Annotated in this window: 44 protein-coding genes and 1 pseudogene (1 of these 45 cut by a window edge); 26 read left to right on the plus strand and 19 right to left on the minus strand. The window is 67.6% G+C overall.

Annotated features, from left to right (window positions below; all coding sequences use genetic code 11):
* Positions 1-317, plus strand: the final stretch of a protein-coding gene (locus ACFLIT_RS10210) for an ArnT family glycosyltransferase (RefSeq protein ID WP_479911112.1). Its footprint begins 1,267 nt before the window's first position; only the last 317 of its 1,584 coding nucleotides appear in the window; the start codon falls outside the window, past its left edge; it ends in the stop codon at positions 315-317.
* A gap of 7 nt (positions 318-324) precedes the next feature.
* On the opposite strand, the gene msrA is transcribed toward ACFLIT_RS10210, so the two are convergent.
* Positions 325-930 carry a peptide-methionine (S)-S-oxide reductase MsrA gene (gene msrA, locus ACFLIT_RS10215; RefSeq protein WP_479911113.1) on the minus strand — a complete coding sequence of 202 codons (606 nt, stop codon included), beginning with the start codon at positions 928-930 and terminating at the stop codon, positions 325-327.
* 102 nt (positions 931-1,032) lie between these two features.
* Here msrA and ACFLIT_RS10220 point away from each other — a divergent pair, with 102 nt between their 5' ends.
* The 3 genes from ACFLIT_RS10220 (at position 1,033) to ACFLIT_RS10230 (ending at position 4,685) form a co-directional block, all read left to right on the plus strand.
* Positions 1,033-1,635: an NAD(P)H-dependent oxidoreductase gene (locus ACFLIT_RS10220; protein ID WP_479911114.1), complete on the plus strand. Its 603-nt coding sequence runs from the start codon at positions 1,033-1,035 to the stop codon at positions 1,633-1,635.
* On the plus strand, positions 1,635-3,539 hold the full coding sequence (locus tag ACFLIT_RS10225) for a monovalent cation:proton antiporter-2 (CPA2) family protein (protein ID WP_479911115.1): 1,905 nt from the start codon (positions 1,635-1,637) through the stop codon (positions 3,537-3,539). Before ACFLIT_RS10220 ends, ACFLIT_RS10225 begins: the two co-directional genes overlap by 1 nt.
* Before the next feature lie 207 nt (positions 3,540-3,746).
* Positions 3,747-4,685 carry an isopenicillin N synthase family dioxygenase gene (locus tag ACFLIT_RS10230; RefSeq protein ID WP_479911116.1) on the plus strand — a complete coding sequence of 313 codons (939 nt, stop codon included), beginning with the start codon at positions 3,747-3,749 and terminating at the stop codon, positions 4,683-4,685.
* Positions 4,686-4,721: 36 nt separating this feature from the next.
* Here the strand turns inward: ACFLIT_RS10230 and ACFLIT_RS10235 are convergent, their stop codons facing one another.
* A complete protein-coding gene (locus tag ACFLIT_RS10235; RefSeq protein ID WP_479911117.1) occupies positions 4,722-6,272 on the minus strand; it encodes a TadE/TadG family type IV pilus assembly protein in 1,551 nt (516 codons plus the stop codon).
* Between the two features lie 237 nt (positions 6,273-6,509).
* Between ACFLIT_RS10235 and ACFLIT_RS10240 the strand changes: the two genes are divergently transcribed.
* Positions 6,510-7,043: a lipocalin family protein gene (locus ACFLIT_RS10240; protein ID WP_479911118.1), complete on the plus strand. Its 534-nt coding sequence runs from the start codon at positions 6,510-6,512 to the stop codon at positions 7,041-7,043.
* A gap of 10 nt (positions 7,044-7,053) precedes the next feature.
* Here the strand turns inward: ACFLIT_RS10240 and ACFLIT_RS10245 are convergent, their stop codons facing one another.
* On the minus strand, positions 7,054-7,374 hold the full coding sequence (locus ACFLIT_RS10245) for a DMT family transporter (RefSeq protein WP_479911119.1): 321 nt from the start codon (positions 7,372-7,374) through the stop codon (positions 7,054-7,056).
* A gap of 172 nt (positions 7,375-7,546) precedes the next feature.
* Between ACFLIT_RS10245 and mmcB the strand changes: the two genes are divergently transcribed.
* Positions 7,547-7,990, plus strand: coding sequence for a DNA repair putative endonuclease MmcB (gene mmcB / locus ACFLIT_RS10250; RefSeq protein WP_479911120.1), 444 nt, complete (start codon positions 7,547-7,549; stop codon positions 7,988-7,990).
* Positions 7,991-8,009: 19 nt separating this feature from the next.
* On the opposite strand, the gene ACFLIT_RS10255 is transcribed toward mmcB, so the two are convergent.
* The 4 genes from ACFLIT_RS10255 to ACFLIT_RS10270 form a co-directional block, all read right to left on the minus strand.
* Entirely contained in the window at positions 8,010-8,237 is a 228-nt protein-coding gene (locus ACFLIT_RS10255; RefSeq protein WP_479911121.1) for a DUF5961 family protein, read from the minus strand.
* Positions 8,238-8,345: 108 nt separating this feature from the next.
* A complete protein-coding gene (locus tag ACFLIT_RS10260; protein ID WP_479911122.1) occupies positions 8,346-10,718 on the minus strand; it encodes a putative bifunctional diguanylate cyclase/phosphodiesterase in 2,373 nt (790 codons plus the stop codon).
* A gap of 120 nt (positions 10,719-10,838) precedes the next feature.
* Positions 10,839-11,549, minus strand: coding sequence for an anti-sigma factor (locus ACFLIT_RS10265; protein WP_479911123.1), 711 nt, complete (start codon positions 11,547-11,549; stop codon positions 10,839-10,841).
* Complete coding sequence (locus ACFLIT_RS10270) at positions 11,542-12,105, minus strand: sigma-70 family RNA polymerase sigma factor (protein WP_479911124.1); 564 nt, start codon at positions 12,103-12,105, stop codon at positions 11,542-11,544. Before ACFLIT_RS10270 ends, ACFLIT_RS10265 begins: the two co-directional genes overlap by 8 nt.
* Positions 12,106-12,177: 72 nt before the next feature.
* On the opposite strand from ACFLIT_RS10270, the gene ACFLIT_RS10275 reads away from it, so the two are divergent.
* The 4 genes from ACFLIT_RS10275 to ACFLIT_RS10290 all read left to right on the plus strand — a co-directional run bounded on the left by ACFLIT_RS10275 (position 12,178) and on the right by ACFLIT_RS10290 (position 15,272).
* Complete coding sequence (locus tag ACFLIT_RS10275) at positions 12,178-13,176, plus strand: FUSC family protein (RefSeq protein ID WP_479911125.1); 999 nt, start codon at positions 12,178-12,180, stop codon at positions 13,174-13,176.
* A gap of 63 nt (positions 13,177-13,239) precedes the next feature.
* Positions 13,240-14,523, plus strand: a complete 1,284-nt coding sequence (locus tag ACFLIT_RS10280; RefSeq protein ID WP_479911126.1) for a glucuronyl esterase domain-containing protein — start codon at positions 13,240-13,242, stop codon at positions 14,521-14,523.
* Positions 14,524-14,550: 27 nt separating this feature from the next.
* On the plus strand, positions 14,551-14,931 hold the full coding sequence (gene gloA2 / locus ACFLIT_RS10285; RefSeq protein ID WP_479911127.1) for an SMU1112c/YaeR family gloxylase I-like metalloprotein: 381 nt from the start codon (positions 14,551-14,553) through the stop codon (positions 14,929-14,931).
* On the plus strand, positions 14,928-15,272 hold the full coding sequence (locus ACFLIT_RS10290; protein WP_479911128.1) for a hypothetical protein: 345 nt from the start codon (positions 14,928-14,930) through the stop codon (positions 15,270-15,272). Before gloA2 ends, ACFLIT_RS10290 begins: the two co-directional genes overlap by 4 nt.
* Before the next feature lie 10 nt (positions 15,273-15,282).
* Here ACFLIT_RS10290 and ACFLIT_RS10295 read toward each other — a convergent pair whose 3' ends face one another.
* On the minus strand, positions 15,283-15,609 hold the full coding sequence (locus tag ACFLIT_RS10295; RefSeq protein ID WP_479911129.1) for a TfoX/Sxy family protein: 327 nt from the start codon (positions 15,607-15,609) through the stop codon (positions 15,283-15,285).
* Positions 15,610-15,676: 67 nt separating this feature from the next.
* Complete coding sequence (locus tag ACFLIT_RS10300) at positions 15,677-16,471, minus strand: alpha/beta hydrolase (RefSeq protein WP_479911130.1); 795 nt, start codon at positions 16,469-16,471, stop codon at positions 15,677-15,679.
* Positions 16,472-16,744: 273 nt separating this feature from the next.
* On the opposite strand from ACFLIT_RS10300, the gene ACFLIT_RS10305 reads away from it, so the two are divergent.
* A complete protein-coding gene (locus ACFLIT_RS10305; protein WP_479911131.1) occupies positions 16,745-19,270 on the plus strand; it encodes a TonB-dependent receptor in 2,526 nt (841 codons plus the stop codon).
* 4 nt (positions 19,271-19,274) lie between these two features.
* Complete coding sequence (locus ACFLIT_RS10310; protein WP_479911132.1) at positions 19,275-20,951, plus strand: alkaline phosphatase D family protein; 1,677 nt, start codon at positions 19,275-19,277, stop codon at positions 20,949-20,951.
* On the opposite strand, the gene ACFLIT_RS10315 is transcribed toward ACFLIT_RS10310, so the two are convergent.
* The 3 genes from ACFLIT_RS10315 to gmd form a co-directional block, all read right to left on the minus strand.
* On the minus strand, positions 20,948-21,262 hold the full coding sequence (locus ACFLIT_RS10315; protein ID WP_479911133.1) for a hypothetical protein: 315 nt from the start codon (positions 21,260-21,262) through the stop codon (positions 20,948-20,950). The two genes, ACFLIT_RS10310 and ACFLIT_RS10315, sit on opposite strands and share 4 nt — an antisense overlap.
* Before the next feature lie 100 nt (positions 21,263-21,362).
* Entirely contained in the window at positions 21,363-22,298 is a 936-nt protein-coding gene (locus ACFLIT_RS10320) for a GDP-L-fucose synthase family protein (RefSeq protein WP_479911167.1), read from the minus strand.
* 22 nt (positions 22,299-22,320) lie between these two features.
* Positions 22,321-23,388, minus strand: a complete 1,068-nt coding sequence (gmd, locus tag ACFLIT_RS10325) for a GDP-mannose 4,6-dehydratase (RefSeq protein WP_479911134.1) — start codon at positions 23,386-23,388, stop codon at positions 22,321-22,323.
* Between the two features lie 240 nt (positions 23,389-23,628).
* Here gmd and ACFLIT_RS10330 point away from each other — a divergent pair.
* The 10 genes and pseudogenes from ACFLIT_RS10330 to ACFLIT_RS10375 form a co-directional block, all read left to right on the plus strand.
* Positions 23,629-23,811: pseudogene (locus tag ACFLIT_RS10330) on the plus strand (response regulator transcription factor); the annotation flags it as partial.
* Positions 23,812-23,923: 112 nt separating this feature from the next.
* Positions 23,924-24,262, plus strand: a complete 339-nt coding sequence (locus ACFLIT_RS10335; protein ID WP_479911168.1) for a hypothetical protein — start codon at positions 23,924-23,926, stop codon at positions 24,260-24,262.
* A gap of 153 nt (positions 24,263-24,415) precedes the next feature.
* On the plus strand, positions 24,416-24,757 hold the full coding sequence (locus tag ACFLIT_RS10340; RefSeq protein WP_479911135.1) for a hypothetical protein: 342 nt from the start codon (positions 24,416-24,418) through the stop codon (positions 24,755-24,757).
* A gap of 57 nt (positions 24,758-24,814) precedes the next feature.
* Positions 24,815-25,411: a hypothetical protein gene (locus ACFLIT_RS10345; RefSeq protein WP_479911136.1), complete on the plus strand. Its 597-nt coding sequence runs from the start codon at positions 24,815-24,817 to the stop codon at positions 25,409-25,411.
* Between the two features lie 28 nt (positions 25,412-25,439).
* Positions 25,440-25,832, plus strand: coding sequence for a helix-turn-helix domain-containing protein (locus tag ACFLIT_RS10350; RefSeq protein WP_479911137.1), 393 nt, complete (start codon positions 25,440-25,442; stop codon positions 25,830-25,832).
* A 5-nt stretch (positions 25,833-25,837) separates the two neighbouring features.
* A complete protein-coding gene (locus tag ACFLIT_RS10355) occupies positions 25,838-27,001 on the plus strand; it encodes an aminotransferase (RefSeq protein WP_479911138.1) in 1,164 nt (387 codons plus the stop codon).
* Between the two features lie 89 nt (positions 27,002-27,090).
* A complete protein-coding gene (locus tag ACFLIT_RS10360) occupies positions 27,091-27,735 on the plus strand; it encodes a DUF47 domain-containing protein (protein WP_479911139.1) in 645 nt (214 codons plus the stop codon).
* A 2-nt stretch (positions 27,736-27,737) separates the two neighbouring features.
* The gene (locus ACFLIT_RS10365) at positions 27,738-28,739 is read left to right on the plus strand and encodes an inorganic phosphate transporter (RefSeq protein WP_479911140.1); all 1,002 of its coding nucleotides are present in this window, start codon (positions 27,738-27,740) and stop codon (positions 28,737-28,739) included.
* Positions 28,739-29,233 (plus strand): NUDIX hydrolase, encoded by a 495-nt coding sequence (locus ACFLIT_RS10370; protein ID WP_479911141.1) that lies wholly within the window; start codon positions 28,739-28,741, stop codon positions 29,231-29,233. Before ACFLIT_RS10365 ends, ACFLIT_RS10370 begins: the two co-directional genes overlap by 1 nt.
* 97 nt (positions 29,234-29,330) lie before the next feature.
* Positions 29,331-30,440, plus strand: a complete 1,110-nt coding sequence (locus ACFLIT_RS10375; RefSeq protein WP_479911142.1) for an IMCp domain-containing protein — start codon at positions 29,331-29,333, stop codon at positions 30,438-30,440.
* 33 nt (positions 30,441-30,473) lie between these two features.
* On the opposite strand, the gene galE is transcribed toward ACFLIT_RS10375, so the two are convergent.
* Entirely contained in the window at positions 30,474-31,451 is a 978-nt protein-coding gene (galE, locus tag ACFLIT_RS10380; RefSeq protein ID WP_479911143.1) for a UDP-glucose 4-epimerase GalE, read from the minus strand.
* Positions 31,452-31,969: 518 nt separating this feature from the next.
* On the opposite strand from galE, the gene ACFLIT_RS10385 reads away from it, so the two are divergent.
* A complete protein-coding gene (locus ACFLIT_RS10385) occupies positions 31,970-32,743 on the plus strand; it encodes a metallophosphoesterase family protein (RefSeq protein ID WP_479911144.1) in 774 nt (257 codons plus the stop codon).
* Between the two features lie 361 nt (positions 32,744-33,104).
* Here the strand turns inward: ACFLIT_RS10385 and ACFLIT_RS10390 are convergent, their stop codons facing one another.
* From ACFLIT_RS10390 to ACFLIT_RS10410, 5 genes are all read right to left on the minus strand, one after another.
* A complete protein-coding gene (locus ACFLIT_RS10390) occupies positions 33,105-33,902 on the minus strand; it encodes a metallophosphoesterase family protein (protein WP_479911145.1) in 798 nt (265 codons plus the stop codon).
* 148 nt (positions 33,903-34,050) lie between these two features.
* Complete coding sequence (locus tag ACFLIT_RS10395) at positions 34,051-35,037, minus strand: NAD-dependent epimerase/dehydratase family protein (RefSeq protein ID WP_479911146.1); 987 nt, start codon at positions 35,035-35,037, stop codon at positions 34,051-34,053.
* A 30-nt stretch (positions 35,038-35,067) separates the two neighbouring features.
* Entirely contained in the window at positions 35,068-35,850 is a 783-nt protein-coding gene (locus tag ACFLIT_RS10400) for a WecB/TagA/CpsF family glycosyltransferase (protein WP_479911147.1), read from the minus strand.
* Positions 35,847-36,977 (minus strand): glycosyltransferase family 4 protein, encoded by a 1,131-nt coding sequence (locus tag ACFLIT_RS10405; RefSeq protein WP_479911148.1) that lies wholly within the window; start codon positions 36,975-36,977, stop codon positions 35,847-35,849. The genes ACFLIT_RS10400 and ACFLIT_RS10405 overlap by 4 nt, the downstream gene beginning before the upstream one ends.
* A gap of 6 nt (positions 36,978-36,983) precedes the next feature.
* The gene (locus tag ACFLIT_RS10410; protein ID WP_479911149.1) at positions 36,984-38,027 is read right to left on the minus strand and encodes a hypothetical protein; all 1,044 of its coding nucleotides are present in this window, start codon (positions 38,025-38,027) and stop codon (positions 36,984-36,986) included.
* 393 nt (positions 38,028-38,420) lie between these two features.
* Between ACFLIT_RS10410 and ACFLIT_RS10415 the strand changes: the two genes are divergently transcribed.
* The 3 genes from ACFLIT_RS10415 (at position 38,421) to ACFLIT_RS10425 (ending at position 41,101) form a co-directional block, all read left to right on the plus strand.
* Complete coding sequence (locus tag ACFLIT_RS10415) at positions 38,421-39,473, plus strand: hypothetical protein (protein ID WP_479911150.1); 1,053 nt, start codon at positions 38,421-38,423, stop codon at positions 39,471-39,473.
* A gap of 92 nt (positions 39,474-39,565) precedes the next feature.
* On the plus strand, positions 39,566-39,883 hold the full coding sequence (locus tag ACFLIT_RS10420) for a hypothetical protein (protein WP_479911151.1): 318 nt from the start codon (positions 39,566-39,568) through the stop codon (positions 39,881-39,883).
* Between the two features lie 84 nt (positions 39,884-39,967).
* Positions 39,968-41,101, plus strand: coding sequence for a glycosyltransferase (locus ACFLIT_RS10425; protein WP_479911152.1), 1,134 nt, complete (start codon positions 39,968-39,970; stop codon positions 41,099-41,101).
* 22 nt (positions 41,102-41,123) lie between these two features.
* Here the strand turns inward: ACFLIT_RS10425 and ACFLIT_RS10430 are convergent.
* On the minus strand, positions 41,124-41,782 hold a 659-nt coding region (locus tag ACFLIT_RS10430; protein WP_479911153.1), incomplete at its 5' end, for a calcium-binding protein.

Raw genomic sequence — 41,782 nt, forward strand, 5'->3', positions numbered from 1 at the left:
GCCGGGACTATTTTGGAAAGCCCGGCGACCCGCCCTTGAAGATGTGGGTGCACGAGGCGAAGGCTCAGAGCCAGGCCGAGGCCGAGCAGCCGCTGACCGCCCAGTTCGGCGCTCGCGTGCTGGGCGCGGCCCTGGAAGGCGGCTTCCGCGAGGAGTTCAAGGCCGACTTCGGCAAGGTCTACGGCACGGAGATCGTCAAGGTCGGCCTCGACCGCAAACGCAGCCGCCGCACCGACCTGTTCATCGGCGAGAACTTCCGGCCGCTGCCCCGCGACCCCGCCACCGGCAAGCCGCCGGATCAGCACACCAAGTGGTGAGGCGGCTTTAGCGGCCCGCCACGCCCCACACCTGGGCCAGACGGCGGTCGCGGCCGCAGCCTGTGCGATAGATGTTGTAGTTCATCGCGTTCCGCTTGGCGTAGTCGCGGTGATATTCCTCAGCCGGCCAGAAGCGGGGCGCGTCGATGATGGGGGTGACGATCTTGCCTTGCTTCAACTTGCCCTGGGCGACCACCTTGGAAGCCTCGGCCGCCTTACGCTGGGCCGCGCCGGTCACGAAGACGGCGGTGCGGTAGGAGGGCCCCCGGTCGCAGAACTGGCCGCCGGCGTCGGTGGGATCGACCAGCTTCCAGTAGCGCTCGAGCAGCAGGCCGTAGGGCAGGCGCTTCTCGTCGAAGGTGACGCGAACCGCCTCATAGTGGCCCGAGGTCTCGCTGGTGACGTCCTCGTACCGGGGATTGTTCACATGGCCGCCGATGTAGCCGGACTCGACCTTCTGCACGCCGGGGATGGCCTGCATGTCGTGCTCCATGCACCAGAAGCAGCCGCCGGCGAAAATGGCCGTCTCCGCGCGCGCGCCGGCCGGGGCGACGACAGCGGTGAACAGGAGCGCAAGCGGCGCGAGCAGCGCGGCGAGGCGAGAAAGCTTCATTTCAAGCGTCCATGCAGGTTGGGCCGAGGCCCGTTCGAAACTAGGTACGCTCAAACGCGGCGAAAGGTTACATCTGCCGTTCGCTGAATTGATGGAGCTCTGATGAGCCAGGCCACCGCCGTGCAATCGAACCTGCAACCGGCGAACGACGCCGTGGGCGGCGTGCTGCTGGTGCTCGCGCATCCGGCGCTCGAACGCTCGCGCGCCAACCGGGCCATGGCCAAGGCGGTGAAGGGACTTCCGGGCGTGACCTTCCACGATCTCTACGAGGTGTACCCGGATTTCGTGATCGACGTTGAGGTGGAGCAGCAGCGCCTGGTTTCGCACGAGGTCATCGCCCTGCAGTTTCCGCTTTACTGGTACTCGACCCCCGCCCTGCTGAAGGAGTGGCTGGACCTGGTTTGGCTGCACGGTTTCGCCTACGGCAAGACCGGCGACCGCCTGCGAGGCAAGCGGATGTTCGTGGCCTGCACGACCGGCGGAGCGCAGGACCTCTACAAGGCGGAGGGCGGCAACCGCTTCAGCATGGAGGAATTCCTGCGCCCGCTGGAGCAGACGGCCTATCTGTGCGGCATGACCTGGGAGCCGCCCTTCGTCGCCCACAGCGCCTCGATCTGCGACGACGGCGGCCTTGCCGCCCGCACCGCCGCTTACCGCAACCGTATCGTCGGCCTGACCGGCGGCATCGCCGAGGTGGCGAGCTGATGGACGAGCGTTCGCTGCTTCTGCAGGCCCTGGTCTATCTCGCCGCCGGCGTAGTCTCCGTGCCGATCGCCAAGCGGCTCGGGCTCGGGTCGGTGCTCGGCTACCTGATCGCCGGCGCCGTGATCGGCCCCTTCGCCCTGTCGATCGTGGGCGAGCAAGCCGACGTCATGCGCTTCGGCGAGTTCGGGGTGGTGATCCTGCTGTTCCTCATCGGCCTGGAGGTGCGGCCCGCCCTCCTCTGGTCCATGCGCAAGACCATCTTCGGCCTGGGCGGAGCGCAGGTGCTGGCCACCGGCCTGGTCATCGCCGCCGCAGGCATGGGCCTGGGGCTGGACTGGCGCACCGCCATCGCCGTCGGGCTGACGCTGGCCATGTCGTCGACCGCCATCGTGCTCCAGACGCTGGATGAAAAGGGCCTCAGGCAGGGCCCGGTCGGCCGCGCCGCCTTCGGCGTGCTGCTGTTGCAGGACCTGGCGGTGATTCCCTTGTTCGCCCTCCTGCCCCTGCTGGCCGTCCACGCCCCAGCCGCTCACGAGGCCGCGGGCGGCGGCCATGGCGAGGGCAGCCTGATCGGCGAGCTGCCGGCCTGGGCCCAGACCCTGGCCGTGCTGGGAGCCGTCGCCGCCGTGGTGTTCGGCGGACGCTACGTGATCCGGCCCGTCTTCCGCTTCATCGCCTCGGCGCGCCTGCGCGAAATCTTCACCGCCTCCGCCTTGTTGATCGTCGTCGGCGTCGCCGCCCTGATGCAGATCGTCGGCCTCTCGCCGGCGCTCGGCGCCTTCCTGGCGGGCGTGGTGCTCGCCGAGAGCGAGTTCCGCCGTGAATTGGAGACCGACATCGAGCCGTTCCGCGGCCTGCTGCTCGGCCTGTTCTTCATCACCGTGGGAGCCAGCATCGACTTCGCCCTGGTGCTGCGAGAACCCGCCGTGCTGTTGGGAATCGTCCTCGGTCTGATCGTCATCAAGTTCCTGGTGATGTTCGGCCTGGCGAGGCTGGGCGGCGCGTCCAACCCGACCTCCGCCACCGTCGCCGTGGCCCTGGCCCAGGGCGGCGAGTTCGCCTTCGTCCTGCTAAGCTTCACCGTCGGCGCCGGCGTGATCGGGACCGAGCTGGCCGCGCGGCTGACCGCCGCCGTCGCCGTCTCCATGGCGCTCTCGCCCGTGGTCATGCTGCTCTACGAAAAGATTTCCGCGAAGCTCGAGGCGGCCAACGCGCCGCCGCCGCCGGAGGACCCGACCTTCGACGACGCCGAGCCCGACATCATCATCGCCGGCTTCGGCCGCTTCGGTCAGATCACCGGCCGCCTGCTGCAGGCCAACGGCTTCCGCTCGACCGTCCTCGACAGCGACATCGAGCAGATCGAAGTGCTCCGGAAGTTCGGCCGACCGGTGCACTACGGAGACGCCACGCGCCTGGACCTGCTGCGCGCCGCCGGCGCCGAGCGCGCCAAGATGCTGGTGGTGGCCATCGACGACCAGGAAAAGGCGGTCGAGCTGGTCGAGACGGCCAAGAAGGCCTTCCCCAACCTGATCGTCCTGGCCCGGGCGTTCGACCGGCGCCACGCCTACGACCTGTTGCGCAACGGCGCCGACGCCATCGAGCGGGAGACCTTCGAAGGCGCGCTGGCCCTGGGGGTCACGGCCCTGCGGAAGCTGGGTTTCCGCGCCCACCGGGCGCACCGCGCCGGCGACTACTTCCGCCACCACGACCTCCGCAGCTTCGAGGAGCTGGCGCCGATGTGGGGCCAGGAGGAAAACTACATCCTCGCCGCCCGTGACAGCCAGCAGACCATGGAGCGCCTGCTGGCCAAGGATCTCGAGCGGATGAAGCCGACCGACACCTCCGGCTGGGACACCACCAGCCTGGACGAGGAACTGCGCGAGCGGGCGAACGAAGGCCGCTAGAGCCTTTTAGGGCCAGATGGAATCATCTGGCCCGTTGAAAAAGGCTCTACTTTCCAATGTTTAGAGCGCGCCCGGGCGGGTTAACCGCGCACACTTAACCCTGGCGCGCTCTAGCGCCTCGGCGCCGGTTGCGCGGCGTCAACGCGACCTTCGCCCGAGGGGACCGTTCGGTGTAGTCTTCGCCGCCTTCGCCTCCGGAGTTCCGCCTTGCCCGCCGCGTCCGCCATCCAGCCCGTCTCCTTCAAGCGCTACGAGAGCGACTTCGATGGCTTCGCCCAGGAGCTGGGCGGCTCGTTCGCGCGCTATGGCTTCGCGGTGATCTGCGACCACGACCTCGATCAGGCGCGCATCGAGCGGGCCATCGGCGACGCCAAGACCTTCTTCGCCCTGCCCGAGGACACCAAGAAGCAGTACGTGGTCGGCAAGGGCGGCCAGCGCGGCTACGTGCCGTTCGGCATCGAAACCGCCAAGGGCGCGGCTCACTTCGACCTGAAGGAATTCTGGCATATCGGCCGCGAGCTGCCGCCGGGCCACCCCTTCCGCTCGCAGATGCCCGACAATGTCTGGCCGGCGGAAGTTCCGGCGTTCAGGGACGACCTGACCTGGCTCTACGACGCTCTCGACAACCTGGGCGGTCGGGTGCTGCAGGCCATCGCCGACTATCTGAAGCTCGACCGCCGGTTCTTCGATCCGACGGTGAAGGACGGCAATTCAATCCTGCGCCTGCTGCACTATCCGCCGACGCCGTTCGACGGGCCGAACGTGCGGGCCGGGGCGCATGAGGACATCAACACCATCACCCTGCTGCTCGGCGCCGAGGAGGCGGGGCTGGAGGTGAAGGATCGCGACGGCGCCTGGCTGCCGATCAATCCGCCGCCGGGCTCGGTGGTCTGCAATATCGGCGACATGCTGCAGCGCCTGACCAACCACGTGCTGCCGTCGACGACGCACCGGGTGGTCAATCCGCCGCCGGAGCGCCGGGGCGTGCCGCGCTATTCGACGCCGTTCTTCCTGCACTTCGCGCCCGACTACCGGATCGAGACCCTGCCGAGCTGCATCACGCCGGACAATCCGAACCGCTATCCGGAGCCGATCACGGCCGACGAGTTCCTCAAGCAGCGCCTGCGCGAGATCAAGCTGCTCTAGTCACCTCGCAGGCCGGCCGACCGGGCGGGCGCCCGGTCACTTGCTGATGCGCAGGTTCTCGATCGAGCCGGCGATGGCGCTGAACACGGCGTTGAGGTTCGAGGCGCTCTGCACGTCGTAGAAGAACTCCGGCTTGCTGGCGCAGCCCTGCAGCAGGGCCGACGAGCCGGTCTTCACCTCCACGCGCACCGTGTAGATCACGATCCCGGCGCTCTTCATGTTGGAGCACAGCAGCGACAGGCGTTTGTCGATTTCCGCGGTGCGGGTGCCGGTATTGCTGCTGGTCGTGCCAAAGCGGTTGGCCCAGATGTAGCCGTAACCGTCGTAGGACGATTTATTGAAGGTGCCTGGATTGGTGTAGGTGTTCTCACCGTCGGTCATCAGCACGACGATCTTTGTGGTTTTCGGTGTGTTGTAAGCCACGCCGTCGCCAAACGGCCCCGTGGGCGACAGAACGTTCCAGCCCCAGGCTAGGCCCAGAGGAATGTGGGTCTCGCCGACAGCATTGAAGCTGTTGACCTTGCTCTTGAGGGCCGTCCAGTCCGTCGTGAGGCGAACCAGGGATTGCATGTTGCAGCCACTGTTCGGGCCATCGCCGCTGCCGGCGCTCTTATACTTGCCCTTGTAGCCTTGCCGACGGCGATACTCGTCAGAGACCCCATTCCCTTGCACGGTCTGGCTTAGGTACGAACCGTCCTTCAGGTAGCTGTTGGCCTTCTTCGCGGAATCGTTGTCGGCTTCGTCGGGATAGAAATATGGCGTGTAGAGCGTCGCCGGCATGCCCACGTTCGGAGCAGTTTCCTGCACATCGTAAGGCATCGCACGGCCTTCGACGCAGCCGCCCCAGGTGCGGTCCATGTTGCTCAGCAGGGTGAACCGGTTCACCCCGGCGAGCCCGTTGAAAATATCGGCGCCAACAGGAGCCGTGCCCTTATCCATCCAGGCCGCCTTCTGGTATTCGCTGATCTCGCTCGCACTCGAACCGATGCGCACGGCGCTGGAGAACGGCACGATGCCGATCTTCACCGGATTGACCTCGGTGGAGCGCGAGGCGGCGGCGGCCAGGGTGTCGACGAAGTTGTTGGCGGCGGTCTTCAGATTGGTCAGCTTGCTGCCGGCCATGGAGCCGGTGGTGTCGAGCACCATGGCCACCTCGATCTTGTTCATCGAGCGCACCACTTCCGAACTGACGCTGACCTCCATGTCGCCGGCCATCCAGAGGTTGGCGACGATCGGCGTCAGCTTCGCCGTCGCCACGCCGACGACCTTGGGGCTGTCGAGCGTGAAGGACGAACTCAGCAGCGTCGCCTGGTTCATCGCCGCCAGGTTGGCCGACAGGTTCTGGTCGCCGACGGTCTGGAGTTCGGCGTTGGTCACGGCCGTCGAACGGGCGGCGGCCAGGGTGGCGGCGTCGAGCGCATCCTGCAGGCGGCGCTTCTCGGAAGTCGCCCGGTTGTAGTCGATGAGGCCGAAGGTCAGGACGGCCAGCGGCAGGATGAGGAAGGCGAACTGCACGGCCACACCGCCGGCGCTCGCGCCACGGCGGGGCCGCGCGATCAGGCTCGCAAGCTGGGCCAAGCGTCGCATCATTGCCTTCCACGTCCTCGCGGAGGAGCCGTCGAAATCGACCGCTTGGAGCCCCGCCTAGCCATAAACCTAGGCCGTGGCTTGTAAACGAACCGCGCAACAATCACGGTGAACGGGCGTCAACCCTCGCGACCGGCTGTCGCAGCCCGAGAGTTGAAACCTTCACGCCTCAGGCGAATCCAACGCGCAACCTCGGCCGCGGCGCGTGCGTTGGGTCCACTCGAAGGATCGATAGCCATGCTCCGTCTCGCCGCGCTCGTCCTGGCCGCCAGTCTCGCCCTCCCAAGCCTGGCCGCCTTTCCCGCCCGGGCCGCGGCGCCCGAGCCAACCAAGGCGACCCCCGCGACCTTCTACAGCGGACGTTGGTACGAGATCGCCCGCCTGCCCAACAACAACCAGCGCGACTGCCAGGGGGCGACCAGCCAGTTCACCGGGGGCGCCCCCGGTGCGTTCGACGTGGTGCAGACCTGCCACCGGGGCTCGCCGACCGGTCCGACGAAGGTGTTCAAGACCAAGGGCAAGGTCGACAACCCCGCGCGCAACAAGTTCACCATGACCTTCTTCGGCCTGGTGAAGCAGCAGTACTTCGTGCTCGACACCAGCGAAGCCGAGGGCGGCTGGGCGATCATGGCCACCCCCGGCGGCAACTTCGTCTGGCTGCTGGCGCGCAAGCCGCAGCTCAGCGAAGCCGGCAAGGCCGGGGCGGTCGCCCGCCTCAAGGCCCTGGGCTATCCGGTCGAGCGTCTGGAATATCCCGCCCAGGCCGGCTGATCCCAGCGGCTCAGTGACCGCCGGACAGTTTCATCAGCACCAGGCCGGAGACGATCAGCCCCGCCGCCGCCAGACGCATCGGCGTGGCCGCCTCACCGAGCGCCACGACACCGACCGCGAAGGCGCCGACCGCGCCGATCCCCGTCCAGATGGTATAGGCCGTGCCCAGCGGCAGGGTGCGCATCGACAGCGACAGCAGGGCGAAGCTGGCTCCCATGGTCACCAGGGTGATGATGCTGGGAACCAGGCGGGTGAAGCCTTCGGACGACTTCATGAAGAAGGCCCAGACGACCTCCAGCAGACCCGCGACAATCAGAAACAACCAAGCCATCGGCGCACCTCTCCTGGGTGACGCCGGGCCGTCCCGGACCTGAACCCCACCGTAGCGGAGGGAGGACGTGGCCTCGCGGGCGGCGAAGTAGGGCGCCGAGGCCCGTCATTCAAGGTCGTATGCGACGCCCGCGCCGCTTGATCCGCGAACGAAGCCGGAACATGATCGCGGCATGGAAGCCGCCGTCATCACCCTTGTCCCGCTCAGCCGTCCAGAGACCACCGGCGAGGTCACCCGCGGGGCGCACCGCCTGCTGGCGGCGATGAACTATGCGGCGATCGCGGAGGTCGGCCTGCCCAACGGCCGCCGCGCCGACCTGATGGCGCTGGGGCCGAAGGGCGAGATCGCCATCGTCGAGGTGAAGTCGGGGCTGGAGGACTTCCGCACCGACCGCAAATGGCCGGAGTACCTGCCCTATTGCGACGCCTTCTACTTCGCGGTCGGGCCGCACTTTCCGCAGGACATCCTGCCGCCCGAGCCGGGGATGATCGTCGCCGACGCCTTCGGCGGGGCGGTGACCCGCGAGGCGCCGAGCACGCCCCTGGTCGGCGCCCGCCGCAAGGCCCTGACCCTGGCCTTCGCGCGGCTGGCGGCGATGCGCTCGACGATGGCCTGACGCCCAATCCGCGTCGCGCTCAACCGCAGGGCCGGGCTTCGCCGCTGTCGAGGTCGAGCCGCAGGCAAAGCTCGCGGCCGTTGTCCCGGTCACGGATGATCAAGGCGACGTCGCCATCGGCGTCGGTCGGCGGGCTCCAGCGTTCGGCGAAGGCGACGGCGGCTTCCTCGAAAGAGCCGGCCTCGACCACATGGCCGTGGCGCGCGTCGCCCCGGGGGCTGACGAAGAAGCTGTGGGCGGCGGTCATGCGGCTCTCCCGTTCAGATTCCCCGTTTCAACGCGAGGCGGCCGAAAAGGATTCACCCCGTGATCTTGAGCAGGGTGACCAGAGTGAACATCCCGGTCGCCTGGCGGATCAGGCGGCCCTGGGGCGCTTCGGCCGCCTGCGCCCCACCTCGACATCGAAGTTCGAAATCGCGCCCGGCTTTCCGAACAGATAGCCTTGAGCCTCGGCGCACAGCTCCTGATCGAGGAAGGCGAGCTCCTCCGGCGACTCCACGCCCTCGGCGAGAACGGTGAGGTTCAGGCCGCGGCCAAGGCCGACGATGGCGCGCACGATGGTCGCCGCCTCGTGGTTGGTCTGGACGTTGCGCACGAAGGTCTGGTCGATCTTGATCTTGTCGAACGGAAACGACCGCAGGTTCGACAGCGACGAATAGCCGGTGCCGAAATCGTCCATCGCCACCTTCACGCCCAACGCCTTGAGCGCGGTCAGCGTCTGCAGAGCCTTGGCGAAATCCTCGACCATGGCGGTCTCGGTGATCTCCAGCTCCAGACGAGCGGGATCGAGGCCGGTCTCGGCGAGGATGCCGGCGACGCTGACGGCCAAGGCGGGCGAGCGCAGCTGCACGCCCGAGAGATTGACGGCGATCTGCAGCGGCTCGGGCCAGGAAGCGGCCTCGGCGCAGGCTTGGCGCAGCACCCACTCGCCAATCGGCAGGATGAGCCCCGACTCTTCGGCCAGGGGGATGAACAGGGTGGGCGGGACCTCGCCGCGTGTCGGGCTGTTCCAGCGCAGCAGGGCCTCGAAGCCAAAGGTGCGCTGGGTCCGGATGCTGGTCTGCGGCTGGTAGACGACATGCAGTTCGTCGTTGCCGATGGCGCGGCGCAGGTCGAACTCGATGGCCTGGCGTTCGCGCAGCTCGGCGCCGAGCTCGGCTTCGAAGAAGCGATAGACGTTCCGGCCGTCGGCCTTGGCCTTGTAGAGGGCGGCGTCGGCGCAGCTCAGCAGGGTGTCCGGGGTCGCCCCGTCGTCGGGGAACACGGCGATGCCGACGCTGACGCCGACCGCCGCGCTGCGGCCGCCGAAGTCGACTTCGGCCTGCATGGCCAGGATGATGTCGCGGCCCAGGCGGGCCAGGGTTTCGACCTTGGCGTCGCCGGTGTGGATGATGGCGAACTCGTCGCCGCCCAGACGGGCGAGGACGTCATGCGGACCGAGCACGGCGGTGATCCGCCCGCCGGCCGCCTGCAGCACGGCGTCGCCGGCGGCGTGACCGAACACGTCGTTGACCTGCTTGAAGCGGTCGAGATCGAGGCACAGCACGGCGAAGCGGTCGCCCTTGCGGCGGTGACGCTGGAATTCGTGCTCCAAACGTTCGTTGAAGCTGGCGCGGTTGGCCAGGCGGGTGAGGGAATCGTTGTGGGCCAGGAAGCGAATGCGCGACTCCGCCGCGATGCGGTCGCGCAGGTCGCGCACGGCGACGCCCGTGCGGCGTCCTCCGCCGAGGCGCATGGCCCGGCCGACCAGTTCCACGGGAATGCGCTCGCCGACGGCCGAGACGATCTCGGCCTCCAGGTGGCCGCCGTCTTCCAGGTCGTCCGTACGGAAGTCTGGCTTGTCGAATATCAGGCCGCCGAATTCCCGGCCCACCAGTTCGGCGGCCGTCGCCTCGAGCATACGCTCCAGGCTGGCGTTGACCGTGACGATGCGGCCGTCCTCGCAGACGGCAAGGCCTTCGACGGCCGCGTTGGCCAGTTCGAGCAGGCGACGCTCGCCGGCCGCCTTCTGCCGGCGCTCGACGGTGACGGCGACCACGGCCAGAAACAGGATCACCCCGGCCGAGCCGGCCACGGCGACCGCCAGCACGTGGCCGGAGACCACGCCGCCCGGCACGCCGACACTAGCGTCGGGCAGAATGGTCACCGCGCCCATGCCCATGAAGTGCATCCCGCAGATGCCCAGGGTCATCAGCGCGACGGCCTGAAGCGAATTCATCCGGCTGGTGTTGCGGGAGAGGCGGCTCAGCGCGGCGGCGGCGAAGGCCATGCCGATGGCGATGGAGATCACGACCATGGCCGGCGACCAGATGAAGTGGCCCTGCAGGCGCACGGCCGCCATGCCGGAATAGTGCATCACGCTGACGCCGAGACCGACAATCAGACCGCCGAAGATGGGTGATTTGGACGCGCGGTCCGAGGCGACCCACAGACCCGCGCCGATGAGGACAACAGCCGCCAGCAGCGAGAGCGCGGTGATCACCGGCGCATAGGCGATCGGCATTCCGGGATCGAACGCCAGCATGGCCACGAAATGGGTCGCCCACACGCCGATGCCGGTGACCGCGGCGGTGACGCCCAGCCAGATCACGCGGGAGGGGCCGTTGCGCGTCGCGATCATGCGCAACAGCTTCACCTGGGTGCCGGCCGCCAGAACGCACACCAGCGCGGCCAGGGCCACGAGTCGGAAGTCGTGTTGGGTTGTGAGGCAGAGGTACAGCTGACGCATTCGATCTCACCACAATGGGAAGCCGAACCTGCGCGCGCGGGTCAGTGAGGAGCGTAAAGCAACATGCTTAACGGCTGCGGCATGTTGTCTATTTTCCATTGCAACTCCAGTGAGTTGCAATCAGGAGGCGAGTCTGCCCCGCGCCACCACCGGACCGGTCGGCAGGCCGGTGGACGAGCCGCCCAGCGGTTCGGCCGACACCGCCAGGATCGCGTCGGAGGGCATGTCGGCCGGAGCGCTCAGCATCATCGAGCGATCGGCGGAGACGACGCCCAGCGAGCGCGGCGGCCCGGAGGCGGGCATCAGCCACAGCTCATGAGAGTGCTCGGGCGCGGCGCTGACCACGGCCGGCGTCACCATCAGGCGATGATGCTCCATGTCGAGCGTGGCGATGAACATCGGCGGTCCGTCCTCGCCGGCGAGGCGTGCGACCATCATCGGTCGCGGCGCCATGGCGGGCGGCGGCGCGACCGGCGTCGGCGCGGGACGAGGAACGACGAACAGCACGGCGAGGCAAGCCGCCGCGGCCGCGGCGCTGAAGCCGGCGACGCCGCGCCAGAAGGCGACGCTCTCGGTCATGCGGGGACGGCGGGCGGCCGGTTCGGGCCCCAGCGCCATGGCGATCCGCCGCCAGACCGCCGGGGGCGGACGCACCCCGGGCACGCGCTCGATCAGGGGAACGAGCCGCAGCTCCCAGGCGGCGACCTCGGCCGCGAACGCCGGGTCGGTCTCGATGCGAGTCTGGGCGGCGGCGCGCGCGGACGCGTCGAGCACGCCGAGCACCAGCTCGGCCGCGGTGGGATCGAAGCCCTCGAGGTCGTCCTCAGCCATGGGCGTCGCCCAGGCAGAGGCGCAGCTTCATCAGCGAACGACGGATCCAACCCTTCAGGGTGCCGAGCGGCAGGCCGAGCCGTTCGGCCAGAACCTCGTAGGTGACGCCGCCGAAGAAGGCGGTGCGAACAGCGGCGGCGTGCTCGCCGGGCAACTGGTCGAGGCAGGTCTCCAGCCGCCGCGCCTGCTGCGAGACCACCAGCCGCGCATCGGCGGGCGGGGCGTCGTCGGCGACCGCGGCGGCGGCCTCTTCCGGCACGGTAGGCCGCAGGCCCCGGCTGCGCGCGCGATCTATGGCGCGGTTGCGCGCCAGGGTCGCCAGCCAGGTGATCGGGCTGGCGCGCGTCGCGTCGAAGCCGCCCGCCTTGCGCCAGATGGTCAGGTAGACTTCCTGCAGCACGTCCTCGGCCTCGGCGTGGTCGTGCAAGATACGGAGGATCACGCCGAATAGTTTGGGCGAGGTCAGCCGGTAGACCTCCTCCAGGGCGTTCCGGTCGCCCCCCGCCACCAGGGCGAGGGCGGCCGAAAGATGAGCGCGGGAAGTCTCGGCGTCCATGCGCGCTCCAGCGGCGGTTCGCGTGAGCGTGGCATATCGCAATTCTCCACGCCACTCCTGTAGGGTGTCGCCATGGCGTCCCTTAGCGATCATGTGCGGAACGCCCTCGCGCCGTTCCGGTGGCGCGAGGCGCTGAACTGCGCGCCGGCCATCGCCCTGCTGCTGGTCGGCGGCTTCGTGATCGGCAAGCCGCTGGAAGGCGCCATCGCCGCCGGCGCGGCCTTCTCGGTAGGGTTCGGCGCCTATCGCCGCATCCGTTCGCGGCCGTGGCTGGCCATGTCGCTGACCGCCGCGGCCATGACGGCCGCCGCCTTCTTCGGCTCGACCGTCGGCCAGTTTCCCGTGGCCTTCACCCTCTGCTCGGCGGGCCTCGCCGCCCTGGTCGCGTGGTTCGCCCTCTACGAGGAGAACATCTGGTGGATCGCGCTGGAGACGGCGATCGCCTTTTTCGTCGCGGGTTACTTCGCGGGCCCATTTGAGGTCGCCCTCGATCGCGCCCTGGCCGTGGCGGTCGGCGGCGGGGTGCAGATCCTGCTCGTCGGGTTCCTGCGCGAGCGGGAGGGACCGATTCCCGCGCAAGCCCCAGTGCGGCCAGCCCTGTTCCAGGCCCATGCCTTTCGGGCGGCGGCAAGCGTCGGCATCGCCACCTGGCTGGCGCTGAGCTTCAAGCTCGGCAACGGCTACTGGGCGCCGATGACCGCCCTCATCGTGCTGAAACCCGGCCTCAGGGACACCCAGGTGCGCGGCCTGTTCCGCCTCGCCGGCACCGTGGGCGGCTGCGCGGCCGCCAGCCTGTTCGCCCTCGCCTTCCCCGCGACGCCGGCCGTGCTGGTGACCGCCATCCTGGTCTGCGCCTGGCTGGCCTATGCCCTGCAGCGCGCCAACTATGCCGTGTTCTCCGCCGCCGTCACCGCCACGGTGGTCTTCCTGCTGGCCCTGCATGAGCCCGAGGCCGTCGGCGCCGTGCGGCGGGTCATCGCCACCCTCGCCGGCGGCGGCGTGGCCCTGGCCGTCGCCTACCTGGGCCGCCGCCCGCCGATGCTGCGCCCGACGCCGCGCGGCGCCGGCTGACGATTGACCGGCCCGGCCCGGCGTGCGCTCCTCCGGGTCAATCCTCGCCAGAAGGAACGGAATATGGGGCGTATCGCATCGTCGGCCTGGCTGGGCCTGATCTTCGCCGCCGGGCTGTCGCTGGGCGGCCTGAACGTCCAGGCTCAGGTTCCCGATCCCCTGGTGTTCGCCAACGGCGCGGCGGTGCGCGGCAAGGCCGATTTCGAACGGCGTCGGCGGCCGGAAATCCTCAATCTCTTCGCGGAGAACGTCTACGGGCGGACGCCGACGGGCCGGATGCCGGTGAAGGTGATGGAGGTCCGGCAGGAACTCGCCCTCAACGGCCTGGCCTTCCGCAAGCAGATCACCCTGGCCGTGGGCCCCAAGGGCGAGCGGACCTGGCGGCTGCTGCTTTATATTCCCGCCCAGGCCAAGGGGCCGGTCCCAACCATCATCGGTCTCAACTTCGCCGGCAATCACACCGTCGACGCCGACCCTGGGATCGACCTCAACCCTGTCTGGGCGCGCGACCCGGCGGCGCCGAACCCCATGCCGGCGGGGCGAACGGCCCGACAGGTGCTACAGCCGGCGACTGCGGCGACGCGTGGACGCGCCGCGGCCAACTGGCAAGTCCCCATGCTGATGAAGCGTGGCTACGGCTTCGCGACGATCTACGCCGGGGATATCGAGCCCGACTTCGACGGCGGCGTGGCCCATGGCGTCCGCCCCCTGTTCCAGCCCACCGCCCAGACCTTGGACGCGCCGGACGCCTGGGGAGCCATGGGCGCCTGGGCCTGGGGCATGAGTCGCGTCGCCGACGTGGTGTCGGCCGACCGGGCGGTGGATTCCCGGCGCCTGATCGCCTTTGGATTCTCACGGTTCGGCAAGGCGGCCCTGTGGGCGGCCGCGCAGGACCGGCGGTTCGCCCTGGTGCTGGCCAACGAGACCGGCAAGGGCGGCGCCTCGCTGGTGAAACACCCGGGCGGCGAGACCCTCGACCATGTCATCGAGGCGTTTCCTTATTGGAACTCGATCAACCTCAAGCGCTACCACGGCCGGGCGAACGACCTGCCGGTGGACGGCCATCTGCTGCTGACGCTGATCGCGCCGCGCCCGCTCTATGTCGGCAGCGCCGACAAGGACCCCTACTCCGACCCCGAAGGCGAGTATCTGGCGACCAAGGCGGTGACGCCCCTCTACGCCCTCTATGGCGAACCGGGCTTGCCCGACGGGCCGATGCCGGCCCTCGATCATCCGATCGGCAGCGGCGCGGTGGCCTATCATGTCCGCACCGGCGGCCACAACGTAACCGCCTACGACTGGACGCAGTACCTCGACTTCGCGGACCGCGAGTTGAAGGCCCGTTAGACCGGCGCCGCCTAAGGAACGATCTGCATGCGCCGCATCCACCACATCGCGATCATCGCCTCGGACTACGACCGCTCGCGGCGGTTCTATGTCGAGACGCTCGGCCTGCCGGTCATCCGCGAGGTCTATCGGGAAGAGCGCAACTCGTGGAAATGCGACCTCGACGCGGGCAACGCCCAGATCGAATTGTTCTCCTTCCCCGATCCGCCGCCACGCCCGACCCGCCCCGAGGCCTGCGGTCTGCGCCACCTCGCCTTCGAGGTGGACGACATCGAGGCGGAGATCGCCCGGCTGGAGCAGCACGGCGTCACGACCGAACCGATCCGCGTCGATCCCTACACCGACCGCCGCTTCACCTTCTTCGCCGACCCCGATGGTCTGCCGCTGGAGCTCTACGAAAGCGAATGACCGCCTCTGACCGCCCCTTGACGGACTGGCGACGTATCTTCGCTCTGGCGGCCGGGGTCGTCGCCATCGTGCATGGCGGCTTCACGGTGTTCGATGAGCAGCACAACGGCGGCGCCGGGACCTCGATCGTCCTAGCCATGGTGCAGATCGCCGCCCTCTTGATGCGACGAGCGGAGGCGCGGCTGCTGACCTTCCTGCTCGGCCTCGCCGTCGCCGGACGCGCCGTGGTCCGTTACGCCCTCGGCGCCAGCTTCGACTGGACGGGAATAGCCGTGGCCCTGGTGGTGATCGCGGCGGGGGTGATCCTGCGTGGCAAGCCGGACGCGGCGACGCCCTCCTAGGTGCGACCGGTCACTTCGGCGGCAGCCCGCCGACGAAGTCCGACGCCCGCTCGATCCAGGCGTCGAGGCCCTCGTCGATGGCCGCATCGGCCTCGACGAAGACGAAGCCGCCCATGCGGCGACCGGCATGCACCATCGGCTCGACGCCGGGCAGTTCGAGGAGGCCGGGCTCCGCGTCCTTGCCGACGCGGAACATGAACCGCTCCTCCTGGGCGAAGCAGAGCATGTTGCCGTTCAGCAGCCAGCAGCGGCCGCCGAACATCCGCTTGAAGCTGATGCCCTGGCGGCGCGCGAGCGTGTCGGCGAGCAGTTCGTCGAGATGGTTATCCCTGGGCATGGCGCGAGCCTCGCCGCAGAGCGCCAGGCGATCAAGCCTTCAGCGCCGGCGCCGGCCCGGAGAGCGATCATCCGGCCAGCCCGGTTTGTCTGTCGATGAAGGCCGCGCTGTCCTTCAACACCGGGGCCAGCCAGCGTAGCGGGGCGGCCAGGGCGCCGACCGTGAGCGCGTGGTTGATGCGGGCATAGCGCCTGGTCTCGACCCGACCGCCCGTCTCGCGGATGCGGGCGGCGAGGCGGGTGACGTTCTCGGGATCGACCACCGTGTCCTTCTCCGGCGCGATCAGCAGCATCGGCGGGGCGGCGGCGGTGACGTACTGGATCGGCTGGGTGGCCGGGCGGGTCTCCTCCGGCCCGAAGATGGTCTTCAGCACATCGGATCGCAGGGGCAGGAAGTCGTAGGGACCGGCAAGGCCGACGACGGCCTTGATGTCGTTGTCCGGGTTCAGACCGACTTCGCCGAGCCAGCGGCGATCGAGGCTCAGCATGGCCGAATTGTAGGCGCCGGCCGAGTGGCCCATCAGCACCAGGCGGGTGGGATCGCCGCCATGGTCGGCCGCGTGATCGCGCGCCCAGCGCACGGCCCGCGCGCAATCCTCCAGGAACGACGGCCAGCGCACCTGGGGATAGATGCGATAGTCGGGGACCATGACGACATAGCCCTGACGCGCCAGAGCGGCGCCGGCCCAGCCGTACAAGCCCCTGGCGCCCGCCTCCCAGCCGCCGCCGTAGAAGAAGACCACGACCGGCCGCCCAGGCCTTCGTTCCCGGGGCGCGTAGACATCGAGTTTGCCGCGGGGGCCCGGAGCGTAGGCGATGTTGCGGGCGATCCGCAGCCCGCCTTTCGGTTCGATGGCGTTCAAGGTGTCGACCGTTGAGCAGCCGCCGAAGGCGGCGATAGCGAAGAGGGGCGCGAAGCATCCGGCCCGGAGGCCGCTGGATCGCCGATATGCTCCTCACGTCTACCATCGCGCGCGCCCCTTCGCCGCAGCGCATTGGCTGCAGCTACGGCCAAACCGGGCAAGAGATCACGGTCGGCGTTCCGACATGGCGGGATCCGAGACAGAACTGTCGTAATAGCGTCGCCGATCCTGCACGCGTCGGAGCTATCGCCGCTCAGGTTTCGAGGGGCGACCATGCAACACAAGACCCAACTGCTTTCCGCCGCGGCCCTGGCCGCCCTGGTCTTCGCCGGCCCCGCCCTGGCGCAGGAAGCCTCAAGCGTGGAGGAGGTGGTGGTCACGGCCCAGCTGCGCGAGCAGAAGGCGGTCGACGTTCCCTTCGCCCTGACGGCTTACAACGGCGATTTCCTGCAATCGATCGGCGTGCAGGAGTTCGACGCCCTCTCGACCTTCGTGCCGGGCTTCGAGGTGCAGAACCAGTCGCCCAACAACCCGGGCTTCGTGATGCGCGGCATCACCTCGGACAGCGGCGACGCCACGCAGGAGCCCCGCGTCTCGGTCTACCAGGACGGCGTCTCGATCTCGAAGTCGCGCGGCTCCTATGTCGAACTGCTGGACCTCGAGCGCGTCGAAATCGCCAAGGGCCCGCAGTCGACCCTGTACGGGCGCGGCGCCCTGATCGGGGCGGTGAACCTGGTGCAGAACAAGGCCGACCCGGGCGGCTTCTCCGCCTCCAGCCAGGCGTCGTTCGGCAACTTCGGCAGCAGCCTGTTCGAAGGCGTGTTCAACGCCCCCGTCGGACCGGCCGCGGCGGTGCGCTTCGCCGCCCGCGTGAAGCATCGCGACGGCTATGTCGACAACGCCATCGGCGGCGGCGACTTCAACTCGGTGGACACCCAGGCCTATCGGGCGGCCCTGCGGTTCGAGCCCGGCCCGGTGACCATCGACCTGATCGCCAACTACCAGCATGACGAGCCGAACGGCACGGCCTTCAAATCCATCGCCTACAACCCGACCGACCCGACCACCGGCGCCGTGCTGGGCGGCCGCAAGCCGCAGGAGCCGGCGGCGCTGATCGCCGGCGACGGCTTCGAAGGCGGCAAGGGCCTCGGCCTGAACCGCGACGTGTGGGGCGTGACCGGCCTCGCCTCGTGGAAGCTGAACGAGGCCTTCACCCTGACCTCGACCAGCGCCTATCGCGAGTTCGACTCGCTGGAGATCTTCGACGCCGACGGCATCGGCCTGCCGGCCCTCACCGCCGCCGAAGGAGCCGAGGGCAAGCAGGCGAGCCAGGACTTCCGGCTGAACTACGACAATGGCGGCCGCGCCCGCTGGTTCGCCGGCCTGTCGGTCTTCCACGAGGAAGGCAGCCAGCGCGTGCCGACCCAGTTCGACGAGCGCGTCCTGCTCGCTCGCCTGACCAACACCCTGAACGGCGGCGGCGCCATTCCCGGCCGCCCCGCGACCGATCCGGCCCCGCTGGCCCTGTTCGGCAATCCCGCCTTCACCGGCCAACTGCTGCAGGGCGTGGCCGGCGCCAGCGGCGTGCTGCTGCCGACGGCCCAGGCCCAGGCCATCGCCGCCAACCTGAAGTCCGCCCACCGCGAGACCTCGACCAACACCTCCGACACCGACTCGGTCGACGTCTTCGTCGATGCGAGCTTCGACCTGACAGACCGCCTCGAGGTCGGCGGCGGCCTGCGCTACACGCGCGATGAGAAGACCTCGGGCTTCACCTCGGCGGTGCAGAACGGGCGCTCGATCCTCGGCGGCTTCATCGGCGCCCTGGCCCAGCCGGCCCCCGTTCGCGACGCCCTGCTGCTGGCCCTTGCAGCTCCCGGCGCGGCCAACATCCCGACCTCGGCCCAGTATCCGGTGCCGATGTTCGGCCTCGGCGCCCAGCCGACCGCCAACAACGGCGACAAGGCCACGGCCGACCTCGACAACAGCGGCATGACCTGGCGCCTGACCGCGCGCTACGCCCTCGGCGACGACGCCAACCTCTACGCCAACTACGCCCGCGGCCGCCGCCCGAAGGTGCTGGCCGCCAGCGCGCCTTCGGCGCCGTTCGGGCCGGTGCGTTTCAACACCGTCGACGCCGAGACGGTCGACAGCTTCGAGCTGGGCTACAAGGGCGTGCTGCTGGACGGACGGCTGCAGCTCGACGCGGCCGTCTTCCACTACGACTACAAGAACTTCCAGACCACCGAGCAGCAGGGCACCCTGTTCGTGGTGACCAACGCCGGCGAGGCCAAGGCCAACGGCTTGGAACTGCAGGGCCGCCTGCAGGCCAACGCGCATTTCGACCTGTTCGCCACCTACGCCTACAACCACGCCCGCTTCGAGACCGGCATCCGCGAGGGCAATCGCTTCCGCCTGTCGCCGGACAACTCCGCCTCGATCGGGGCCGACATCCATCTGCCGGCCGCGGGCGGCCAGGCCTATTTCCGCCCGACCTACACCTGGCAGTCGGAGGTGTTCTTCGACGACGACAACGACAAGCCCTCGTTGCAGCAGCCGCCCCGGGCCCTGGTCGCCGACAACCTCCAGGACGAGCGGCAGAAGGCCTACGGCCTGCTGAACCTGCGCCTCGGCTGGCGCGCCGCCGACGCCGCCTGGGGGGTCGAGCTGTTCGCCGACAACGTGCTCGACGAGGCTTACATCCGGGATGCGGGCAACACCGGCGACAGCCTGGGGATGCCCACCTTCATCGCCGGTCCGCCGCGCTTCGTCGGCGTCAACCTGACTTTCCGACGCTAGCCCCGTGGCCCTGACCTTCAACCGCCGCCGGGCGCTGACCTTCGGCCTGGTGGCCGCCGCGCCCGCCGTTCACGCCCAGACGCCGGCCGCCGTCGCCTTCAAGCACGGCGTCGCCGCCGGCGATCCCCTGGCCGACCGTCTGATCCTGTGGACCCGCGTCACCACCGAGCCGGCGGCGACGCCCGCCGTGACCTGGCAGGTCGCCGAGGACCCGGGCTTCACGCGCGTCGTCGCCAAGGGCACGGCGATCGCGCAGGCCGCCTCCGACCACACGGTGAAGGTCGATGTCGGCGGGCTGAAGTCGGGCCGCGAGTACTGGTATCGGTTCAGCGCCCAGGGCGTGACCTCGCCGGTCGGCCGAGCCCGCACCCTGCCAGTCGGGGCGACCCCCGACGTGGTTCTGGCGGTGGTCTCCTGCTCGCTCTATCCGGGCGGTCTGTTCAACGCCTACGAGGCCCTGGCCCGGCAGCCGCGCATCGACGCGGTGCTGCACCTCGGCGACTACATCTATGAGTACGGCGCGGAGCCAGGCCAGTACGGCATGGAGATCGGCTCGAAGATCGGCCGCGTGCCCGATCCGCCGCACGAGATCGTCACCCTTTCCGACTATCGCCGCCGCCACGCCCTCTACAAGGCCGACGCCGACCTGCAGGCGGCCCATGCCCGCGCGGCCTGGATCTGCGTGTGGGACGACCACGAGACGGCCAACGACAGCTGGCTCGGCGGCGCCGAGAACCATCAGCCTGAGAAGGAAGGCGCCTGGGCGACGCGCAAGGCCGCCGCCCTGAAGGCCTACTTCGAATGGATGCCGATCCGCGAGCCTAAAGGTCGCATGGCCGAGGCCATCCAGCGCAGCTTCGACTTTGGCGACCTCGCCACCCTGATCATGGTCGAGACCCGCCTGCAGGCGCGCAGCGAACAGCTGACCTTCGCCAAGGACCTGCCGATCACCGCCGGCCCGGACGGCCAGCCCAACGTCGATGTAAGGGGCTTCATGGCCCGGCTGAACGCCCCCGAACGCGCGCTGCTGGGCCGCGAGCAGGAGGCCTGGATCGGCGACGAACTGAAGCGGTCGCGCCAGTCGGGCCGCCAGTGGCAGGTGATCGGCAACCAGGTGGTGATGGGCCGGGTGTTCGGCCCGGACCTCGAAAAGATGGCTGGCGCGGCCTGGCCGCAGATCCTGGCCGGCCTCGACGAAGACACCCGCAGGCAGGTCGCCCAGGCGGCCCAGTTGTTCAAGCTCGGCCTTCCGATGAACCTCGACAGCTGGGACGGCTATCCGGCGGCGCGCGAGCGGCTCTACGACCTGTTCAGGGCGGCCGACGCCAATCCCATCGTCCTGGCCGGCGACAGCCACGCCTTCTGGATCAACGACCTGATGGACGCCTCTGGCCGCCGCGTGGCTTGGGAGTTGGGCACGACGGGAATCACCAGCCCGTCGTGGGGCGACAGCGCGCCGAAGCTGCCCCTTGGCCTGGCGGTGGCCGCCCGCAACGACGAGGTGATTTTCAACGATCAGCTCAGCAAGGGCTTCGCCCTGCTGACCCTGACCCCGGAAGGCGCCAAGGCCGAGCTGTTCGCCGTCTCGACCATTCTGGCCAAGCCCTATGAGACGCGAATAGTCACCACGGCCCGCTCCACCAGCCGTCCCGGCGCCCTGGCGGCCCCGACGATCGGCTAGGCCCTGGCTCGTGGCTCGAGCCGCCCTGGCCAGGCCTTGGGTTCCGACCGGTCGGCGGGCGTCAGCATCACCACGGCCGCCGGTTCGCCGGCAGGCTGAGCGAGTCTCGGCAGGCGCAGGCTGTGCAGTTCGCCCCCCTGGTCGGTGTAGAGAATTTCGGCCCTGTGCCCGGAACGTGAAGCCTCCCGCGCGATGCGCAGCGCCGTCTCGAAGGCCCGTGCGCGTGAGGCGAAGTGTCCAATGTGATGCCGATCGGTGACGATGCGCCACTCGTGGCCGATGGCGAGCACGGCATAGCGGATGGTTTTCAAAGCACCCTCCCCCGGCGATCAGGACCGCCACGCGCGCCATGACTGCGCGCTCAGGTAGAGGATCGGTGGAGGGAAATTAAGGAATCGCCAAGCCCGCGATTCAGGGCCGCATGAAGGGCGAGGCCTCGTAGGCCGCGCGTACGCCCTCGGCCAGCGGAATGCGCGCGGACCAGCCGAGCGACCTCAGCCTGCCGCCATCCATGAGTTTGCGCGGCGCCCCGTCCGGCTTGCTCGGATCGGTGCGCACATCGCCCTCGAAACCGACGGCCCGACAGACCAGGTTCGCCAGATCGAGGATCGAGATTTCCTCCTGCGAGCCGACATTGACGTGCTCGGGCGCGGAATAACGCTGCATCAGGAAGACGCAGGCGTCGGCGCAATCGTCGGCATGCATGAACTCGCGCAGCGGCGCGCCCGTCCCCCAGATGGTGATGTGGTCGGCGCCGGCCATCTTGGCTTCGTGGGCCTTGCGGATCAGCGCCGGCAGCACATGGCTCAGCCGCGGATCGTAGTTGTCGCCCGGGCCGTAAAGGTTGGTCGGCATGGCGCTGATGAAGTCGCAGCCGTGCTGGCGGCGGTAAGCCTCGGCCAGCTTCAGTCCGGCGATCTTGGCCACCGCGTACCACTGATTGGTCGGCTCGAGCGGTCCGGTCAGCAGAGCGTCCTCAGGGATCGGCTGCGGCGCGAGGCGCGGATAGATGCAGCTGGAGCCGAGAAACAGCATCTTGCCCACGCCGCCGCGGAAGGCCGCCTCGGTGACGTTCGAGGCGATCATCAGGTTGTCGTAGAGGAAATCGGCCGGATAGCTGTCGTTGGCGAGGATGCCGCCGACGCGGGCCGCCGCCATGAAGATGGCGTCCGGGCGCTCGCGGTCGACAAAGCCGCGCACGGCGACGGGATCGCGCAGATCGACCGTCGCACGATCGACCGTAAGGATTTCGCACGCTTCCGAAGCCAACCTTCGGACGATGGCCGAGCCGACCATGCCCCGATGGCCGGCGACCCACACCCGCTTGCCCGCGAGATCGAACACCATGGGCGCCGGCGCGGTCACGGGATCAGGACTTGGTCTGGTCGGCCATGACGGCGAGATCGGCCGCCACCATCTCGGCGCAGAGGTCGCGCCAACTGGTCTCATGAACCCAGCCGAGCTTCTCGCGAGCCTTGCTGGGGTCACCGATCAGCACGTCGACCTCGGCCGGTCGGAAATAGCGTGGATCGACCTTGACGAGGGTCCGCCCGGTCGCGGCGCAGACGCCCTCCTCATCGACGCCCCGACCGCGCCATTCAAGGGTGACGCCCAACTCGGCGAACGCAGCCTCGACGAACTGGCGAATCGAGGTGGTCTGCCCGGTGGCCAACACATAATCGTCCGGCGCGTCCTGCTGCAGCATCAGCCACATGCCGCGCACATATTCCGCCGCGTGACCCCAATCGCGCTTGGCGTCAAGGTTACCGAGCCACAGCCGGTCCTGCCGGCCCAGATGAATCGCGGCGACCGCGCGGGTGATCTTGCGGGTGACGAAGGTCTCCCCGCGCATCGGGCTTTCATGGTTGAACAGGATGCCGTTCGAGGCATGCATCCCATAGGCCTCGCGGTAGTTCACCGTGATCCAGTAAGCGTAGAGCTTGGCCACCGCGTAGGGGCTGCGGGGATAGAAGGGCGTCAGTTCAGTCTGCGGCGTCTCGCGCACCTTGCCGTAAAGCTCCGAGGTCGAAGCCTGGTAGAAGCGGGTCTTATCCTTCAGGCCCAGGAGGCGGATCGCCTCCAGCAGGCGCAGCGCGCCGCCGCCGTCGACATCGCTGGTGTAGTCGGGCGTCTCGAAGCTCACCTGCACGTGGCTCTGGGCGGCCAGGTTGTAGATTTCGTCCGGCTGCACCTCGGCGACCAGACGCGTCAGGTTCAGCGCGTCGGTCATGTCGGCGTAGTGCATGAAGAAGCGCGGGTTCGGCTCATGCGGATCCTGATAGATGCCGTCGACCCGCTGCGTGTTGAAGGACGACGCCCGGCGTTTGGAGCCGTGCACCGTATAGCCCTTCGAGAGCAGAAACCGCGCGAGGTAGGCGCCGTCCTGGCCGGTGACGCCGGTGATCAGGGCCGTCTTGCCGTTCGCGCTCACACTCATTGGCCTCGCCTGTCGCTGGCGCCGCGCTCGACGCTGAGCGGTTACTAGCGCGTCTGCCCGGCCCGGCGCCAGCAGACGCGCCAACGACGCCTTTCCACGGCGGCTTCCCCCAAACGGGGGTCGCACCCTTTCCACGCGTGCGGCATCAAGACAACTCGCCTGAAGGATGAATAAGAGCGTTAAAGGATTCGAGTTAGCCAAGCTTGGCTTGTTAGCCATTCCAGCGGAGAAAGGAGAGGGATGCAGACGCGTGAACGTTCGCCGCTGACTCTTCTGACGCCGAGGGAGCTTGATTGCCTGCGGCTGGTCGCCCTGCACCTCACCTCCAAGGCTATCGCCAAGCAGTTGGGCATCTCGCCTTACACGGTCGATAAGCACCTGCGTGAAGCGCTGCAGAAGCTGGAAGTGGCCACCCGCCGCGAGGCGGCCATCGTGCTCAGACGCTTCGAGGCCCCCCCTAACTTCGAGGGGGGTGATTTTGCAGCAATTGCGACGGCCGCCCCGGATGCGTCTGCTGCCTCCACGGAGGTAGTCGATGAATTTTCCCCTCGGCCAGGCGGCAGCCCAAGCCCAGTTCCTGAAACGCGAACGCGAGAGCTTCGTGATACAGTTTCCGCCGGCGAAATCGCCCGGCGGGACCTTCCCAACCTTCACCTGGAAGCAGCTGGAACGCCAGTTGGTCGACTTGGCGTCGGAACGAGCCCTGGCGAACTTCGCCCAAACCTTGGTGAACCTCCGGGCTTCGAACCCCGAGGGTATGCCGACGGAATTACTCCTGCGGGAGATCCTGGTGCTCGCCGCCATAGTGCAGGAGGAGCGGCCGCCGATCTCGACGGAGATTTCGAGCCTGGAGGAGGATTCCTCCATGCCCTAGCGCCCGCTCAGACCTTAGCGTTGGTCGCCGGCATTGGTTTCGGCGCGGCGCTGTTGATCACCGGCGCGCTTTTCGCGGCGCGCATGACCCTCGAGGCGATCGCCCGGCTGATGAGCTGAGGCCCCGCGCCTCACCTCTACGGAGCCGATCCTCATGAAGAAACTCGCCGCCGCCGCCAGCGCCAAGCGCGCCGTCCGTGAAGCCGAAATCGCTCTCGACGACGCCCTGACCCGCGCCAGCCAAATGATGGCCCGCCTGCCCGAACTGCGCCGCCAAGCCGGTCTCTCGGCCACCGTCGGCCAAGTTGTGCTGCGCCACACCGGCGACGCCATCGCCGCGCTGGTGACCGCCCAGGGCAGCATGACGCTGGCCCACAATGCGCTCGAGGCGGTCCGCCTCGACCACCACATCCCGATCACTGCCGGCGGCCCGGACGAGACCAAGCCGCCCCCCGGGGTGAGCCAGGAACTCGCGCAAGTCGCCAACGCGGCCTAGAGTCGATCTGGCGCGACGGTGATCGCCGTCGCGCCAGAGCTTATCAGAATACACGCGATGGACCTCGATACCGCCCGACTGATCGGCCGCATGCTATATTATGGCATCTGCGTGATTGCGGTTTTACGCGGGGACCGGCCGCTTCGATATGCGGGCGCGGCCATCGTGGCGAACGCCCTGATCAGCCCGCTTCTTGAACCTCACGACCCCAGCGCGGCGCGGTATGGCGTAATGATCGCCGATATCGCCTTGCTCGTTTTGTTGTCGCTCACCCTGCTGCGGAACCGTCGTTGGTGGCTCGTGGTGGCTACGGCGCTTTGGTTGATGAGCACGCTTACCCACGTCGCCGGCCTGATCGGGGCGCCGATCGACGCGAGGGTCATTTTCTATGGCCGCCTGTTCTGGGCCTACGGCATGGTCGCCATCGTGGCCTACGGCCTGATTGAACGCGAACTGTACCGGCGTAACCCGCGAAGGCAGGCCGAAGCGATGGTTCGCGCGCTCGTCGCCGAGCATGGCGAGGCTCGCACGCGGGCCGAATTGGATCGCCGCTATCTGGTCGCGACAAATCCGACGGACAAGGCTCGGGCGGCTGAACTGTCGGAGGCTCTGCGTCAGTTGACTTTGACCCGGGAGCGGGATGGCGCCATTTAGGCGGACAGGTTTCACAGCACATCCCAGAATGGCTGACGCACCCCATCCCGTAGACGTCCATGTCGGTCGCCAGATTCGTCTTCGACGCAAGGCCGTAGGACTTACCCAGCACGCCATCGCCGAGCAGTTGGGCCTCACCTTTCAACAGGTGCAGAAGTACGAGCGCGGCCACAACCGGGTCAGCGCCTCGAAACTCTTCGAGATCGCCAACGCCCTGCAGACCGACGTGGGCTACTTCTTCCACGGCATGTCGAGCCACCAGGGCGCCCCGCCCAGCCATGAGGACCGCGCCATCGCCGACTTCGCCTCCAGCGATTTCGGACGCGAGCTGATCCTGGCCCTGAACGGCGTGCCGGCCAAGAATGTGCGACGCGGCATGCTGGCCCTCGCCAAGGCCCTGGCCGAACCCTCCGACCTCTAGGGCTTATGCGGCTCAATCCGCTGTTCGCCAGCATGGGCGCGACCATCTTCGAGGAGATGTCGGCCCTCGCGCGCGAGACGGGGGCGATCAATCTCGGCCAGGGCTTTCCGGAATCGCAGGGCCCGCTGGCGATGCGGCAGGCGGCCGGTCGTTGGCTGATCGAAGGCGACAACCAATATCCGCCGATGCGCGGCGTTCCGCAGTTGCGCGCCGCCGTGGCCGAACACTACGCCCGCCGCCAAGGCCTCTCCGTCGGCCCCGAGAACGTTGTCGTCACCTCCGGCGCGACGGAAGCCCTCGCCGCCGCCCTGGTTTCGGTGGTGCGGCCCGGCGACGAGGTGATCATCTTCGAGCCGGCCTATGACGCCTATCGGCCGCTGATCGAGATGGCCGGCGGAACGCCGCGCGCCGTGCGGCTGGAGCCTTCGCGCTGGGCGATCGACGAGGCCGCCGTCGAGGCGCTGGTTACGCCCCGCACCCGCGCCGTGCTGTTCAACAACCCGCTCAATCCCGCCGCCCGGGCCTATAGCGCCGAAGAGCTGGCCGCCCTGGCCCGGGTCTGCGTGCGACACGACCTGATCGCGATCAGCGACGAGGTGTGGGAACATCTGGTCTTCGACGGCCGCCGCCATCGGCCGCTCGCCGCGGAGGCGGGCATGGCCGAACGCACGATCAAGATCGGCTCGGCGGGAAAGATCTTTTCGATGACCGGCTGGAAAGTCGGCTTCATGGTCGCCCACGGCCCGCTGATCGAAACCGTGGCCCGCGCCCACCAGTTTCTCACCTTCACCACTCCGCCCAACCTGCAGCTGGCGGTGGCGGAGGGCCTCGCCTGGCCGGAGGCTTGGTTCGACGACATGCGCGCCGGCTACGCCGCCTCCCGCGACCGCCTGGCCGCGCGGCTGACGGCGGAGGGTTTCGAGGTGGCGCCGAGCGAGGCGACCTATTTCTTGTGCGTCGATCTGGCCGCCTCGGGCGTCAACCTCGACGGCGCGACCTTCTCCCGGCGCTCGACGCGTGAGTTCGGCGTCGCCGCCATCCCGCTGTCCAGCTTCTTCGGCGACGGGTCGGCGGGGGGCTTCATCCGCCTCTGCTTCGCCAAGTCCGACGCCACGCTCGATCTCGGCGCCGAGCGCCTGGCCCGGGCTCGCGACGCTTTCCGCGCCTGAGGCGTAATACTTGGCATTGTGACGAATTCTCGACACTGGCATGACAGCCGGCGTGCGCCCGCGGGGAACGGCGCGGATTCGGGGATGTCATGCTCAGCTGGTTCCAGGCCTTGCTGCCCAAGGAAGATCAGTTCTTCCGCCTGTTCGCCGACCATGCGGCCACCCTGCCACGGGGCGCCCAGGCCTTGCGGGCGATGCTCGATGGCGGACCCGATACGGCCCATTGGTGCGCCAAGGTGGTCGAGTACGAAAACGAAGCGGACGCCGTGGCCCGCGAGGTGCTGCTGGCGGTCCGCCGGAGCTTCATCACCCCCTTCGACCGTTCGGACATCCGCGAGCTGACCAACGCGCTCGATGACGCCATCGACCAGATGCAGAAGACCAGCAAGGTCGTCATCCTCTACGACCTGCAGGCCTTCGCGCCGCACATGCAGCAGTTGGGCGACATCGCGGTCGCCTGCGCCGACCTGGCCGTCGAGGCCATCGCCCTGCTGCCCCAGATCCGCCGCAACCAGGGCCGCCTGAACGAGCTCACCGAACAGATGGTGCGACTCGAGACCGAAAGCGACGCCCTCTACGACGCCGGCATGCGGGCCCTGTTCGAGGCGCATCGCAACGGCGACGCCATGGCTTTCCTGATCGGGGCGGAACTCTATGATCACCTCGAGAAGGTGGTGGACCGCTTCGAGGACGTGGCCAACACGATCAGCGGCATCCTGGTAGAGCACCTCTGACCATGGACCCCGCCCTGATGGTGCTGGTCTTCCTGATCGGCGTCGCCCTGCTCTTCGACTTCCTGAACGGGCTGCATGACGCCGCCAATTCGATCGCCACCATCGTGGCGACCCGCGTGCTGCCGCCGGCGCTGGCGGTGGGGTGGGCCGCCTTCTTCAACTTCATCGCCTTTCTGGTCTTCGGCCTGCACGTGGCCAACACCATCGGCAAGGGCATCATCTCGCCCGAGATCATCACCGACCAGGTGATCTTCGGGGCGCTGTCCGGCGCGATCATCTGGAACGTGGTCACCTGGATCGCCGGCATTCCGTCGTCGAGCTCGCACGCGCTGGTGGGCGGCCTGCTGGGCGCGGGAATCTGCAAGGGCGGCCTGGGGGCGGTGGTCGTCTCCGGGGTGTCGAAGACGGTGATGGCGATCTTCCTGTCGCCCGCCGTCGGCTTCGCCCTGGCGCTGCTGCTGGTGCTGATCGTCTCCTGGCTGTTCGTGCGGGCGAACCCGCTGTTCGCCGACCGGGTGTTTCGCCGGCTGCAGTTTCTCTCGGCCAGCGCCTATTCGCTCGGCCACGGCGGCAATGACGCGCAGAAGACCATGGGCATCATCGCCGTGCTGCTCTACTCGCGCGCGCCGCCGGGCTCGGAGTTCCACGTGCCGTTCTGGGTGGTGATCACCTGCCAGGCCGCCATCGCGCTCGGCACGCTTTTTGGCGGCTGGCGCATTGTCCATACCATGGGCTCGAAGATCACCCGCCTGACCCCGCAGCAGGGTTTCTGCGCCGAGACCGGCGGAGCCATCACCTTGTTCCTCGCCACGAGCCTGGGGGTGCCTGTGTCCACCACCCACACCATCACCGGCGCCATCGTCGGCGTCGGGGCCGCCCGGCGGGTTTCGGCCGTGCGCTGGAGCGTGGCCCGCAGGATCGTCACCGCCTGGTTCCTGACGATGCCCGCCGCCGCCGCCGTGGCGGCGCTGTTCTACTGGCTGGGAGGCTTTGTCTTCTCCTGATGCCGCGTTCGCCCACACCCGCGCCTCGCGGCGTTCAACTCGGCGCCCTGCCCTGGCGGGAGGGCCCCGCCGGGCGCGAGGTGCTGCTGATCACCACACGCGGGGGCCGGCAATGGCTGGTGCCCAAGGGTAAGCCGATGCGCGGCCTCACGCCGGCGCAGGCCGCCGCTGAGGAAGCCTGGGAAGAGGCGGGTGTGCGCGGCGAGATCGCCGCCGAGCCGATCGGCGCCTTCGGGCATCGCAAGGGCTCCGTGTTCGCCGGCCGCCGGCTGCAGGTCGATCTCTATCCGCTGAAGGTCGAGATGGAAGCCGAGGATTTTCCCGAAGCGCACGAGCGTCAACGCCGCTGGGTCAGCATTCCCGTCGCCCTGCGACTGGTGCGCTCGCCGGGACTTTGCGCCCTGATCGCGCTATTCGGAGATCAACCGCTGTCGCGCCGCGCTCAATTGCTCGTCGCGCTGCGCCGCTTCGCGCCGCGTCGCCTGCGACGCTGAACGAGGCCCGGGCGCGGCCCGATCCTTGCGAACCCCTCACCGAAATGGCCCAAAAGGGGACGCTCGCGCGTCCGCCTTGCAGCAGGTGAGTTGAGCGATGCGCCTCAAGACGATGATGTTCACCGCGGCGGCGACCGCCGCCCTTGTGTCCGGTCCGGTGCTGGCCGACGGCTATGCCGCCAAGCCGAAGCCGCCCGCCCGCGCGTCCGCCAAGCCTCAGACCCGCACGGTCTACGTCGACCGGGTGGTCGAGAAAGTCGTCGAGAAGCGCGTGGAAGTGCCGGTCGAAAAGATCGTGCCGAAGCCGGTCTACATCGATCACCCGGTCGAGAAGATCGTGGAGAAACGCGTCGAGGTGCCGGTCGACCGCATCGTGGAAAAGCCGGTCTATGTCGACCGTCCGGTGGATCGCATCATCGAGAAGCGCGTCGAGGTGCCGGTGGTGAAGGTGGTCGAAAAGCCGGTCGACCGCGTCATCGAAAAGCGCGTCGAAGTCCCGGTCGACCGCATCGTCGACAGGCCTGTCTATGTCGACCGCCCGGTGGACCGCGTGATCGAGAAGCGGATCGAGGTGCCGGTGGTGAAGGTCGTCGAAAAGCCGGTCGATCGGATCGTGGAAAAGCCGATCTACATCGATCGGCCAGTGGATCGCGTGGTCAAAGTGCCGGTGCCGGTCGACCGCATCGTCGAGAAGCCTGTCTACGTCGACCGCCCGGTGGACCGGATCGTCGAGCGCCGTGTCGAGGTGCCGGTGCCGGTGCAGGTCCCGGTCGACCGCGTGGTCTATGTCGACCGCGCACCGCCTCCCCCGCCGCCGCGTCCGCTGCCGCCGATCCGGGACTGCGGTTGCGACGATCACTACGCCTCGGGCTACGTCGGAGGCCACGTGATCGAGAGTTCGGACACCGCCTCGTACCGCTATTCGGAAAGCCAGAGCGTCGGCGCCCCGGCCGTCTACTACGATGACGGCGGCGTCTCGGCCTATGGTTATGGCTACGGCGCCGGCTACATTTCCGCTCCGCGCCGCTACGGCGCCGGCGGTGGCTGGGTCCCGCAGCCCTCGATGAACAGCTATGGCATGGGCGGCGCGGGCTCGTGGGCCCGCACCGGCGTCGGCGGCCAGGCATTCAGCAGTTCCAGCGTCAGCTCGAGCGTCAACGTCGGCGTTCACACCGGCGGCGGATATCGCGGCGGCACGCGCTGGTGACGCCTGGCGGGCCGGCGTCCGCCGGCCTCCGGATCAAACCTTGATTTCGCGACGGTGCCATTCGGCGGCGCTGTTGACGATCTCATGCAGGCCGCGTGTGGGTTTCCAGCCCAGCATTTTCTCCGCCTTTGCGGCGTCAGCCACCAGGATCGGGGCGTCGCCCTCCCGGCGGGGGCCCTCCTCGACCGCAAAGCCGCCGCAGGCCTGGCCGATCGCGCCGACCAACTCGCGCACCGTCACCCCACGGCCTGTACCGAGGTTGAACGCTTCGGTCGAACCGCCCTCCAGCAGGCGCTTGAGGGCGAGAACATGGGCGTCAGCCAGGTCCAGCACGTGGATATAGTCGCGGACCGCGGTCCCGTCGCGCGTGTCATAATCCGTGCCGAACACCTTGAACCCGCCGCCGAGGCCGAGCGCCGCGCGTATGGCCAGCGGGACGGCGTGGGTTTCGGGATCGTGCTTCTCGCCGATCCGGCCTTCGGGGTCGGCGCCGGCGGCGTTGAAATAGCGCAGGATCGCCGAACGGAAGCCGCTGTAGCGATCCAGATCGAGCAGCACCCGCTCCACCATCAGCTTCGAGTCGCCGTATGGGTTCAGCGGGGCCTGAGGATGGGCTTCGTCCATCGGCACGCGCACGGGCGCGCCGTAGGTGGCGCAGGTTGATGAGAACACCAGCTTGTCGACGCCCGCACGGCGGGCGGCGGCGATGACGGACAGGGCGCCGGCGACATTGATCTCATAGAAGCCCAGCGGGTCCTCTACCGAGTGGCCGACTTCGATCAGGGCCGCGAAGTGCATGACGGCCACGGGCCTGTGGGCGGCGAAGACGGCGTCGAGCCGCGCGGCGTCCCGGATGTCGCCCCGCTCCAGCGGCCCCCATTGCACGAACTCAGCATGGCCGTTCGACAGGTCGTCATAGACGACCGGCGTGAAGCCGGCCTGGGAGAGCCGCAGACAAGCATGAGAGCCGACGTAACCCGCGCCGCCGGTGACAAGTACGGGTTGAGGCATGAACTCCCATCCAGATGCGTTTCCAGACAACTCTTACGGCGAGGCGCCCCGGCGCCGAAGCGATCTTATCGGAGACCGTGGCGGTTTGACGAGAAGCGGCCGCCGCGGGCCGTGGGCCAACGCGGCTTGGCGCCCAGAGAGTCTCAATCTTGACCGTAGGAGGAGATCAGATTCTTGATTAAGCTAGCGTGGCCCGAGCATGCGCTACTCCTTTCCTTCGTATCATCGGACCTATCGGCGGCGGCGGATCCCCCAGCAGGTTCGCCCCCCGGAAGGCCTGTTGCGCGCGATTACGTGGCTTCTTGGCATCGGCGGGTTTGGGATTGTCACGCTCATCTTCGGCTTCGCCGTTGGACAAGCCTTGGCGTCGCTCAGTTAATCATCCGTAGCGCGCCCGAGGGCCGGATCCAACCGCTCCTCGCCCCGCGGCGAATGGCTTCGATGAACGGCCCGGCGTCGACGACCTTCGGCTCGACACTTGCAGTGACCGCCTCATGCCCACCGTCAAGTCTCGCCTCATGACGCCCATAAAGACGCTCGCCAGGCCCGGACAGCTTCCCTCGGACATCGTGGTCTATGCGGTGGGGGATATTCACGGACGCCTCGATCTGCTCGATCGCGCGCTCGCCTTCATCGAGGCGGATTTTTCGCGGTCGGGCGGCGGCAAGGCTGGCCTGTTGATTTTCCTGGGCGACTACGTCGATCGCGGTCCCGACTCCCGCGGTGTCATCGAGCGACTTCTCACACTCGACATCCACGACCTGTCGATCGTCGCCCTGAAGGGCAACCACGAATTGATGATGGTCGAGACTCTGGAAGACCCTTCAATGGCTCCCCTCTGGGCGATGCACGGCGGAGCGACCACGATCGCCTCCTACGGCGTCAGCCTTCCCGCCGACGAGGCGGATCCCAAGGCTTGGATCAAGGCCGCGAGCGCCCTGCAGCAGGCGGTCCCAAAACAGCACATCGAGTTCCTCGAAGGCCTCAAGACGGCGATGGTGGTGGGCGACTATTTCTTCGTGCACGCCGGCGTTCGACCGGACCGCACGCTCGACCGGCAAGCCGCGACGGACCTCTTGTGGATTCGCGACCGCTTCCTCAACCACGAGGGCGGCTTCGAAAAGATCATCGTTCATGGCCACTCGACCACCATGGAGCCGCTGCTCGGCCAGGGCCGGATCGGCATCGACACCGGCGCCCACGCGAGCGGGCTGCTGACCGTGCTGAAGCTAAATTTTGGACGCGAGACCCTGTTTCGGATCAGCCTGGAGGACGACGCGGTCTGGAACTAAAGCGGCAGCAGGAGCACAGCGCCGCCGCACACGGCCGCCACCACCATCACAACGAGCGCGAAGACCGCGAACGGCATTTGTCCGCCGGCCTTCGAAGCTGAGTCACGAGACCCGGCGTCGGACGAAGGCCGATCATGGTGCAAGGTGACCACGCCCTTGCGATCCTCCGCCCATCTAAATTTTTCGGCCGCGGGGCCTTTCAACGATAGCATGGGTCACTCGAAGCCATGGTCCGGCGCGCGCGGGCGGGGCGCCTGACACAGTTCCCCAACCTCTTTCAACGCCGCCATCACCCATGCACAGCCGTGGGCCCGCGGTCAGCCGCTTTCGCGGATCAGGCGAGTCGGCGGTGCGGACGCCCTCATGCCTGGCGTTGGGCGTGAAGGAAAAACCCCTTGGGGCCCGTGTCGGTGGATATGAACATCCGCTCCGAGCCTTCGAGCCGCACCGTGGTCAACCGACCCGTGGCGTAGGCGCCCGTATCGATGCCGATCCGACGTTGGTCGCTGTGGATGCCCCGACTGACCGAATGGCCATGCACCACGAGCTTGTCGAATCGCCGTCGGTCGTTGAGGAAGCGATCCCGAATCCAATAAAGGTCCTGCTCTTCCTGCCTATCGAGCGGAACGCCGGGTCGGGCGCCGGCGTGCGCGAAGAAGTAGCTTCCCAGGGTGAAGCTGGGCTCGAGAGTCTGGAAGAAGTCCAGATGTTCGGGGGGCAACGCCTTTTCGAAAGCGTCTCGCGCCGCGATCCATCCTTCCTGATCGTCGCCCTCCGGAGGCTTGACGCCATAGGATTCCAGGGTTTCGCCGCCACCGTAGGTCCGCCAAGTCGGCCCGAAGGCCGCGTCCTCGAGAAAGTCGAGCAAGGCCTTCTCATGGTTGCCGCGAAGCAAATGGACTTCCGTCTGGGTTTTCGCCCGCCAGTCCAGCAGAAGGTCGACGACCACGCGCGAGTGGGGGCCGCGATCCACATAGTCGCCGAGGCCGATAACGATCACCTCGGCCTGCGTCGTCTTCATGTCGGCGAGGATGGCGTCGAGGATCACCCCGAGAAGATCGGCTCGGCCATGCACGTCGCCGATGGCGTAGGCGACCACGCCATCCGGCACGGCGGGAGCAGCGGGCTTTGAACGCTGGCCGAAAAGGGCCTTCAGCATGACGCAGAACTCGACGTCGGCATCGGAAGAACCTCGCCACACCTTACGCCATAAGAGGCCGTAATCGTGGAAATTGTCTTTGCATAAGGCGTTCGCCGGCGCCCCCTTGGAGGCGGGTGCGAAGCCGAGAGGCTATGCCCTTCTTCGACTAGACGTCGATGTAGCGGGCGCGATACCAGGCGACGAAGCGCGACAAACCTTCAGCCAGGCTCGTGGTCGGCCCCCAGCCGAAGTCCGACTGCATCTTGCTGATGTTCGCGTAGGTCGAGACGACGTCGCCCGGCTGCATCGGCAGCATGATCTTCTTCGCCTCGACCCCGATCTCGCGCTCTAGAATGGCGATCATGTCGCCGAGCTGCTCGGGGTTGTGGTTGCCGATGTTGTAGATGCGGTTCTTCGCTTCGGCCGGGGGATTGTCGAGGGTCGCGACCACGCCGGCGACGATGTCGTCGATGTAGGTGAAGTCGCGGCGCATGTTCCCCTGGTTGAAGACCCTGATCGGTTCACCGGCGAAGATCGCCTTGGTGAACATCCAATAGGCCATGTCGGGCCGGCCCCAAGGGCCGTACACGGTGAAGAAGCGCAGGCCGCTCTGCTTGATGCCGTAGAGGTGCGAGTAGGTGCTCGACATCAGCTCGTCGCAGCGTTTGGTCGCGGCATAGAGCGACACGGGCGCCTCAACGGCGTCGTCCTCGCTGAAGGCGCCCTCCGCCCGGTTGCCGTAGACCGAGCTCGAAGAGGCGTAAACGAGATGCTTGATGCGGCCGTCGACGGCCCTTACCGCTTCCAGCACAGCCAGGTGCCCCGACAGGTTTGAGTCGAGATAGGCGAACGGCGCCTCGATCGAATAGCGAACACCCGCCTGAGCGCCGAGATGGACCACGCGGTCGACCGCGGGGTCGGCGATCAGCGCGCGCACCGCATCCCGATCGGCGAGGTCGCCTTCGACGAAGGTGAACTGGCCGGCCTCTGGCATATTGGCCAACTCCGCCAGGCGCCCCCGCTTCAGCGCGGGGTCATAGTAGGCGTTGAGGTTGTCGAAACCGATGACCCGCTCGCCGCGGCGCAGCAGCGCCTGGGTCAGGCGAAATCCGATAAACCCAGCCGCGCCGGTGACAATGATCGTGCCAGTCATATGTCTGAAAGCTCTCGATAAGGTCGGGGACTAGGACGGCTGCTTCGAGTGGAAGGCCATCAGGTAGCTGGAGTGGACGTTGGTGGTGAGGTAGCGCCACAGCAGACGGCGAGGCTCCAGGGCGGCGCGCCAGGCCCATTCAAGGCCGGCGTTCTGCAGGAACAGCGGCGCGCGCGGCTTCTCGTTCGCCAAGAAGTCGAAGAGGCCGCCGCAGGTCCGCACCCAAGTCAGTTGAGGCAGCAAGGCCTTGAAACGATGGGCGACGATGACTTGGCGCGGATTACCCACCGCCAGCCACAAGACGTCAGCCCCGGACGCGGCCACCTGCTCGGCGATGTGGGGGATTTCCTCGTCCTTGAAATAGCCGTTGCGATGCCCGACCAGCTGCAGGTCGGGATACATCTGGCGCACGGCCGCCACCGCCGCTTCATTGGAACTCTGGGTGGCGCCGATCATGTAGAACTTGAGACCGTGCTCGGAAGCCGTGCGGGCGGCGTCGTGGAACCAGTCCGTGGTCGACACGCGCTCCGGCAAGGGAAGCCGGGTCCGCCGACGCGACGCATTGACCACCGACATGCCGTCGGCGGCCACGTGGTCGGCCGCCAACACCGCCTGGTGGTACTCGGGGTGGGTGGCGAACAGCGAAACCACCTGACCATTGGCGGTGGTGACCACCTTGCAGGATCCGCGGCCTTCCCGAACGGCCCGCCAGTCGCTCAGGAGCTGGTCGCACCACTGGCTTGCATCCAACCGGTCGACGGGGATGCCGCCGATGATGACCTTGGCCGCACCGGTGTCGCTGCGGACGCTCATCGGCTTGCTTCCTCGATCAGAACCTTCTCGAACCCGTCGATCATGGCGCTCAGGCCGAACCGGCGCTCGACCATCGCCCTGGCCTCGGCGCCCAGTCGCTCCCGCTCCCGCGGATTTGAGATCAGGCTGTTCATGGCGAGGGGCCAGGCGGCCAGGTCGTCAAGGTCGCAGACGATGGCGGCGCACCCCGTCTCGTCACAGACCGTCTCGCGCTGTTCGGGCCGGTCGCTGACGATGATCGGCAGGCCCGCGTGCATCGCCTCGAGCAGGGCGTTGCTCTGGCCCTCGTAGAGACTGGGCTGAATGAAAATATCGGCGGCCGCCAAGAGATCGACGGCGCCCTGACGATCGACGTTGCCGAGGAAGCGCACGCGCGATCCGATGTTCTTTTCGGCGACGATCGCTTCGAGCATCGGCCGCTCTTCCCCGTCGCCGGCGACGACGAGATAGGCATTAGGCGTCTCGGCGATGCGATGAAGCAGGAAGGGATAGTTCTTCTGTTTCTTCATCCGCCCCAGGCTCAGAATGAGCACCTTGTCCTCGGGCAGATCGAATCGGGCGCGCGCCTCGGATTTCGTGAGCTTCGACGGTGTCCATTCGATGCCGTTGTGCACCACCGACAGCTTGCTGCGATAGGAAGCCGGATAGCTGGCGAACGACTCCGCCACCGCGCCGGAAACGCAGATGATCTTGCTGTAGAGGCCGATGCTTCCCCAAATGCGGTCGAGGCCGCGCATGACCTTGCCGAAGGTCGAGCCAGGCGCCCGTTGCGAGGCGAGGACCACCTTCACGCCCGCCAACCGGGCCGCCACCGCGCCCATCACGGCGCCGAGCGGCAGGAAGCAGACAACGGCGTCCGGGCGGTCGCGGCGCAGTTCCGCGTGGAACAGGCGGAAGGCCTTGAGATAGCCGGATGCGCCCAGGCTAGGCTTGTCGATCAGCGTCTTGACGTGGGGATCGGACTGGAAGCTCGGGGCCTCGACGTAGAAGAAACGCACTTCCACATCATGGCCACGCTTGCGCAACTGCCCCGAAAGGCGAACCAGCGCTTCCTGAGCTCCGGCCACGTTCATGAATGACGCGACTGAAACGATCTTCAGGCGCCGGGCGGTGGAGGTGTCGCTCATCGAGGCTTAGATCCAACCGGCGCGTTTGATGATGTCGATCGGGGCCACCCCCAGCGGTTCGACCGTCTTGGCGCCGAGGATGATCGCCGCTTCATGCTGCGTGGCCAGTGCGCCGGGGAGTTTATGCAGGGCGTAGTCGCCATCAAGGCGGGTTTCGAAGAACTTCTCGATATCGTCGATGAACGCCTGGGCGCGAACCTTCTGCGCCGCCGGCAGTTCGGCGGTCGCCGCCGCGGTGCGCAGAATCTGGACGATATCGAAATCCAGGCAATAGGGCACGGCCTCGATGAACGGGCTGCGCTTATAGATGTCCGCGGCGCGATCGTAGAGCGCCTGGCTGGCCTTATACGGCAGCCGGTCGACAGCGTAGTTGACCCAATGCAGGTGAACGATGCCCCCCACCTCGCCGGCGTCCGGGTCGTGACGCAGACGATAGAGCGTGTTGAAGACGAGGTGCAGGGCCCGGCTGCTGTAGCACTTCAGCAAGCCCGTGGAGGGGTCGACCAGGGAATCCGCGGCTTCCAGAACGGCGTGCACCGGCGGCACGCCACGCCGGGCCGCCCCCTCGGGATCGAGCGCCCACAACGCCAGGACGATCGACGCCGAACCACCGATCCAATGGCTGACCCGCCAACTATGGTGGCTCCAGAGTTTGGACCAGCGCGGCAGATGCTTCTCATCCACCAGTTCGGAAACGCGCCAATCGCCGTCGGCGAACAGAGGCCGGTCGACCTTCAGGCCATGAGACAGCAGAAGCCGGAGCGCGCCGAGCGCGTAGGCGGTGAGGTGAACGTTCGCCTTGGGAGCGTCCGCCGACGCCGCATTGAGTCCGCCGGCCAGGCTCCAGCGCCGGGCATGGTCCCAAAAGGCCTGCGCCCCGTCGGAAGCGATCAGGGCGGAGCAGTCGAGCAACTCCAGCGTGTATACTACGTCACAGACATCTTGGAGGGGCGTGTCGGGATGTGAGCGAGCCTCGGCAAGAATTTCAAACGCGTTAGCGTGATGCTTTTTAAGATAATCGATAAACCGAGCGGATCGTTCAACTGTCATTAACGGTGCTCCGACAACTCGCGGGCGATTTCGTGCATCACTGGCGGCCATTCGGCTCTTCGGCAGTCGCGCGGCTTTATACACACCTGATATGGTCGCACAATGCTATGATAGTGCGGCGAACAGCGTTCAAAGTATTATATAACTGTATCATTAGTGCTCGCCGAAAGGTTAATCACCACATCAGCGCGCAGCTGAACACCCTCCCTGCGGCAAGCATGGTTGGGCGGGCGCATGATCGGACAGCGTCAAGCGCAGTAAAGCGGTGTTCGTTCACAGAGTATAGGTGGGTGGCGGGCCCGGGGTGCGCGGCCATGAAATCGGCCGAATTGACGATCAACAGCGACTAAAACGCCGGCGCCGCATGCCTGTCCGCCTGCCCCAGGAGGAGCCATGGAGATCATCCGCGTCGCCAGCGTCGAGGATTGGCAAGCCGCCTGCGCGGCGAAGGGGCCGCGCACCGTCGTCTTCGACCGCGGAGGTTACTTCCCGCTCCCGCGCGAGAGCGTCATCGCCAACGACGATTTTCACGTCCTGGGCGAGACGGCGCCCGAGCCGGTGATCTTTTCGCAGTTCGGCCTGTGCCTTCGAGCCAACAACGTCACGCTCCGCCACCTCACCGTCTTGCCCGGGCCGGGGCCGGACGGCCAGAACCGGGACGGAATTCGCGTCCTTCCTACACGCGCCAAGCGACCGACCCGCGGCCTGCGCATCATCAATGTGTCGGTGGGCTGGAGTTGCGACGAGGTTTTCAGCCTGGCGAACGACGCGGTCGAGGACGCGCTGATCCAGGACTGCATCTTCGCCGAAGCCCTCAGGATCGCGGGCGGCGCGACGCACCCCGAATGGACTCACCCCAAGGGCGCGCACGCCATGGGAATGCTGATCGGGCGGCGCAATCGCGGCGTCCGCATCGTCGCCAACCTTTTCGCTTTCAACTTTTTCCGCAACCCCGCGCTCCACACCGATAGTGAGGCGCTGGTTCTCGACAACGTCATCTATTCGCCTTTCGAGGACGCCGCGCACGTCTATGTCCAGGACGGCGTCGGACCCGCCGCCGCTGAGTTCGCGGGCAACTGGCTGGTCGACGGTCCCACCGTGTATGGCAACCGGGTGACCCGGCCGGTGTCTTATGTGAAGCCGATGACCAAGGGTCGGGTTCTCGTCCACGATAATCATCGCTCTCAGTTGGGCGAGGCTCTGCCTCCCCAGGTGCGGGCGACCATCGCCCACGCCGGGTCGCGGCCCGCGGCCGCCGATGGCTTTTCCGAGCGAATTCGACGTTCGGCGATCGACCGCGTGGGCGCCTGGCGAGACGGCCCCGACCTTCCGTGGCCCGCGGCCGGTCCGAAAGACCCGCGTTGGACGCCGGCGCCCGGCGACATGGAAGCCCTCACGGCCTGGAGTCGAAAGCTCGACGCCTCGCTCGGCGGACGCTCCCCCTAGCGTTCGAAGAATGCTTAAAATGCCGGTAACCCACTCTGTTCATTCATCTTTACCATGGGTTGGAACTCTGAATTAACAAGCACACGCCATGATTGACCTATGAACAGAAGAACTGTTCGACGGGGCATCTGGAGACAGTGATGGCGAGCTTGGTCAGAACGACCATGGGAACGGCGCTGAGCGCGCCTTTGATTGCGCCGCGTAAGTCAGTCGGGCCTCGACCCGAGGTCGCCACCGACGACCATGCTCCTGTCCCGTCTCACTGCCTCGCGCTGCAAGAGACCCTGGCTCGTGAACTTGCGGAAACGCCGGTCAAACGTTGGCCCGCCGGCTTGCGCATCGCGGCCATCATGGGCTCAGCGGGGCTGTTTTGGGTAGGCGTCGCCTATCTCGTGGCGAAATCGCGATAGAATAAGCTATCAGGTCCGCCAATCGTCGGCTCCCGCATCCTTCGGGACACGCCGGAGCGCCCACCATTGCGCGGAGATTTCCCGATGCCTGCCGCCGCGCCCGACGCGTCCCCGCCCGACGCGTCCCCGGATGTCCTGATCCTGCTGCACGATCTGCGAGGCGGGGGCGCCGAGCGCGCGGTGTTGCGGCTTGCCGGCGGCATGCACCAGGCGGGCAGGCGCATTCATCTGCTGCTGGTCGCCGCGACCGGCGACTACCTCGGTGAGATTCCGCCGGGCGTGACCATGAGCGACCTGGGCGGCGGCTCCGTCTTCGGCGCGATCCCCAAGATCGCCAAGGTCCTGCGTGAAAAGCAGCCGAAGACGTTCCTGGCCGCCTTGACCCACGTTAACGTCGCCGCGGTCGCCGCGGCCGCCTTGGCCGGGTTCAAAGGCCGCGTCGTGGTTTCGGAACGTAACCAGATCTCCGCCAAGGCCGCGGCCGCCCGCTCCCTGCGCGAGCGCATCACCTATGGCGTCGCGCCCTGGGCCTACGGGCGAACCGACGGCGTGGTGGCGGTTTCGGACGGCGTCGCGAAGGACCTCGTAAAGTTCGCGGGTCTGCCGCCGGCCATGGTCCATTACGTCCACAACCCGGTCTACGACGCCGGCCTGATCGTGCGCGGCCAGGCCGCCGCGCCCCATCCGTGGCTCGAGGACGGCGGAAGCCCGGTGATCATCGCCGTGGGCAGGCTGCATGAGCAGAAGGACTTCGCGACGCTGTTGCGGGCGTTCTTCACCCTGCGTGACCGGCGACCGGCGCGCCTGATCATCTTCGGCGAAGGTTCCGAGCGCGCCGCCCTCGAAGCCCAGATCCAAGCCTCGCCCTTTGCCGCCGATGTCGCCCTGCCGGGCTTCTGCGCCAACCCCTTCGCCGCCATGTCGCGCGCCGCGATGCTAGTGCTCAGTTCGCGCTGGGAAGGCTTTCCGAACGTTCTGGTCGAGGCGATGAGCTGCGCCGCGCCAGTGGTCGCCACCGATTGCCCCAGCGGACCCCAGGAGATTTTGGACGGGGGCAAGTACGGTCCCCTCGTCCCGGTCGGGGACGACGCCGCTCTGGCGGAGGCCATGCAGGCCGTGCTGAACAACCCGCAGGCCGGCGCCGTCGCAGCCGAACGCGCGAAGGTGTTCTCCGTCGAGCGCGCCGCCCAGAGTTATTTGGACATCCTCGAGGTCTGAACCCGACGGTCGGCCTCGACCCTCAGGTGAAGATGAAATCGTCGGCCGCGAACAGGCTTGGGGCGGTATTCAGAATGTTGATGTCGCCGAACCCGGCGACGTGGACGACCGTGGACGTTCCGCTGGCGCTGAACTGCAGATCGCCAAACGTCAGGCCCGTCCCCCGCATATCGATATGATCCACGTTCTTCTCGAAGTCGAGGATCGTGTCGACGCCCCAGGAGCCGGCGAAGGCGAAGGTGTCCGCACCGGTTGAACCAGTCAGGCGGTCGTTGCCGCCGGCGCCCATGATGAAGTCGTCGCCGGCCCCGCCGTTAAGGGTGTCGTTCAAGGCCCCGCCGATCAGGACGTCGTCCTTCAGGCCGCTGGTGAACTCCACGAACTCGACGTTGACCATGAACGCGCCGCCGCCCAGGTCCTGCAACACCGTGGTGTCGGTCAGGTCGAGGTGCATGGATACGTTCGTGGTCAGGAAGTCGGCGACCACCCGGTCTGTGCCGGCCCCGCCGTCGAAGTAATCCGGCCCGGTGCCGCGCTTGGTCTCCATCACATCGTCGCCGTTTCCGCCGAACATGCTGTCGTTGCCGGGACCGCCCGAAAGCCGGTCGTTGCCGTCGCCGCCCTGCAGGATGTCGCTGCCCGAGCCGCCCTCCAGGGTGTCGCCGCTGGTGCTGCCGATCA

This window comes from Caulobacter sp. HJHS_5, from assembly GCF_056683955.1.

Excerpts from the sequence above, each read along its gene's own strand:
- msrA (WP_479911113.1), bottom strand. The coding sequence starts at position 930 with ATGAAGCTTTCTCGCCTCGCCGCGCTGCTCGCGCCGCTTGCGCTCCTG.
- ACFLIT_RS10220 (WP_479911114.1), top strand. The coding sequence starts at position 1,033 with ATGAGCCAGGCCACCGCCGTGCAATCGAACCTGCAACCGGCGAACGAC.
- ACFLIT_RS10225 (WP_479911115.1), top strand. The coding sequence starts at position 1,635 with ATGGACGAGCGTTCGCTGCTTCTGCAGGCCCTGGTCTATCTCGCCGCC.
- ACFLIT_RS10235 (WP_479911117.1), bottom strand. The coding sequence starts at position 6,272 with ATGCGACGCTTGGCCCAGCTTGCGAGCCTGATCGCGCGGCCCCGCCGT.
- ACFLIT_RS10240 (WP_479911118.1), top strand. The coding sequence starts at position 6,510 with ATGCTCCGTCTCGCCGCGCTCGTCCTGGCCGCCAGTCTCGCCCTCCCA.
- ACFLIT_RS10245 (WP_479911119.1), bottom strand. The coding sequence starts at position 7,374 with ATGGCTTGGTTGTTTCTGATTGTCGCGGGTCTGCTGGAGGTCGTCTGG.
- mmcB (WP_479911120.1), top strand. The coding sequence starts at position 7,547 with ATGGAAGCCGCCGTCATCACCCTTGTCCCGCTCAGCCGTCCAGAGACC.
- ACFLIT_RS10255 (WP_479911121.1), bottom strand. The coding sequence starts at position 8,237 with ATGACCGCCGCCCACAGCTTCTTCGTCAGCCCCCGGGGCGACGCGCGC.
- ACFLIT_RS10260 (WP_479911122.1), bottom strand. The coding sequence starts at position 10,718 with ATGCGTCAGCTGTACCTCTGCCTCACAACCCAACACGACTTCCGACTC.
- ACFLIT_RS10265 (WP_479911123.1), bottom strand. The coding sequence starts at position 11,549 with ATGGCTGAGGACGACCTCGAGGGCTTCGATCCCACCGCGGCCGAGCTG.
- ACFLIT_RS10270 (WP_479911124.1), bottom strand. The coding sequence starts at position 12,105 with ATGGACGCCGAGACTTCCCGCGCTCATCTTTCGGCCGCCCTCGCCCTG.
- ACFLIT_RS10275 (WP_479911125.1), top strand. The coding sequence starts at position 12,178 with ATGGCGTCCCTTAGCGATCATGTGCGGAACGCCCTCGCGCCGTTCCGG.
- ACFLIT_RS10280 (WP_479911126.1), top strand. The coding sequence starts at position 13,240 with ATGGGGCGTATCGCATCGTCGGCCTGGCTGGGCCTGATCTTCGCCGCC.
- gloA2 (WP_479911127.1), top strand. The coding sequence starts at position 14,551 with ATGCGCCGCATCCACCACATCGCGATCATCGCCTCGGACTACGACCGC.
- ACFLIT_RS10290 (WP_479911128.1), top strand. The coding sequence starts at position 14,928 with ATGACCGCCTCTGACCGCCCCTTGACGGACTGGCGACGTATCTTCGCT.
- ACFLIT_RS10295 (WP_479911129.1), bottom strand. The coding sequence starts at position 15,609 with ATGCCCAGGGATAACCATCTCGACGAACTGCTCGCCGACACGCTCGCG.
- ACFLIT_RS10305 (WP_479911131.1), top strand. The coding sequence starts at position 16,745 with ATGCAACACAAGACCCAACTGCTTTCCGCCGCGGCCCTGGCCGCCCTG.
- ACFLIT_RS10320 (WP_479911167.1), bottom strand. The coding sequence starts at position 22,298 with ATGGTGTTCGATCTCGCGGGCAAGCGGGTGTGGGTCGCCGGCCATCGG.
- gmd (WP_479911134.1), bottom strand. The coding sequence starts at position 23,388 with ATGAGTGTGAGCGCGAACGGCAAGACGGCCCTGATCACCGGCGTCACC.
- ACFLIT_RS10335 (WP_479911168.1), top strand. The coding sequence starts at position 23,924 with ATGAATTTTCCCCTCGGCCAGGCGGCAGCCCAAGCCCAGTTCCTGAAA.
- ACFLIT_RS10340 (WP_479911135.1), top strand. The coding sequence starts at position 24,416 with ATGAAGAAACTCGCCGCCGCCGCCAGCGCCAAGCGCGCCGTCCGTGAA.
- ACFLIT_RS10345 (WP_479911136.1), top strand. The coding sequence starts at position 24,815 with ATGGACCTCGATACCGCCCGACTGATCGGCCGCATGCTATATTATGGC.
- ACFLIT_RS10350 (WP_479911137.1), top strand. The coding sequence starts at position 25,440 with ATGGCTGACGCACCCCATCCCGTAGACGTCCATGTCGGTCGCCAGATT.
- ACFLIT_RS10355 (WP_479911138.1), top strand. The coding sequence starts at position 25,838 with ATGCGGCTCAATCCGCTGTTCGCCAGCATGGGCGCGACCATCTTCGAG.
- ACFLIT_RS10360 (WP_479911139.1), top strand. The coding sequence starts at position 27,091 with ATGCTCAGCTGGTTCCAGGCCTTGCTGCCCAAGGAAGATCAGTTCTTC.
- ACFLIT_RS10365 (WP_479911140.1), top strand. The coding sequence starts at position 27,738 with ATGGACCCCGCCCTGATGGTGCTGGTCTTCCTGATCGGCGTCGCCCTG.
- ACFLIT_RS10370 (WP_479911141.1), top strand. The coding sequence starts at position 28,739 with ATGCCGCGTTCGCCCACACCCGCGCCTCGCGGCGTTCAACTCGGCGCC.
- ACFLIT_RS10375 (WP_479911142.1), top strand. The coding sequence starts at position 29,331 with ATGCGCCTCAAGACGATGATGTTCACCGCGGCGGCGACCGCCGCCCTT.
- galE (WP_479911143.1), bottom strand. The coding sequence starts at position 31,451 with ATGCCTCAACCCGTACTTGTCACCGGCGGCGCGGGTTACGTCGGCTCT.
- ACFLIT_RS10385 (WP_479911144.1), top strand. The coding sequence starts at position 31,970 with ATGACGCCCATAAAGACGCTCGCCAGGCCCGGACAGCTTCCCTCGGAC.
- ACFLIT_RS10390 (WP_479911145.1), bottom strand. The coding sequence starts at position 33,902 with ATGCTGAAGGCCCTTTTCGGCCAGCGTTCAAAGCCCGCTGCTCCCGCC.
- ACFLIT_RS10395 (WP_479911146.1), bottom strand. The coding sequence starts at position 35,037 with ATGACTGGCACGATCATTGTCACCGGCGCGGCTGGGTTTATCGGATTT.
- ACFLIT_RS10400 (WP_479911147.1), bottom strand. The coding sequence starts at position 35,850 with ATGAGCGTCCGCAGCGACACCGGTGCGGCCAAGGTCATCATCGGCGGC.
- ACFLIT_RS10405 (WP_479911148.1), bottom strand. The coding sequence starts at position 36,977 with ATGAGCGACACCTCCACCGCCCGGCGCCTGAAGATCGTTTCAGTCGCG.
- ACFLIT_RS10410 (WP_479911149.1), bottom strand. The coding sequence starts at position 38,027 with ATGACAGTTGAACGATCCGCTCGGTTTATCGATTATCTTAAAAAGCAT.
- ACFLIT_RS10415 (WP_479911150.1), top strand. The coding sequence starts at position 38,421 with ATGGAGATCATCCGCGTCGCCAGCGTCGAGGATTGGCAAGCCGCCTGC.
- ACFLIT_RS10425 (WP_479911152.1), top strand. The coding sequence starts at position 39,968 with ATGCCTGCCGCCGCGCCCGACGCGTCCCCGCCCGACGCGTCCCCGGAT.